The 57,671-nt window shown below is 47.6% G+C and carries 49 protein-coding genes (2 of these 49 running past the window's edge); 15 read left to right on the forward strand and 34 right to left on the reverse strand.

From position 1 onward, the window contains the following. The 11 genes from AC0IYG_RS20895 to AC0IYG_RS20945 all read right to left on the reverse strand — a co-directional run. Positions 1–1,856 carry the 5' portion of a polysaccharide lyase family 8 super-sandwich domain-containing protein gene (locus AC0IYG_RS20895; RefSeq protein WP_471713000.1) on the reverse strand. 331 nt of this gene lie to the left of the window's left edge, so only the first 1,856 of its 2,187 coding nucleotides appear in the window; its start codon is at positions 1,854–1,856; its stop codon lies off the left edge, out of view. 27 nt (positions 1,857–1,883) lie between these two features. Next, positions 1,884–3,749 carry a heparinase II/III domain-containing protein gene (locus tag AC0IYG_RS20900; protein WP_471713001.1) on the reverse strand — a complete coding sequence of 622 codons (1,866 nt, stop codon included), beginning with the start codon at positions 3,747–3,749 and terminating at the stop codon, positions 1,884–1,886. Between the two features lie 2 nt (positions 3,750–3,751). Continuing rightward, the gene (locus AC0IYG_RS20905; RefSeq protein ID WP_471713002.1) at positions 3,752–5,035 is read right to left on the reverse strand and encodes an alginate lyase family protein; all 1,284 of its coding nucleotides are present in this window, start codon (positions 5,033–5,035) and stop codon (positions 3,752–3,754) included. A gap of 90 nt (positions 5,036–5,125) precedes the next feature. Next, positions 5,126–6,109, reverse strand: a complete 984-nt coding sequence (locus tag AC0IYG_RS20910; protein ID WP_471713003.1) for a DUF4466 family protein — start codon at positions 6,107–6,109, stop codon at positions 5,126–5,128. 18 nt (positions 6,110–6,127) lie between these two features. Continuing rightward, entirely contained in the window at positions 6,128–6,535 is a 408-nt protein-coding gene (locus AC0IYG_RS20915) for a hypothetical protein (protein WP_471713004.1), read from the reverse strand. 28 nt (positions 6,536–6,563) lie between these two features. Continuing rightward, on the reverse strand, positions 6,564–8,402 hold the full coding sequence (locus AC0IYG_RS20920) for a RagB/SusD family nutrient uptake outer membrane protein (protein ID WP_471713005.1): 1,839 nt from the start codon (positions 8,400–8,402) through the stop codon (positions 6,564–6,566). A gap of 11 nt (positions 8,403–8,413) precedes the next feature. Continuing rightward, positions 8,414–9,064 carry a hypothetical protein gene (locus tag AC0IYG_RS20925; RefSeq protein ID WP_471713006.1) on the reverse strand — a complete coding sequence of 217 codons (651 nt, stop codon included), beginning with the start codon at positions 9,062–9,064 and terminating at the stop codon, positions 8,414–8,416. 2 nt (positions 9,065–9,066) lie between these two features. Further along, positions 9,067–11,004 carry a SusC/RagA family TonB-linked outer membrane protein gene (locus AC0IYG_RS20930; protein WP_471713007.1) on the reverse strand — a complete coding sequence of 646 codons (1,938 nt, stop codon included), beginning with the start codon at positions 11,002–11,004 and terminating at the stop codon, positions 9,067–9,069. A 14-nt stretch (positions 11,005–11,018) separates the two neighbouring features. Beyond that, positions 11,019–11,537 (reverse strand): carboxypeptidase-like regulatory domain-containing protein, encoded by a 519-nt coding sequence (locus AC0IYG_RS20935; RefSeq protein WP_471713008.1) that lies wholly within the window; start codon positions 11,535–11,537, stop codon positions 11,019–11,021. A gap of 140 nt (positions 11,538–11,677) precedes the next feature. Then, positions 11,678–13,015: a hypothetical protein gene (locus AC0IYG_RS20940; protein WP_471713009.1), complete on the reverse strand. Its 1,338-nt coding sequence runs from the start codon at positions 13,013–13,015 to the stop codon at positions 11,678–11,680. A gap of 9 nt (positions 13,016–13,024) precedes the next feature. Then, positions 13,025–14,425, reverse strand: a complete 1,401-nt coding sequence (locus AC0IYG_RS20945) for a TlpA family protein disulfide reductase (protein ID WP_471713010.1) — start codon at positions 14,423–14,425, stop codon at positions 13,025–13,027. A 179-nt stretch (positions 14,426–14,604) separates the two neighbouring features. Between AC0IYG_RS20945 and AC0IYG_RS20950 the strand changes: the two genes are divergently transcribed. After that, on the forward strand, positions 14,605–15,510 hold the full coding sequence (locus AC0IYG_RS20950; protein WP_471713011.1) for an SDR family oxidoreductase: 906 nt from the start codon (positions 14,605–14,607) through the stop codon (positions 15,508–15,510). Between the two features lie 91 nt (positions 15,511–15,601). Here AC0IYG_RS20950 and AC0IYG_RS20955 read toward each other — a convergent pair whose 3' ends face one another. Further along, positions 15,602–15,997: a response regulator gene (locus AC0IYG_RS20955; protein WP_471713012.1), complete on the reverse strand. Its 396-nt coding sequence runs from the start codon at positions 15,995–15,997 to the stop codon at positions 15,602–15,604. Then, positions 15,997–18,780 (reverse strand): PAS domain S-box protein, encoded by a 2,784-nt coding sequence (locus tag AC0IYG_RS20960; RefSeq protein WP_471713013.1) that lies wholly within the window; start codon positions 18,778–18,780, stop codon positions 15,997–15,999. The genes AC0IYG_RS20955 and AC0IYG_RS20960 overlap by 1 nt, the downstream gene beginning before the upstream one ends. A gap of 179 nt (positions 18,781–18,959) precedes the next feature. On the opposite strand from AC0IYG_RS20960, the gene AC0IYG_RS20965 reads away from it, so the two are divergent. Next, positions 18,960–19,229, forward strand: a complete 270-nt coding sequence (locus AC0IYG_RS20965) for a hypothetical protein (RefSeq protein ID WP_471713014.1) — start codon at positions 18,960–18,962, stop codon at positions 19,227–19,229. Positions 19,230–19,256: 27 nt separating this feature from the next. Here AC0IYG_RS20965 and AC0IYG_RS20970 read toward each other — a convergent pair whose 3' ends face one another. From AC0IYG_RS20970 to AC0IYG_RS20995, 6 genes are all read right to left on the reverse strand, one after another. Next, positions 19,257–21,413, reverse strand: coding sequence for an alpha-glucuronidase family glycosyl hydrolase (locus AC0IYG_RS20970; protein WP_471713015.1), 2,157 nt, complete (start codon positions 21,411–21,413; stop codon positions 19,257–19,259). Then, positions 21,410–21,751, reverse strand: a complete 342-nt coding sequence (locus AC0IYG_RS20975; RefSeq protein ID WP_471713016.1) for a polysaccharide deacetylase family protein — start codon at positions 21,749–21,751, stop codon at positions 21,410–21,412. Before AC0IYG_RS20975 ends, AC0IYG_RS20970 begins: the two co-directional genes overlap by 4 nt. Continuing rightward, a complete protein-coding gene (locus AC0IYG_RS20980; RefSeq protein ID WP_471713017.1) occupies positions 21,744–24,080 on the reverse strand; it encodes a sialate O-acetylesterase in 2,337 nt (778 codons plus the stop codon). Before AC0IYG_RS20980 ends, AC0IYG_RS20975 begins: the two co-directional genes overlap by 8 nt. Positions 24,081–24,089: 9 nt before the next feature. Beyond that, positions 24,090–24,611 (reverse strand): VOC family protein, encoded by a 522-nt coding sequence (locus tag AC0IYG_RS20985; RefSeq protein ID WP_471713018.1) that lies wholly within the window; start codon positions 24,609–24,611, stop codon positions 24,090–24,092. A gap of 135 nt (positions 24,612–24,746) precedes the next feature. Next, positions 24,747–26,561 (reverse strand): RagB/SusD family nutrient uptake outer membrane protein, encoded by a 1,815-nt coding sequence (locus AC0IYG_RS20990; RefSeq protein ID WP_471713019.1) that lies wholly within the window; start codon positions 26,559–26,561, stop codon positions 24,747–24,749. A gap of 7 nt (positions 26,562–26,568) precedes the next feature. Continuing rightward, positions 26,569–29,808, reverse strand: a complete 3,240-nt coding sequence (locus tag AC0IYG_RS20995; RefSeq protein ID WP_471713020.1) for a SusC/RagA family TonB-linked outer membrane protein — start codon at positions 29,806–29,808, stop codon at positions 26,569–26,571. Between the two features lie 317 nt (positions 29,809–30,125). On the opposite strand from AC0IYG_RS20995, the gene AC0IYG_RS21000 reads away from it, so the two are divergent. Continuing rightward, positions 30,126–34,238 (forward strand): hybrid sensor histidine kinase/response regulator transcription factor, encoded by a 4,113-nt coding sequence (locus tag AC0IYG_RS21000; RefSeq protein ID WP_471713021.1) that lies wholly within the window; start codon positions 30,126–30,128, stop codon positions 34,236–34,238. A gap of 41 nt (positions 34,239–34,279) precedes the next feature. Here the strand turns inward: AC0IYG_RS21000 and AC0IYG_RS21005 are convergent, their stop codons facing one another. Together AC0IYG_RS21005 and AC0IYG_RS21010 are read right to left on the reverse strand one after the other, a co-directional pair. Further along, positions 34,280–34,738, reverse strand: a complete 459-nt coding sequence (locus AC0IYG_RS21005; protein WP_471713022.1) for a hypothetical protein — start codon at positions 34,736–34,738, stop codon at positions 34,280–34,282. Between the two features lie 144 nt (positions 34,739–34,882). Beyond that, entirely contained in the window at positions 34,883–35,116 is a 234-nt protein-coding gene (locus AC0IYG_RS21010) for a hypothetical protein (RefSeq protein WP_471713023.1), read from the reverse strand. Positions 35,117–35,480: 364 nt separating this feature from the next. On the opposite strand from AC0IYG_RS21010, the gene AC0IYG_RS21015 reads away from it, so the two are divergent. Next, entirely contained in the window at positions 35,481–35,972 is a 492-nt protein-coding gene (locus AC0IYG_RS21015) for a hypothetical protein (RefSeq protein ID WP_471713024.1), read from the forward strand. Positions 35,973–36,054: 82 nt separating this feature from the next. On the opposite strand, the gene AC0IYG_RS21020 is transcribed toward AC0IYG_RS21015, so the two are convergent. Together AC0IYG_RS21020 and AC0IYG_RS21025 are read right to left on the reverse strand one after the other, a co-directional pair. Further along, a complete protein-coding gene (locus tag AC0IYG_RS21020; RefSeq protein ID WP_471713025.1) occupies positions 36,055–37,596 on the reverse strand; it encodes a SusD/RagB family nutrient-binding outer membrane lipoprotein in 1,542 nt (513 codons plus the stop codon). Between the two features lie 18 nt (positions 37,597–37,614). Next, positions 37,615–40,998, reverse strand: a complete 3,384-nt coding sequence (locus tag AC0IYG_RS21025) for a SusC/RagA family TonB-linked outer membrane protein (protein WP_471713026.1) — start codon at positions 40,996–40,998, stop codon at positions 37,615–37,617. A gap of 287 nt (positions 40,999–41,285) precedes the next feature. On the opposite strand from AC0IYG_RS21025, the gene AC0IYG_RS21030 reads away from it, so the two are divergent. From AC0IYG_RS21030 to AC0IYG_RS21070, 9 genes are all read left to right on the forward strand, one after another. Beyond that, positions 41,286–41,678, forward strand: coding sequence for a barstar family protein (locus AC0IYG_RS21030; protein ID WP_471713027.1), 393 nt, complete (start codon positions 41,286–41,288; stop codon positions 41,676–41,678). Positions 41,679–41,785: 107 nt separating this feature from the next. Next, a complete protein-coding gene (locus AC0IYG_RS21035) occupies positions 41,786–42,232 on the forward strand; it encodes a hypothetical protein (protein ID WP_471713028.1) in 447 nt (148 codons plus the stop codon). Further along, entirely contained in the window at positions 42,229–42,429 is a 201-nt protein-coding gene (locus tag AC0IYG_RS21040; RefSeq protein WP_471713029.1) for a helix-turn-helix transcriptional regulator, read from the forward strand. The genes AC0IYG_RS21035 and AC0IYG_RS21040 overlap by 4 nt, the downstream gene beginning before the upstream one ends. Positions 42,430–42,505: 76 nt before the next feature. Further along, positions 42,506–43,204, forward strand: coding sequence for a 3-keto-disaccharide hydrolase (locus tag AC0IYG_RS21045; RefSeq protein ID WP_471713030.1), 699 nt, complete (start codon positions 42,506–42,508; stop codon positions 43,202–43,204). Positions 43,205–43,385: 181 nt separating this feature from the next. Continuing rightward, entirely contained in the window at positions 43,386–44,102 is a 717-nt protein-coding gene (locus AC0IYG_RS21050; RefSeq protein ID WP_471713031.1) for an SDR family NAD(P)-dependent oxidoreductase, read from the forward strand. A 53-nt stretch (positions 44,103–44,155) separates the two neighbouring features. Beyond that, positions 44,156–44,623, forward strand: a complete 468-nt coding sequence (locus AC0IYG_RS21055) for an FAD-dependent oxidoreductase (RefSeq protein WP_471713032.1) — start codon at positions 44,156–44,158, stop codon at positions 44,621–44,623. Further along, positions 44,580–45,404 carry an FAD-dependent oxidoreductase gene (locus tag AC0IYG_RS21060; RefSeq protein WP_471713033.1) on the forward strand — a complete coding sequence of 275 codons (825 nt, stop codon included), beginning with the start codon at positions 44,580–44,582 and terminating at the stop codon, positions 45,402–45,404. Before AC0IYG_RS21055 ends, AC0IYG_RS21060 begins: the two co-directional genes overlap by 44 nt. A gap of 8 nt (positions 45,405–45,412) precedes the next feature. Continuing rightward, positions 45,413–46,117 carry a MarR family winged helix-turn-helix transcriptional regulator gene (locus AC0IYG_RS21065; RefSeq protein ID WP_471713034.1) on the forward strand — a complete coding sequence of 235 codons (705 nt, stop codon included), beginning with the start codon at positions 45,413–45,415 and terminating at the stop codon, positions 46,115–46,117. Positions 46,118–46,128: 11 nt separating this feature from the next. Further along, positions 46,129–46,758 carry a DUF429 domain-containing protein gene (locus AC0IYG_RS21070; RefSeq protein ID WP_471713035.1) on the forward strand — a complete coding sequence of 210 codons (630 nt, stop codon included), beginning with the start codon at positions 46,129–46,131 and terminating at the stop codon, positions 46,756–46,758. Positions 46,759–46,777: 19 nt separating this feature from the next. On the opposite strand, the gene AC0IYG_RS21075 is transcribed toward AC0IYG_RS21070, so the two are convergent. From AC0IYG_RS21075 to AC0IYG_RS21100, 6 genes are all read right to left on the reverse strand, one after another. Then, the gene (locus tag AC0IYG_RS21075; RefSeq protein WP_471713036.1) at positions 46,778–47,674 is read right to left on the reverse strand and encodes an NmrA family NAD(P)-binding protein; all 897 of its coding nucleotides are present in this window, start codon (positions 47,672–47,674) and stop codon (positions 46,778–46,780) included. Position 47,675: 1 nt separating this feature from the next. Continuing rightward, the gene (locus tag AC0IYG_RS21080) at positions 47,676–48,635 is read right to left on the reverse strand and encodes an alpha/beta fold hydrolase (RefSeq protein WP_471713037.1); all 960 of its coding nucleotides are present in this window, start codon (positions 48,633–48,635) and stop codon (positions 47,676–47,678) included. Positions 48,636–48,709: 74 nt separating this feature from the next. Beyond that, on the reverse strand, positions 48,710–49,273 hold the full coding sequence (locus AC0IYG_RS21085; protein WP_471713038.1) for a Crp/Fnr family transcriptional regulator: 564 nt from the start codon (positions 49,271–49,273) through the stop codon (positions 48,710–48,712). Between the two features lie 43 nt (positions 49,274–49,316). Beyond that, complete coding sequence (locus AC0IYG_RS21090) at positions 49,317–50,012, reverse strand: sensor histidine kinase (protein ID WP_471713039.1); 696 nt, start codon at positions 50,010–50,012, stop codon at positions 49,317–49,319. A 99-nt stretch (positions 50,013–50,111) separates the two neighbouring features. Next, a complete protein-coding gene (locus tag AC0IYG_RS21095; protein ID WP_471713040.1) occupies positions 50,112–50,549 on the reverse strand; it encodes a hypothetical protein in 438 nt (145 codons plus the stop codon). Further along, on the reverse strand, positions 50,546–51,322 hold the full coding sequence (locus tag AC0IYG_RS21100) for a LytR/AlgR family response regulator transcription factor (RefSeq protein WP_471713041.1): 777 nt from the start codon (positions 51,320–51,322) through the stop codon (positions 50,546–50,548). The genes AC0IYG_RS21095 and AC0IYG_RS21100 overlap by 4 nt, the downstream gene beginning before the upstream one ends. Positions 51,323–51,612: 290 nt before the next feature. Between AC0IYG_RS21100 and AC0IYG_RS21105 the strand changes: the two genes are divergently transcribed. Further along, positions 51,613–51,864 (forward strand): hypothetical protein, encoded by a 252-nt coding sequence (locus tag AC0IYG_RS21105; RefSeq protein WP_471713042.1) that lies wholly within the window; start codon positions 51,613–51,615, stop codon positions 51,862–51,864. A gap of 33 nt (positions 51,865–51,897) precedes the next feature. On the opposite strand, the gene AC0IYG_RS21110 is transcribed toward AC0IYG_RS21105, so the two are convergent. From AC0IYG_RS21110 to AC0IYG_RS21120, 3 genes are read right to left on the reverse strand one after another with little or no spacing between them, the layout of a single operon-like run. After that, positions 51,898–52,251, reverse strand: a complete 354-nt coding sequence (locus AC0IYG_RS21110) for a VOC family protein (protein WP_471713043.1) — start codon at positions 52,249–52,251, stop codon at positions 51,898–51,900. 57 nt (positions 52,252–52,308) lie between these two features. Continuing rightward, complete coding sequence (locus AC0IYG_RS21115; RefSeq protein WP_471713044.1) at positions 52,309–54,915, reverse strand: ABC transporter permease; 2,607 nt, start codon at positions 54,913–54,915, stop codon at positions 52,309–52,311. Further along, on the reverse strand, positions 54,912–55,250 hold the full coding sequence (locus AC0IYG_RS21120; RefSeq protein ID WP_471713045.1) for a PadR family transcriptional regulator: 339 nt from the start codon (positions 55,248–55,250) through the stop codon (positions 54,912–54,914). The genes AC0IYG_RS21115 and AC0IYG_RS21120 overlap by 4 nt, the downstream gene beginning before the upstream one ends. 376 nt (positions 55,251–55,626) lie before the next feature. Here AC0IYG_RS21120 and AC0IYG_RS21125 point away from each other — a divergent pair, with 376 nt between their 5' ends. Further along, a complete protein-coding gene (locus tag AC0IYG_RS21125; RefSeq protein ID WP_471713046.1) occupies positions 55,627–56,007 on the forward strand; it encodes a hypothetical protein in 381 nt (126 codons plus the stop codon). Here the strand turns inward: AC0IYG_RS21125 and AC0IYG_RS21130 are convergent. Together AC0IYG_RS21130 and AC0IYG_RS21135 are read right to left on the reverse strand one after the other, a co-directional pair. After that, positions 56,004–57,323, reverse strand: coding sequence for a DUF389 domain-containing protein (locus AC0IYG_RS21130; RefSeq protein WP_471713047.1), 1,320 nt, complete (start codon positions 57,321–57,323; stop codon positions 56,004–56,006). The genes AC0IYG_RS21125 and AC0IYG_RS21130 overlap by 4 nt on opposite strands. Before the next feature lie 68 nt (positions 57,324–57,391). Further along, on the reverse strand, positions 57,392–57,671 hold the 3' end of the coding sequence (locus AC0IYG_RS21135; RefSeq protein WP_471713048.1) for an alanine/glycine:cation symporter family protein. The gene runs 1,142 nt beyond the window's last position; only the last 280 of its 1,422 coding nucleotides appear in the window; its start codon lies beyond the right edge, outside the window; its stop codon occupies positions 57,392–57,394.

The raw sequence follows: 57,671 nt of genomic DNA on the forward strand, positions 1-57,671 counted from the left end.
ACAATGATTTGAACAGGGAGATTCTTCCGGTAAGCGTCAATTTCAGAAGCCTTTATGCCAGCAACCACAATGTATTGATAAGCCGCATCAGCAGGTCTTTTTCCATGGTCGAGCCAGGCTTTGAAAACGTCTTTGCTGATCTTTTCGTCCGTCGCCCACGAGTGGTGATTGATCTCGCGCCAGCTGCCCGTTTGTTGCTGATTGCTGACATTTAATGATATTGGCTCACTAAAAATATAAGCCGTGCTGTCGTGATGAATCCAGTTTGCATTATCTAATTGATGCGCGCCTAATTTCAATGTAACCATCTTGCCATCAACGCCTGCCAAAACCTCGCCTGATAACAGGCTCTGATTCAATGTAGTAACAACGTTGTAATCCGCATCTGCGTTAATGCCCGCTCCAAGTGCGACAAATTCTTTATCGAAAAAGAACCACGCTTTCTTTGCTTTGAGCGGATCGTGCACACTCGCAAAATCAAATGCCGCTGCTCCGTAATGCTGGTCGGTTACGCCGCCTGTAAAGTCGTTAAGGCCCGGCTTGGCAAGCTCTTTCCAGTGTGGCAGCTCGGGTGTTTGCAAAATGGTGGTTCCAGGGATTTTTTGCCAATCCCAAACCGGAAAGATCTGGTCATATTCCCGGCCTGTGCGGGTGATAAAGTTGCTTCCATCTCCATAATGGTGGTTTTTCAGACCTTCCTCATTATGCGGCTGTTCCATATTCGCAGCGCGCTTGCTATGCATCCGGATCGAAGCATAATAGCCAGGGCGCTGATGCGTATAATAGTGCGAATGCCAGAAATAGTAATCACGGGTCAAATTAGGCTTCACTTCCCCTTTCCTGATCCGGACGATATTTTCCAGCTCCGCCTTTCGGTATGAAGTGGCCGCCAGGAGGTTTTCCGCCAGTTCCGGACCGGCTGGTTTCAATGCACCTTTCCGGCTAATTCCACGGTTCTCAGCCCCGGGATCAGGATATTTGCCAAAAGCATGCGACTGACAGATTCCATCCAAAAAATAATCGACGAGCAGCTTCATCGGTTCATCGGGCAACCTGTATTTCGTGCCCTCCGCTTTTACTGCCCAATATGCAAATGCATTGGCATATCCCGTTCCGTATGCCAGTGTCGAAATCACATTGTCCGTCCGGTGGTGAAAGCTCAGGTCCGGCTTTAATCCGCGGCCGGTCGAAACCTTTATTTCGGACACCATTACTTCCATAACATTGGCGAGCACCTCTGGATTTCGCTGAAAAAGTGCCTGCTTACCACGCATTCCGGCAATCTGGATCAGGTCGCCTCCCGGCCGCGCACCGGAAGCTTCCAAATTAGCCCTGCCCGCGATCCTGACGCCCTCTTTTCGTTGATTTTCGGTCAGTTGTTCATCCATTACGAGCAGGATATTGATCATTAACTGAGGCGTTCCCATTTCGTTCCACCACCAGTTTTCACAAATAAAATCATGTGCTAACCAATAGTCGAGCGCATTTGAAACCGCATTTTTCGCCTCGGGCTTATTTAAAAACGGAGAGCCTGGTTTTTTCAATGCGCGCGCCAATTCAAGCATATTATTGAGATGTATGCTGTGCTCAAATCCGGTGCGGGACACGTCGCTATAATTGATATCGGGCCAGGTGCCATCTTGTTTTTGCTTGCTGATCAGCTCCTCAATATGCTTCGCGTCCACAGTCTGTTTAAGCAAATCATCGATAATGCGTTGTCTGATTTTTTCAAGATCGGCGTCCGGCTGGCCTTTCCCAGCTTCAACGGGTAAAGCAACATTTTCACCGGGTTTGCGCAATTGTTGTGCGTAGCCGAGCTGCGCCAGGATTATGAGCAGAAAGAATATTTTTTTCATCAGGTTCAGGATAAAATCAATGAGGCTTTATTTCCAGGATGCAAGCGGTTTCACCTTCGGCGTTTCCGTTGAAGGCGAAAAAATTGCGTTAAAATCCGCAGCAACATTCGCAGGAATCGTCGCTTCAAAGCCCACAAATTGCGTATTTGGATTCGGCGCATCATAGTCGTGCGTCGGTGTCGTGGGCCAGGTTTTGATCTCAATGTCTGCTTCTGTTTCGAATACGATCAGCATTTTTTTGCCGTTTTGAGACAATTCAACCGTTTTGCCATCGACGATTTTTACCGTTGCACCCGTCAGCAAATTCCAGCGCATTTTAACAGCCTTATCCGCTGCCTTCACTTCATCCCGCACCACAACATACTTTTCATCGAGGATCGCAATGCCGCGTTTTGCATTCGAAACCCGCCCTTTATACAGCTCCGAAAGATCCGTTACGGCGAGCATTTCGTCCTTGCTTTCTGACCAAGTGTCAATTTTGGCATAGCCGTCTGCATTCATGAGCTGATCGTCAAATGACAATGTGTTATGCGCCAGATTATTGAGCCGGAAAACTTCCCACCGCTGCGAGTTCTGCGCACGGTTCCAGAGATCAACCCCTTTCGTTTCAAGCGAATTATAATCCTGCATCCCGAAATCCATGGCCCAGCGCTCACCCTGCGCATCGATTACAAATGAACCAATGTCCATATGTGCATGATTCACAGCTGGTGAACCCGTTTTCAGCCCGACAAAAATGGCATTCGGGTCAACCCACGAAGTCCGCATCAGCGCAACAGGAGACGGCCCCTGCCCTACCCATTGTTTTTTGGCAGGCGGCTTCACCGCGTCAAGGTCTGTTTTCACGCCCCAAACGAGCAGCGCTGGCAAAATGCGGTTGTGCACATGGCCGTCTGATTCGCCTTGCAGCAACTTTTTTTGTGTCCAGAGCAGTGACGGATCCTTTGTTTTTTCAGCAAACCAAAACATGGCAGGGCTAAGTCCTTCCCGCAAGCCACTGTCGCCCCAGTTGTGCGCCATGCCCGTAGGCCCAACCAGATTTTGCAAAAAACCAGCCGTTTTCAGAAACCCGGGCGCTTTTGAAAGTCCGAAGTCAGTCCCCAATGCCTTCTCTATGGCACTGACAAACAACACATTAAAGCCCGTCCCATAACCCCAGTAACTGAAACCTTCGGGATAAGCGCCGTCTGGCTCGTAAGATGGGGCCATGGCTTTCGGAACAGTTGCAATAGCGCGCGAAATCACATTTGCCGCCATTTCAGGCTGGGTTTCGGCAATGGCTAATGCGCCAAAAGTCAGGCCGGCGTTGCAGACCTGGTTCCAGTTGTGCGTCGCATTGAGGAAGAAATTATATTTTTTGTCAAATGATGGTTCAAGGCCTTTGGTCAAAATTGCATTCGCAATCGTCTTCCGTGCCTCAACTGTCAGCCCTTTGTAAAGCCAGTCGTAACCGATGGCGACAGCCATCGTCATTTCTGCGACATCCAAAAAGTGTGATGGATTCCAGTCTTCAAACGCAGCAACGGCCATCATTTCCTTCTCCGCGCGCCTGAGGTATTTTTCATTTTCAGTCGTCCGGTAAGCATATGATAATTGAAAAACACGCCTCAAACATTCACGTGATTTATCCAAAAGGCGTTTTCCGATCTTGATACGTTCCACAGGCGGCGTATCCAGCAGGCGGTCGCATTCAGCGAGGATCTCCTTGTGGATCGAACTCCATTCCGGGTGTTTTTTGATCTGAATTAGCATTGCCTGCTCCTCACCTTTCAGCAAAAGCAATCTCGGATGATCCTTTTTCATGGATTTCAAAACATCCGGATTAGACTGGCTCTGACCGGGAAATCCGCAAAAAAGCAGCATTATGGTGATTAATGTAATGATTCTTTTCATAATTAGATATTCACGTTCGTGAGCATTAGCAACGCATTTTCTTCATCCTTTTCACCGATAACTCCCGATAAATCAAGGTCTGGATATTTGCCTGAAACCGATTTTGCAATGCGGTAAAAGGCGTCATACTGAATGGGTTTGATCTGCTGATGCGTCCACGGTTTTTTGTTTTGGGCAAAAGGCAGCAACCATTTGAATGCCAACTTAATGCTTTTTCCGTCCGGTGTAACGTAATTGTAAAGATCAACGCCCACACGGTCGCTCAAAGCCGCGAGCTGAAAGAAGCCTTGCAAGTTCATGATCGAATAATTCCAGGAAACTGTGCGGGCAAGCTCGTGCGGCTGCGCGCCGCTGGTGTCAAGCTGGGTGCTGATCCGTTTTTTTGTTTGTTGTTCTAAAATTTCCTTCGCCAAATCAGGCTGACCCGTGAAAAGCGCCATTGAGACCGTTTGCACATCATACCAAGTGCCGTGATTGTTATGCTCATCCGCTTCATCCAAGCCAATCGGACTCGTCCGCATCCAGCTAAGGAATGATTTATACCAATCCTGAACCCCCTGATAATCAGCAGCCGGCAGACTTCCAGCGTTTTTGAGCAGTTGTACGCCGTCGATTAAAAGCGGAAGGGCGCGGGTGTCAATGATGCCGATTCCACGTCCGTCGGTGTGGCCGGGAATGGCTTGTCCGAAGTTCAGGTTTGGATTCATGCGCGTGTCTTTATCCAAAAACCAGGTTCTCAAAAGCGTGGCCGCGTGATCGGAATATTTCTTTTCTCCTGTAAAATACCACGCTAACGAAAGCCGGAAAACGTCCCGGCACAAACTGCCGTGGTAATCTGCATCTTTTATACTGAACCGTTCCGGATTCACTTGGCCATCTTTCCGAATGTAGGGCAGCCCGTCGGCTTTTGTAGAATCGGGCCACCAGTAAGGGCCTACGCTCATGTAATCGTGCTTGTCGCCGCTTGGCGGCACTTTGCTTTTGTAAGTTACCGAGTAAGGTCCTGATTTTAATGCTTTGTCTGCCTGCGCTAACAATTCCTGCAATGCTTTTTGGAGCTGTTTATCGCCTTTTTTGATCTTGCTTTTGGAGGCTTCGAGGAAGTTGGGATCAACCAAGAACGTCCGGACAGGATCAGCCAAATGATTATTGTCTTTGACTTTAATGCGGTCGGAGTTTTGAATCGGTAATATGGCGTGGGCAAAGGTTTCTGGTTTGGCCAATGTCGAAAAACACAAAATCAAACCAGCCGCCACTTGGGTTGCGAAGGCAAATTTCTTCATCATTAAGGGTGTTAGGAAGTGGAGAAACTGCACATTTACGTGGGTTGCGATGTTCACAACCCACGTAAAATGCAGCGTATTCGTTCAGCAATGTTATTTCATTTGGTAGCGCTTGATGCTGATCTTGGCGCTTTTACCATTGTTATTAACTGAGTTCACATACACGTAAGCGCGGTATTTTCCATCCTCCGTTTCCACCCAAACACCCGCTTCGGAACGCATATTAATGGCATAATTCGGCGCCGTAGCCATATTGAGCTGCTGAAAATCCAGGTCATCAATGTACACGCCATATTGTAAGCGCGCGAGATGAAAATCGCGCAGGTTCCATACTTTTTGCACCTTCGTGTTGCGCGTCGCGCCTGGGGGTAGAATTATACCGGGCAGGTAAGTTTTGGCGAAAGGCGCCACGAGTCCGTGCGAGAATGTAATGTTCGGAATGGAACGATACAGATACACAAGGTCGATCTTCGCGGCATTCGCTGCTGCATTGGCGGCGGTGTAAACAGCCATATCCTCAATGGAAATGAATGCTTTGGTGCTGTCCACCACATCAAGATCCAGGACCATGTCCATTTCGGCAATTTTGTATGGCCCCATGGAATAGCTTACCGATTGACCATTGCTGGCCTGTGCGGAAAACTTGAACGAGACCTCTTTTCCTTTTGCAGCGCCAGGAATGCGGTAAAAGTAACGGAGCGTGGCAGCTGAGGTGTCTTTGGTAAATGTTACATTCGTTTTGCCGCCGCTGTTCACAGACTTGCTTCCTACTTCCACGCCCACGTCCTCACCACTTCCATTGGTAGAAAACGACCGGTGTTCAAGGTAAGTCGACTCGCCGCCTGCAATGGTTGCTTCCACTTCGGCAGAAACGAGCTTGCCCATGCCCTTTGGCAGCGCCATAGCATAAGCAAATTCAATGTCCATACCGACCAGATTCGGCCCGATCGACCGCTTAATGACATCATTTTGAAGTTCCTGCTTCAATGTCGGGATGGCATATTCTTCCTCTTCACAGGACGAAAGCGCCAGGAACCCGAACAAAACAAGAATATAATACAAACAGGTATTTTTCATGATCTTGTTGTTTAAAGGTTATGGCGTTTGCACCGTAAGATTCACCGAATACGTTTTCCTGACCTTGCGATTGCCCGACACCACTGTATACTGTTTCGGGCTTGACAGATCGGAGAAATCTACTTTTCCAACGATCTTGGGATCGAGCTTGGCGTCGGTTACGAGCGTAAATTGCGGATAAAGATTGGTAAGATCCGTTCCATAGAAAACCTTCACATTGATCGTCTGCGCCGTGGTGTCAATCACCGCATTTTCTACCCTTACGGTTTGAAAATCAGGCCCTAGCAGCTCGAAGTTACTCACGTAACATTGGCTGCGGCTGGTGATCAGCAGCCCGTCCTCGTCTACCGGGAAATCTTCTTTACAGGACACCAGCACGCTGACGGTCAGCATCATTGCGGCGATCCATTTTATATTTTTTAGCATTGGAATAAATGTTAATGTTTTAAAAAAATCACAGCCACGGTGTGTTCTGGGTCAGGTTCGGGTTGCGGTCGCGCTCGCCCGGCGGAATCCGGAAAATGTAGTTTTGCTGATAAGTCCGTTCCGGTGTATTCTGGAAATATCGCTGCTGATTGGCTCCGTGCGTATCAATCCGCCAGATGCCCTCGGTATAAGGAGCGCCCCACACGCGTTCCTGTGCACGCCATCTGCGAATGTCAAATCCACGGTGCCCTTCTGCCAGAAGCTCAATGATGCGTTCCTGCTCAATGGCAGCGAAAAACGCATCCGCATTGGCGGTTTTGGTTGCTTTAAGCGCAGGCAGATTTCCCCGGTGACGGATTTTATTTACCAATGCAATGGCGTCGGCAGTAGGACCTTTCACGGCGTTGGTGGCCTCGGCATACATCAGATAAACGTCTGCGAGCCGCATTACCGGGAAGTTGTAATCGCCGTCGCTGCGTCCCTGACCGGCATAGTTGCGGAGGAACTTGCGGAACACGTAACCCGAGTTGGAGCCGTCCGTATTGTATGTCGTGTATTTCACGCCATTGATTGTAACAGGCTGGTTCCAGGTTTTGTAAATGAATGGCGACCAGCCGGTGGATTTCAGCGAAGCCAGCCCAACACTCAGTTCATAATCCCACATGATGGAAGCCTTCATCCGGTAATCGCGGTTCTTATAACTTTGCGGATTCACGGCGGAGTTTGGCGCAGTGCGTGCACCCGCGTCAGATGGGTTCATAGGAACCAATTTCGGAGCAAAATCACCCGTTACGATCGACTGATAACGATCGGCAATCTCATAACGCGGTGCCACCCAGAGTTGCGAACCTTCGTGAGAACGGCCTGCAAAGTCGCGCATCAGTTCTTCGCCCTGGCTCGTTCCAGTGCCGCCATGCGTGAAACCCATGATGATTTCGGGATCATTATTAGCCGCTGGTGTGAACAGATAATAATAGTTGGGCAGCTTGTCGGCTTTGCCCAGCGAGTCAATGTCTCCGGGCTCTCCACTCCGGAACAGCGCCAGACCATAATCATTGATCACGGAGTTAAAATCTGCGGCTGCGGCATTGTAGGCTGCTGTTGCAGCGTTTGCATCGGGCTTGAAATTTTCAAGTTCAGGCCAGCCAAAACGGTTCCAGCACGCCCAGTAAAGTTGCAGTTTCCCACGGAACGCAAGTGCAGCAGGTTTTCCCGCACGCCCCGCACCCGGCCCTTTTTCAGGAAGTTTTTCAAAAGCATAATTGAAGTCAGCCATGATGGAATCCTTCACCTGCGTGATGGGCGTCCTGGCTAATGTGGAGACATCCGCATTGCTCTCAGCGATCTTGGTAAAATAGGGCACGTCACCCCACATGGAGATCAGGCGAAAATACACCATTCCACGCAAAAGCTTCGCTTCTCCCACAATCGCTTCCAGCTTGGGAATGGACTCCGGTTTCGCAGTCCGCAGCATTCTTTCCACATTGGTGATTACGTAATTCGTGCGGTTGACGCCACCATACAGATATCTGTACATTTTGTCAAAATTGTCGCCATAACCGCTTGGATTATAGTCACCATCGTGATAAGCATCGCCTAAGCGCAGGTTGCCGCTTGTCGCACTGGTCCCGCGTGTGCGGACATATTCTCCGTGTCCGTCAAGATAATAATCACGGTCAAAAAGCGGGCGAACGGATGCATATGCCCCATTTAAGGCAAATGTTGCGTCGTCTTCGGTTTTCCAGAATGCATCGGTGGCCAGTTCAGTCGTAGGGTCCTGTTCAAGCAGGTCCTGCGTACACGAGCCCACACCGAAAAGGAGCCCTGTGACCGTGATAGCTGATAATATATGTTTGATACTTTTCATTAGAATAGCTTTTAGATGCCTATGTTGATGCCAACTGAATAGGATTTGTTCAAAGGATATGCATCGCTTCTGTTGCCGGCTTTTTCAGGATCCAGTCCGCGGAATTTGGTGATCGTGGCCAGGTTTTCGGAAGAAGCGAAGATGCGGAAGTTGGTCATGCCCAGCTTTTTGGTCAATGTTATGGGCAGGTTGTAACCCAACTGAATGTTCTTCACACGCAGGTAAGACAGGTTATCAAGCCAGAAAGTCGTTTCCTCGCGGTTGGCATTTCCGTTCAGTCTCGGCCATGCACCATCGCGGTTTTCCACTGACCATGGATTGTCCCAATGTCCCTGTGTCGAAGCGTAACGCTGTGCGCCGAAGTTGACATTGTTGTAGATATTGATCCAATAATCTTTCCGGCCGGAAGCTCCCTGCAAAAGGAATGTCAGGTCAATTCCACGCCACGAAATGCTTCCGTTTAATGCGAAGTTGGTGGTGGGGCGGTCGCGCTGAACTTTCGGGTAAGCCACTTTATCCTCATCCGAAATTCTTCCGTCCCCGTTCACATCTTTGCGTAAAATATCACCGGGAGAAGCACCTTGCGGAGTTGCATTGTACACATCCTGCCAGGTTTGGGCAACGCCTGCATCGCGGTAAGTGTACAAGAAGTGATAAGGCATATTCAGAAAGTATAACCTCTCGCCAGAAATTCGTTCCAGGATTCGAGGTTAGTCCTGTTATAGGACGCATTGACTGCCAGTGAGTAATTGACCGCGCCTTTCCTGTCACGCCACGTCACATTTCCTTCAACACCGCGGTTGCGCAGGTTACCAATGTTCTTCCGCGGCGCATCATACGCACCCGTTAGCAAGTTGGACATTTCCGAAGGACGGTTCATGCCGGTGGTAAGGCGGTCGTAATAATCGATTTCGGCCGTGAGGCGGTTGTTTAGGAAACCCAGATCCAGACCCAGGTTGAATACTTTCGTAGTTTCCCAGGACAAGTCTTTGTTCACGAGTTTTCTGTTTACAAAACCCTTTACAATCTGCCCATTAACCATATAATTGCTTGCCGCAAGCGTCGATTGCTGCTCGTAACGGCCTACACCGCTGTTGTTTCCCAGACTTCCGTAAGAAGCGCGGATCTTTCCGTTGGTGAGAATGCCGCTTGTGTAACGGTTGATAAATGCTTCCTCTGTAAAGCGCCAGCCCAGTGCTGCTGATGGGAAAAACCCGAACTGGCTGCCCGGAAGAAACCTTGAAGAACCATCCGAACGGAAGTTCACTTCGAGCAGATATTTGTCAAAAGCAGCATAATTGATCCGACCAATGTATGAGCGCAAACCTTCTGTCGAAGAATTACCGCCAGTGGATTGAATGTCCGTCAAAGCTGCGTCCACTTCGTGCAGCGAAGGATGCAGCCTGTCGTTCCTGGAAGTGGCCTGATAGCGGTCATACCAATATTCTTCGCTGTAAACGAACATCGCACCGAGCTCGTGGTTTTTGCCAATCGTCGTGTTGTAATTCAGCCTTCCGTTCAGCAAGGTTTTGTAACCTGTGTTTGTAAAATTGCCCACACCCGCATTCGGGCCTACATACACGCGGCTGCCGAATGTGTTTGTCTGGAAATTGTACGACTGATTAGGCATGGCCGCATTCCAGCGAAACTGATTGAAATAATTCAATGCGTAATCAATGCGCGCAGTCAGTCCTTTGATCGGCGTCCAGTCCACATACATGTTGGCATTCGCTTCCTGTCTGTTTTGCTTATTGAGCTGGTTGACATAGAGTGTATAAGGGTTATATGCCTGAGGATCTTCATTATACGCCATAACGCCACCAAAATTACCCGTGATCGGATCGTAAGGCAAAATACCCGGGATCGCATATTGCATATCAAAACCCGCGGTGTTCGCAGCATCGTCATCCGTGAAGCCGTCCTCCAATGCGTAGGTCATATTCGACCAGTTTCCATTGAATTTGACGCCTGTGTTAATGTTCTTGCGGACTTTGTAATCGTAGTTGAAGCGGGCATTGTAACGTTTGAAATCGTTGTTGACCTGCAAGCCTTTTTCATTCATTAATCCAACCGAAATGAAGAAATTGGACTTATCTCCGCCGCCGGAAGAAGACAGGTTATAGTTCTGCACCGAACCTGTGCGCAGGATCACATCCCACCAGTCTGTGTTCGGAAATGCAACGGGATCAATCATGCCCATCGCCATCCATTGGTCAATGGTGCCGTCTTTGAAATTGAAGTTGGAACGCAAAGTGTTTACAGCTGCCGCGCGCTGGTGAAGTGTGAGCGTGCGCGGATAATCTGCCAGAAATTCATACGACCGGGTCGGAATCTGAACGCCGTAATTTCCGGAGAAGTTGATGGATGCTTTTTCCTGGCCCTTACCCGATTTGGTCGTGATCAGGATAACGCCGTTTGCAGCGCGGGACCCGTAGACAGATGAAGACGTGGCATCTTTCAGAATGGATACAGTTTCTATATCATTCATATTCAGCCTGTTGATATCCACATCAGGCATTCCGTCGACCACCACCAGCGGACTGGCGTTGTTGACGGTCCCTAATCCACGGATCACCAGCGATGCATTATTGCGGCCGGCCATACCCGAATTCTGGTTCACGGCAAGGCCTGGCACCAATCCTGAAGACCTGATGAAACGTTGCTAAGAGAGCGGTTGGTGATCTTGTCATCGATCTTAATGGCGGAGACGGCGCCGGTGACATTCACTTTTTTCTGGGTTCCGTAGCCTACAACGACTATTTCATCCAGTGATTTGTTTTCGGGCGCAAGCTGAATGCTGATCGCCGTGCGGTTGTCGATCGTGGTCTCCTGGGGAACGTAGCCGATGAAGCTGAATGTCAGCACCGACGACGCGCCGGCAACCGTGATCGTGTAATCTCCGTCCGGATTGGTGGTGGTTCCGTTAGAGGTGCCTTTTTCGATGACATTGACACCGGGCAACCCGGCACCTTTTTCATCGGTTACCTTACCGGTAATGGTCACAGCGGCTCTGGATTCATGCCTGACGCTCGTCAGGTTGCCGCTTCTTGCCTCCGTTTGAAGCCCCGCGCACAGCCAGATTCCTGACAGGACGGCGAGACTTCCCCACGGAATGCGCGTAGAGGATTGTTTCATAGTTAAGTTGGTCTAAGATTTATTTGTGTCCACAGGTGACGCAAATCATTTTAAACCGCCCTGACTATTTTTACAAAAAATATTTAAATAGTTTATTAGATAATGATGACGATGCTCGTACTAATTTGACAAAAAGCATTTTACTTAACCTGCAATTTGGACCAGTAAGGCTTGGATTCACTATTGTTCACGAACAGGCCGTGCACATCGTAATTTCCCGGAGGAAGCGTTGCAGGAATGGTGAATTTGCCAACGCCAAGTGTAATTCCGGCTATGGCCCAACCGAAGACGACCAGCTCAGGATTAAGCTCAATTGTTGCCTGGCCCGACCTGAGACGCAGACGCGGCAGCTTGGCTGCATCGATACTGGAGTTGCCATAACCATAAATCAACGGCGAAGACTTAACAAAGAAAGATTCACCCCTGCGAACCGATAATGCGCTCACATCCCGCGTCGTTGCGCCATAAAGGTTACCTTTCCAGATAGATTCTATGCCATTGGTTTCATGTGAAGAAACATGGAAGCTCGTATGCCCGATCAATTTTTCTGCCTCAAAAAACGAAAGCAGATAAGAACCTTCCGGCAATTCGGCTGGAATGTGATCCACCTCAAGCCAGTTCCCATCGACAATCTTCGCTGGTGCCGCCATCGGGCTAGCCAGAAAATCATTCGAGAATCGTACCGAATATTTCCTGCCACGGGCCAAATTTTCACCGTACACTTTTATGGTGTCTGCGTACAGAAATTGATACTTATAACTCGGTGTCGGATAAACCATTGCACTTGGCGCAGCAAATCTCACGCCCTCGAAAGTGACTGGCTTCTGCCCGTTCAGTGTCACCTCCACATTTGTCAGGTCACCTGTGATCAGGTTCCAATCGCCCTCCATGATCATAACTGCGAACTGATCATCAAAGCTCGCTTTTATGGCCTTCCCTGTTTTTTTATTGGTGATTCTGACGACAGCGCGGGATGGTTGCGGGCTCGCTGGAATGCTGCCCACATTTTTCCCGTAGCGTAAATCGAGCTGTGTGTAGAACTGGTGGACTTGAATTTGCTTCGCGAGCAGCTCGATCTCCGGCATTCCAGAAAACCTGAAATATACTTGAAAACTGAACACCCGGTTGCCCGATTTACGGCGTAATCTGACGGACAGTGGCTTGGTTCCCCGGTAATCGTAATTGATAACACTTCCTGCGCCTGGCCGCTCTGAATCTGCTTCGAGTAAAATGTTAGGCTGCAAGGTCAGAAGCACTTCTGATTTATCACGCGTGTATCCATCCGGCAAGTTTACAATGTAACTGTTTTTGGCAGAATCAAAGCGGACAGCTTCTGCGCCAGTCACGTCGAGGGCTTTCAAAAATTCAGAAGCCGTTACGAGTCCCGTAGGCTCCGGTGTAACTTCTTCTTTGTCATTACTTTTCTTGCATTCTGCCAGTCCAACAAGCATTGCGAAGAGAAATAGAAATTTTTTCATCGGGTCGGATTAATTTACCTGCACATATTTATTTACAAAGCTCACCCAGTCTGTGCCGAACGGGACAATGACATATTTACCCGTGGGTGTGATCAAGATTTTGGTTGGATAAGCCTGCACCTGGAACGATTTCTCAACGACTTTATCAGACATTGCAACTGGGAAATTGTAGTTGTTTTTGGTCATATAAGCCGTCACTTTCGCCTCTGTGTCGCGGCAGGCAATGGTCAGGATGGACAGGTTTTTTGATTTATCAGCAATGGTGGATTCGTAAAACTTTTGCAGGTCCGGATGTTCCTCACGGCATGGTGCGCACCAAGTCCCCCAAAAATCAACCAGGATCCATTGCCCGGATAGCGATTTACTTGAATAAGATTTGTCACCCATAACCGGAAGATCAAGCGCCGGTGACTTCACTGCCTTTGCATCTATCGCGTTTCTCCAATATGCTGCGAAATCCTCGCCCGGCATTGCTTCCCGGTGTGCCGCCAACAGCTTATCCTTATAATTAGGTTCAACGAGCGTCATGGACAGCAGCGTTGCCAGCACTTGTTTCTTGTCACTTTTGGTTGTGATGAAATTCAGATATTCATCCTGAAACCCGTCTTTTTCGCGGCCAAGCAGCATATGCATGTCATAAAAATATGCGTGTTTACGGTTCTTATCCACCAGATCGGGGCTGTAAGCAAAAGCCGTTTTCAGCAAAGCCTCATCCTCCTTAGGGTCATTTGTCTGCTCTGACTTTAAAAAATTTACATACGCGTAAAGAAAGCGATACCAGGCTCGTTTGTCGAGATCAGCATTAGTAGACGATTCATTTACAACCACTTGACCGTCTTTTAACCGTACGGTCAGCTTATCTGTTAGTTCGTTCGAAAGCGGTTTCAATGCTGCATGTTTGTTCAAAATATCTGCAATCATCAAGACATAACGGCCGGCCCTGTATCGGTAAATATCCTTTACTTCTATTTCAGCATTGATGAACTTTTTCGTCAGTTTTGTCAATTTTTCAGGATCCTGAGCAGCTTCCTGGAATTGCGTTAGAAAAAACAGCGGCGCCGCCTGACGCCTGACGAGCTCGGAGGAGTCTGCGATCATTTTGGCCAAAACTTCTTTCGCAAGCGTTCTGCGTTTTGCCCGCATTTCCTGGTGGGGGCTGTCTCCTTCCTTGTTGGCAAAATCCTGTGCGAAGCTGTTTTGGATCAAATCAGTGGCCAGCTTTTCATAGGCTGGATCGGAAGCTAGTTTTTGCACATTCTCGAATGCCGCGGCTGCATCCGGCGTTTGATTGATGAACTTTTGAAAATTATTGAAATAATCACCCGCCGACGGTTTGGGCGGACCAGGAACCTGTGCAAAGCCGGATAGAAAAACAAAACAGGCAAAAATGGAGATTACTGTCGTTTTCATGGTCACAATTCGGTTTAAATGAAGGCCTTATGGTTGTGATAAAGTGTAACCGCTATATAATTTACTCAAATGTAACTAACCTGGCTGAAATTGGTGACTCTGGGTGCAGACACCATGTGCTGGAATTGTTTTTTTAAGCAAACCGCAAAATTTGAAAGCTTATCAAAAACAATTTCAAGATGGAGAATCAACAAAACTTAGAACCGACAAACGAAAACCCCGCAGACAAGTATCCTGTCCCTCCGTTTCCAAACCAGCAGCAATCGCCTCCCGGAACCGAGGCTGAATTGACGCCGAAAGCGGATCATGGCGAGCATTCACATAAAGGATCTGGCAAACTGACCGGCAAAAGTGCAGTCATAACCGGTGGTGACTCGGGCATTGGAAAAGCGGTTGCGATTGCATTTGCGCGCGAAGGAGCGGACGTCCTCATCAGTTATCTGAGTGAAATTGAGGATCAGGATGCCCAGGACACGGCGCGTTGGATTGAAGAGGCTGGACAAAAAGCCGTTTTGATCCGGGGCGATATCAGCAAGGAAGCACATTGCAAGGAAATCGTGGAAAAGGCAGTCGCGGAATTTGGAAAGATCGATATCCTGGTCAACAATGCGGCTTTTCAGATGGCACGGGAGAGCTTGCAGGACATCCCTTCTGAGGAGTGGGAATACACTTTTGCTGTGAATATCCATGCGATGTTCTATCTCTGCAAAGCTGCGGAACCGCATATGAAGCCGGGCAGCACGATCATTAATACAACGTCGGTTAATGCATATTCTCCCACTCCGGTTTTGTTACATTATGCAGCCACAAAGGCGGCGATCCAGAACTTTTCGGCCAATCTTGCGCAAATTTTACTGAAAGAAGGCAAAGGAATCCGGGTGAATGCTGTGGCGCCGGGACCGATCTGGACACCGCTCATTCCTTCAACGATGCCCGAGCCTGAAACTTTCGGTGAAGACACGCCTACGGGAAGGCCCGGCCAGCCTGCCGAATTGGCACCGGCTTATGTGTTCCTGGCGAGCGAGGAAAGCAGTTATGTTTCAGGCGCAACATTGCCCGTAACCGGTGGCAGGATCACAATTTGATTTTGACGAAAAGTCAATGTTCAGCGAACAAATATGAACAAAGGGAGGTAAACGTTGGTTTACCTCCCTTTGTTCTTCCGTGATAGACAGCTTAATGTGTAATGTCAGCCGGCTGGTTGAGAAACGAATCAAGCAATTCGAGCAACGCTGGAAAATCAACAGGCTTAACCAAATGCGCATTAAATCCCACTTCGGCGGATTTGCGCTTGTCTTCCTGCTGTCCATATCCGGAAAGTGCGATTAGCGGAAGTGCCGTGCCATGCGTGGCGCGCAGTCGTGTTGCTGTTTCGTAACCGTCCATTTCCGGCATCGCAAGGTCAAGGATGACAAGATCGGGTTGCAGCGTTTCGACTGCTTCCAATGCGTCTTTGCCTGAATAACGCGTGTGCACTTTATATCCCTTGAATTCCAGAAACAGGCTTATTGTGTAAACTGCGTCCTGATTGTCATCAACGACTAAAATCGTATTTCTCTCAGATTTTTCCATTACGGGATCTGTTTAAATGCTGTTGTAATAGGTAAATAAATAACAAATTCGCTTCCCTTGTCTGGTCCTGCACTCTGCACCTCGATTCTCCCCCCATGCTTTTCAACAAATTCCTTTACCAAGGTCAGTCCAAGACCAAGGCCGTCCCGTGAGCGCGTCCGGGAAGTATCAACTTGAACGAACAATCCGAAAATCTGGTACAGCTGCTCCTGAGGAATCCCTATGCCATCGTCCCGAACCTTTAATATAGCTTGGCCATTTTCCTGGTTCAAATCTACCCAAATCTTCCCGCCCTCGTTCGAAAATTTAATGGCATTTGACAAAACATTGCGGACAACCTGGGTGAGTCGCGCGGGATCTCCATCGAGATAAAGCGGCTGTTCCGGCAGTTCGATAATCAGATGACGATTTTCGGCTTCGGCGAATGGTTGTGCAGCCACAACCACATCCTTTACCAATGCCGAGAAATCCAGGTGTTCTAGCGACAACGAAACCTTTCCCTGGTTAATGCGGCTCACATCAAGCAGATCGTCTACGAGCCGCACAAGCTGGGCAAGCTCCCGCCGCATCATTTCGATGGCTTTGTCCAGCGGCAATTTTCCATTTTTACCACCGGTCATTTCCAGCACCATCAATGTGTTAGAAAGTGTTGCCATGGGGTTGCGCAACTCGTGGGCCAGTAATGCCAGGAACTCATCCTTGCGCCGGTCTGCTTCCCGCAATGCTTCCTCCGCATCTTTCCGGGCGGTCAAATCCCGCATCATTTTCAAAACACCTATCACATTGCCCGATTCATCCAATAACTGCGAAGTCACCCCGGAGCCAAAAAACCGCGAGCCATCCTTACGCATATGCCACCGTTCATTTTCGTATCGTCCGGTTTCAAGCGTCATTTTCATCTCATGTTCTGGCACATTATTCGCCCTGTCTTCGGGAACGAAGAATGTGTCTCCGGATTTCCCTAAAATCTCTGCCTCAGTAAAACCAAGCATTTGTTCCGCCCCTGTATTCCAGCTGCTCACATTACGGCTCGTATCCAATGTAAGGATCGCGTAATCTTTTGCACTTTCCAGAATGGCGCGCTGCTGCTGCTCGCTGTGGCGCAAAGATTCTTCGGCCTGTTTGCGGCTTGTTATGTCAAACATTACGCCGCTCATCCGGAAAGGTTTATCGTCTGCAATGCCCGTCACGCGTCCGTAACCGCTCATCCAGCGAACTTCCCCGTCATCGTCCCGCACGATCCTGAAATCCGAGTCATATAGACCATGTTGATCAATGGCGCGCCCGATTTCGGAAGAAACCCTGGGCCGGTCGTCTGCATAAATCCTGTTAAAAAAGTCATCTGACGATACAACTTCATGATCCAGTTCCATGCCCATTAACCTGAAATGCTGCGGGTTCCAGACCACCTCGTCCGTTTCCAGATTCCACTCCCACGTGCCGAGTTCGGTGGCATCAATTGCCAGGCGCAGTCGCCTTTCCGAATCAGCCAGCGCCTCTTCTGCCTTGGCACGCTGCACGGCTGCCCAGGTGCGCTCAGCGACTTCGCCAGCGAGGGAAACTTCCAAATCCGTCCATTTACGGGCATTGCGATGATGGATTTTCATCGCTGCCACCCATTTTCCTTCCTTGTTAAGCGGAGTATTGATAAATGCCCTCACGCCGATTTTGGCAAATGCGTCACGCTCCGAAGGAGTCAGTCGCGCGTCTTCCATGACATCATTAACAACCGACGTAATTCCCGTCTTACCTGCGTCGATCAGCCATTGCCCGAACTGAGCTGCTGAAAAATGCCCGACAACGGGGACCGTTTCCTCGGAAGCCAGATAATTGTGCGAAATCAGGTATTCACCCTCCTCACCTGCTATTTCTGCATACATGACGCGGTCCGCTTTAAGTCGTGTCCCGATCAGGAAAGCCGCTTTTTGCTGGATTTCGAATGAATCGGCGAGCGGCCTTAGCTTATCACTCAGTTCCAACAGGAAATTCCTCCTTTCTTCTGCTGTTTTACGCTTTGTTATGTCCCGCGCCGTCCCAAACCATTCCGTGATTTCGCCTCGCTCATCGATCAGTGGAACTGCCCTTGAAAATGTCCATCCAATGCTGCCGTCGGCTAGATAAACCTGATGCTCAAGTTCAAGGATCGTTTTGTCACGGGTGGCTTTGTCAATTGCAGCAAAAACGCGCTCCTGATCTGCGACTGGAATGTATTGCACAAACCATTTATCGTTTGTGTTAACAGTGTCAGCAAGAAAGTCAAAGCCTTTCAAACTGACCATTACGCTCCAGTCCGCGCTCATGCGGTACAAGGTGTCTGTGCTAAGGGTTGCGAGAAGACGGAACTGGTTTTCAGACTGTTCCCGTTTGTTTTTGGTTTGCTTTTGCTCGGAAATTTCGATGCATGCCCATATCCATTTGAAAAGCGCTCCATCGCGGTCAAACGTTGGCATGCCTCGCACAATATTCCAGCACCAGCCGCCATCGGGTTGTTGCAAGCGGCATTCAGCGTTGAGCATTTTCTTGCTGTGGACTGCTGTTTGCCAAAGGTTTAATGCATCATCCTTATCGTTTGGGTGGACGCATGACAGCCAACCTTGGCGCATCCATTGTTCGGGTGTCTGGCCGGTGTATGCACGCCAGGCGGGCGAATCTTTTAATGTCTGCCCCTGCGCATCTGTTTCCCAGGTGGCCTTTGCGAATGACTCAAATAATGCTTTGTACTCTGAATAATTTGGCTGACTAGAGGATCGGCCCTCGGGCACTGGATTTGGCTCGTTGATCATTGAAAATAAGTGGGCGTTATAGCCGATAAGTTTAACTAAACCTTCTTATAAGCTGAAAAACCAGCGGCGTTATTTGCATAAAATCTATGCCAATCACGGACTGAAAAGGTTCAAAACTAGTTCTGATCGCATTCCTAAACACATTACGACAAGATTTGTCAAAAAGATTCAACAAACGTATGCGGAAGGAAGCAGGAGAGAAAAGGATGCTGATTGTGGATCTTGAAACATTATATGCGCAAATCTCGGCGGGCCGTTACATTACTGATGACGGACTGAAAATAAGTGCCAGGCCAGGCGTGAATGGCTTCTTTTCCAGCGATGGAATTTACCCTTCTGCTATCGGAAATGCGGTTATTGCCAACGAGACCATCAAAGTCATCAACGCGCATTATCATTCCAAAATCCCGCTGATTAACCTGACAGAATTTGCTTCTTATTTGAAATAAACGGGATTACTAGCGCCAGCCAGCCTTTTAACGCATCAAATACACATTTACCGATTGCTTAACCTCCTCCAAAGTCTGCTTTGGAGGTTCAAAACCAGCAGGAACAGGCTTTTTGGCAAAACTCCGAAGATATAGCACCCAGGCATCGCGCCACCAGATCGCTTCCCGGCGCTGGACTTTTAATCGTTCGGCCACGTCGGTGTAAACTTGCGGATCCAGGTTCGGTTTGGCCAGATCCCATTGCTGCTGCATCCAGGTTACCGAGTCGGTGCCGGTGTAAAAACGGGTGCAGAGTTCTTCCCATAATGTTCGTCCGGTGCTGAGCTTTTTGTCCCAGCGGACATGATGAAACCATAATAGATAAGGCAGCGGGGTTTGGTCGGGGTTGTTCCATAGCTGCTGCACCTGCGGGCGATATTGGCTGAGTGCATTGCTTCCGGAAGCAGTCCTGTCGAAGCCGAGTCCCGTGGAATCTGCGCGGTGGTAATACACGGCGGTCCAGTCGGGGCGGGAGCCTTTGTTTTGCCAGGGTTCAGGCGCAAAGTGAACACCCATCCAGGGACGTGAAAGTCCCAGCGGCGTGTTGTAATCGACGTAAATTTCCCGCGATCGCAACATCAATGCGGCAATGTGCTCACTTGCTTTTGGATTGCGGGTTAATGTCAGCGCGATCCATTCTTTGGCAATCTGTTCCGAAGTCAGCTGATGGTCCCAGCTCAGCCTTCCGAATGCATACCAATTGGCCTGCGCAAGCGGGTGCCCGGTCCAGTTCCGGCTGTTTCCAGTGTTGGCCACACCCGCCATGAGTGTGCGCGAATAGTTATGCAAACTCCCGTCCACAACCTTCGCTACCGTCGATCCGGCCCCATTTACGTACGTGTCGGAATCCAGACATTCTTTGAAAATAGGCGCTTCATACACGGCGTGCGTGGCAAAGCCCAGATATTCCTGGGTGATCTGAAACTCTATTCCAAGCGGCGTTTTGGGCATATTTCCAAAGAGCGGCGAGAATGGTTCCCGCGGCTGGAAATCGATGGGGCCGTTTTTAACCTGCACAATCACTTTGGGATCAAACTTGCCATCCAGCGGCACAAATTCCTCGTAAGCTGCTTTAAACCGGTCCGCATTCGGGTCTGCTTTGTAAACAAAGGCACGCCAGATCACAATTCCATCGTAAGGTTTGAATGCCTCGGCCAGCATGTTCGCCCCATCGGCATGGTTACGACCGTAATCCTGTGGCCCGGGCTCGCCTTCCGAATTTGCTTTAACCAGAAAACCACCGAAATCGGGGATCTCCTTGTAAATCTGAGCCACTTTTTCCTTCCACCACGCACGCACTTGCGGGTCGAGCGGATCAGAGGTTTTAAGTCCGCCCAGGGTTTTCGGTGCTGCGAAATACACGGATAAGTAAGTTTTGATCCCATATTTCCGCATCACATTGGCCACCGCAGCAACCTTCACAATGTACTCCTGAGACATGAACCGCGCGCTGGCATTCACATTATTAAGCACCGTGCCATTGATTCCCAAAGACGCATTGGCGCGGGCATAATCGGTATAACGCGGGTCAACGCGCTCGGGCAGTTCATACCATTTCCAAAGGGATTGACCTGCATAACCGCGCTCGATCGTCCCGTCGGGATTATCCCAGTGATTCAGCATCCGGTAACGCACTTTCGGGCTGCTCGCAATGCTTAGTCCCTTGATCGGCTGCTGCATTTGCATGTGCCGCAGCAAGGCAAATGTTCCGTAAAGAATGCCGTTTTCGGACTTTGAGCTGATCACAATGTTGCCGCCCGAAAGCTGAACTTGATAACCCTCGGCTGGCTTTGTAGTATCCGCGCCACTTTCAATTTTGAATATAATCCCGCCCGTTTTTCCACCAGCTGAATTGCTAACATGAACCGTTTTGCCCAAAAGCTTTTCCAATCCCATTTGCAGCTCGCTCGACGCGCTTTGCAGGATTTCGGTTTTTGAGTGCTGCGCAATGAATGCAGTGTATTTGAGATATTCAGCTTTTACAGAAGCAATGCTAACTGGCTCGTATTTAAACCATAACCTATAACCATCGTCTCCATCAGAAAGCAAGGGATCCGCTGCAAAGCCCTTTGAGCAAATTAAAAGACAGCTGAAAAATGCGAGTAAAAGACTTCTGGTCATCATGGATTTTTGGCAAAAATTCATTTCTTCAAATGTTGGATATGCTCTGCTACATTGCGCATCGTATCAATGTAAATGTCTTTTTCATTTTCCTTTAAATAATGCAGCAGCTCGCTGTGCGCCTGAGTGGAAACATTCAATGCATGCTCCCCGCCTACGCCGTGAAACAGGAAAACGAGCAGCTTACCACTTTGCTGCGCCTGCCTGACCAGCTCGATCATTTCCTTCCCGGATTGTTCGACCATCGAATAGCAATCAATGTCCAGCAGTTTTTGTTCATCGAAAGTGTGCATTTCGTGCCTTACGGCTCTTGCGGCGATAAATTCGTTGGAAAGCGTTTCTATAAATGCTCCCTCAGCCACCTTTTTTATGCCCGCAAGTGAATGCAAATGTGCGCTTGTCAAGGCCGTCAATGGATTTCAAAAAAGCATTGCACATTTTGATCTCATCCTGAATCCTGGCCATACTGTATTTGCTCAGATCATACTCCGGCTTCACCCAGCTCATGCCGGGTTCAGTGGCGTCGCAGGGATGATAAAGCGTGTGATTCCCAAGTTCGTGGCCATTGGCGGCGGCTGCGCGCCAGTCTTTGATGCGGTTGCGAGCGGCGTCCGATGACGCGGTTAGGTAAAACGAACCCTTCAAGCTGAGCGAATCCAGCGCCGGGATCACATTGTCCAAATGCACGTTTAATGCGTCATCATAAGTCAAAACCACAGCTGACTTTTTCCCTTTCCAGGGTTTGGACTCATCGAGTTGATCACCGTCGGTGCGGAAGGGAGAAGCAGGCAGACCAGCCGTGTTGTAAAAGTTGATTCCTTCGGGATTGTCCTGCCAGGCGTAGCGAATGTATTTCGGCGTTTTTACCTTTTCGCTACTCAGCTCAATCTGATCTTTACCTACAATTTTTGCATTAGCCCAAAAGAATTTCTTATTATAATCCGCAATTGAAAACCAGCGCAATGTTTCTTCATCACTCGATTTTATGCCTTCGGCAACGTTGTTGAATATGAGTATAATCTTATCTCCTTCAATGTTTTGCGATTTCAATGTCGGGCCGCTGTGAACTACATTCTTGTCACCATAAGCCAGGTTTCTGGCAGATAATGCCAGCCTTTTTCCAATGTCCTTTTTGTTCAAAGGATGAATGTCGTTCCATTCGCCCAGATCCAGCGTGACGGATACGGCCGTATTTTTTAATGTTAGTGCCTGATTTTGCGCTTCGCGAAGGAGCGCCATATTACTTTCTGCGGGAGTGACATCAATGTCCTGGAAATTGGGAAGCTGCACCACCAGGAACGGCAAATTCTCATCATTCCAAAGTCTGCGCCGATCCTTGATCAATGCGGGTAAAAGTGCATTGTAGGGCTCGGGATGATCAACATTGGTTTCGCCCTGATACCAGAGGAATCCTTTCAGTTTCACAGGCAGCACGGGCGCAATCATTGCATTATAGAGTGCCGTCGGCTGGTTTTGAGCAATTAAAGGAAGCTGCTTAGCATTCAACATTTTAGTTGGCTCGAAAACTTGTCCAACCTTATACTGCCAGGTTCCTTTCAGATCAATTTGCTGATCATTTGCTGTCATGAAATAAGGCTTATCCGGCACAAAGCCGCCTTTTCCTGCCGAATTTGTCACTCTGATCACAAATGTATTCTTGCCTGCTTTCAGCAAACCAGCCGGAATTTCATAGCGGCGCGGCGGATATTGATAAGTCACAGTACCAATGCTTTTTCCATTCACAAACATTTGATCCGCATCCACTATGCGTCCCATATAAAGCTTCACCGGCTTCCCGATCCAGCTTTCAGGCACTTCAAATTCCCTGCGAAACCAGACGATTCCGTTCAGATCTTTCAATCCCTGATCTTCCCAGAATCCCGGAATGTTAAAATTCCGCCAGCCCTTTGGCTGATATGCTTCGCTTTCCCAATGCTCTTCCAATCCCAGGTCCGTTATCTTCGGTTGTTTTGGCGCGTTTTTCAGATCTTCCTGCCGTCTTGATTTTACATAGGAAGTGTCTTTGTTTTGAATGATAATCTTTTGAATGTCAGCAAAATCCTTGTAGCCGCCTTCACTAATCCAGGCTTCAATTGGCGTGCCGCCTACTGAGCTGTTAATGATGCCGATGGGGACTATATATTGGTCATAAAGATCTCTCGCAAAAAAATAGGAAACGGCCCCAAAGCCGAGCACGTCTTTGGGATTTGCAGCTTTCCATTCTGCATTGGGAAAATCCTCCTGCGGACCATTCAAATCGGTTAATGTGGGAATGAAAAAGTTGCGGATGTCGGGATAATTGGCGGTGGCGATATCGTCGGGAAAGCGTTCTTTCACACGCTCCATACTAATCACCATATTGCTCTGGCCATTGCAAAGCCACACGTCACCAAAGGCAATGTTCTTGATGCGGAGTTGGTTTTTCCCTTTTATCAGCATTTCAAAACCAGTCCCGGCTGGTTGCGCGGGCAGCTGGATCTGCCATTTACCGTTGGCAAGGGTCACTGCGCTGCTGCTTTTCTTTTTAAACGTGACAGTTACTTTTTCCTTTGGCGCGGCCCAGCCCCAAACTGTTATGGGCTGGTCGCGCTGCAAAACCATGTTGTCCGAGATCAGCTTAGGCAGGCGAACCTCCGCATATGATGTGCCGGAAATAAAAATGAGCAGGAGCAAAAATTCAAAAACACGCATCACTTATCGCTATTCAAGAGCTCCGATCAGTTCTACAAATGTTCCGTCGGGATCCTGCACCAGAACGAAGTGCGAATCTTTTGTCAGCGGCGTGGGCGTGCTTCCCAGAAAAGTGACTTTTTGCTCTTTTAGCCGCTCAATAATGGGCTTCAATGATTTAACCTGAATGGTAATGTACTGCGGACCTGTATCATCCTGAATGAACTTCTGTGCTGGGTGCGTCGCCTTTTTACCAAAACTCATCAATTTCCAGTCGGTCGCTTCGGGGCTATTTTCAAGTTTGAGAATGTTGACTTCCACGGCCGTTCCGCCCGTCAAACCACCACGCTTTCCAAATTCTTCATTAATGGTAAAATTCCCTGTTTTCACCATTCCAATGCCTTTTACATAAAAATTCAATGAGCGTTCCATGTCGGCAACCACGACACCGACGCCGATGGTTTTGTTGGTAAAATTAGACTGGGCATGAACTAGGCCGCATAGTAACATTGCGGAGATGGTAAGCAGATTCTTTAAAGTGAAATTTTGCATAAATAATTTAAGTATTTTAAGAATTGAAGTTGCAAAAATGGACATATCTCGGAAAGAAACAAATTGAAAAAAATGTGAAACCACAAACAATGCGGTTTCACATTTTCGGCATCTTCAAGTCACCGATATAGACTGTTAGTAACCTGCGTTTTGCGGAAACTTAGGCCCTTCCACCACCCGGTCAATCTGTGATTGCGGGATGGGACGGAGCATATTGAAATCTTTCACATACTGCGCAGCTTCCTGATTCCATTCCTGCACCCGGCGCACGAGGGAGCGCGTCCGCACCAGGTCATGCCAGCGCTGCCATTCTCCAAAAAATTCGCGACTGCGTTCGTCAAGGATGAAATCAAGGGTTACTTGTGCCGGGGTGATGGTCAATGCTGTTGCTGCGGCGGCGTTTTCTGCGGTTGAATTGGTTTTTTTGAATGCTGCGCGTTGACGGACTACATTGATCAATGCGGCTGCTTTCGCGTTGTTACCCGCTTTGAAATAGGCTTCCGCGCCCGTCATATACACATCCGAAAAGCGATATAGCACCGCTGGACGCGTTGACGGATCGTTGAAATTTGCTCCACGGCTCGGGTCCATGAATTTTTTCAAAGCCGGGAAAATACCATTGTTCCATAGACTTGGCGGCACCACAATGCCCTTAAATGGACGAGTTCCGACAAATTGCGGCGCGCCCGGCACTTCATAATCGGGCAACCAAACGGCAGTATCCACGCCCGGAACCGTTGTGTAGGAGATTTTGCGGAGGTTATTGGCAGCATTCGCCTCATTTTTCACAGCCGTATTTGAAATATAAACCGTGTAAAATGAATTGTTATAACGCGAATCAACATTGCGGTTGGTGAATGCCTGATCCAGGAAATAGTTTTTACCGGCCCGCGGCCCGGTCGCCATTTTATCCGAATTCGGACGCATCCGCACATAAGGACGGCCGTAATACGAGTCACGCAGCATGCCGGAAGTTCCATTGTTGACAAATGCACCGGCTGCATTTTTGATTGAGTTAATGCCGCTGTTGTTGGGATAATTCCAGTTGGTAAACCACGGGCTCAGGTTTTGCGCCGCGCCTCCCCCAGCCTGTCCACCCACCTGGTAGTAACCATATTTCGGGTCGAGCACGTGGTCACTAACGAACATGGTTTCTTTGCCATAATCGTTTGCGGGCACAAATGCGTCTCCGTAATCCTGCCATAAATCAAGGTTATAATCTGCTTTCTTGGTAATAATGTCGTCGCAAATGGCTGCTGCCTGGGTGAAATCGGAAGCTGTGTTGTTCAGCCAGCCGCGTGTCAGATATGCCTTAGCAAGCAATAGTTGCGCAACAGGCTTGGTGGCTGCTTTGCCCAAGAATGGCGCAGTGGGTTGGTTAGGCAGATCGGCTGCGGCTTCGGTCAAATCTTTAATAATGAGCTCGTAAACGTCCGCTGCCGGCTGGCGGGATGCGGCTTGCGAAGGCACGGTGATGAACTCCGTGTGCAACGGCACATCGCCCCAGGTCTGCACCAAATAGAAATACCAGAATGCTCTCAGAAACTTGGCCTGCGCCAGATATTGCTTCCGCGTGGCTTCCGGCAAATCAATCGTTGCACCGTATTGGAGCACGCCATTCAATGTATTAATATCCTGAAATGCAACGCCCCAGGCGGCACCGAAGTTGCTGCTATTGAGACCATTGTACGTGTAAGCCGGACCGCCGCCGCCATTTACTCCCTGAATGAATTCGTCCGTCCCGGCCTGCATTTCAACGGTGAAACCTTCGGTTCCCCACTGGCCACGGATGTCGTTGTAGACCCCGGCAATTCCACCCAGTACACCCGCCGGACTGTTGAAGTAAGTGGGAACGATCTGGGATTGCGGATGTTCTTCGAGCACTTTTTCGCAACCCGTACTGAGTGAAGCGATTAAGGCTGCTGTGATCAGATTTTTTATGGATTTCATATTCGGATTAGAATTTAAGGTTTACGCCCACAGTGAATTGTCTTACCGGCGGAGAATTCAAGTTTACCGAGATCTGACGTTCCGGCGCGCCACGGTCGCTGGCGCCTTGCGGGTTCAGCGTTGATTGGCCCGTCGCATAGCTGTTTCCTTCGGGATCGATCGCCAGATCGTCTTTCACCAATGGTGCGTAAATGATAAATGGATTGGTGAGGTTGACGTAGATCCTTGCCGAGCTCGCACCTATTTTCTTGATCAGATCACTTTCAAAAGTGTAACCGAAGTTGATGCTGCGGCATTTAATGAATGAACCATCATAGTAACCCAATGTGGAACCGAAGTTGGCCACGGCGCCGCTGGCATCAGGAGCCGGGAATGCGTTGGTTGGATTGGTGTCGGTCCAGTAATCCGTTTTAACCTGATTTACACGGCTTTGATTAAAGAATGCAAAACCTCCCGAGCCCGTGGAGTTTCCAGTCAAATAAGGCACAAGCACTTTCATGCCCATCCTCGCGTAGGTTACGATAGAAGCGTCGAAGTTTCTGAAACTAAAACGGCTCGTAAGTCCTCCCTCCCACTTAGGTTGGAAATTACCCAGGATCTGGCGGTCGTTTGCGTCGATCTTGTTATCCCCGTTCAAATCTTCAACGCGGATCTGTCCTGCGAACTGGACTGGTGAAGTTTGCTGTGCCAATGTTCCGTTTTCGGCATCAGCAGTTTGCCAGATTCCCAATTTTTTGTAATCAAAAATCACGGAGAGTGGCTGTCCAACAAACCATCCTGCGCCCAGGTTGGATTTTTCGTCCGGCGTGGTCAGCTGCGTGATTTTTTCCCGGTTGAAGAAATAAGTTGCGTCAATGCTCCAATTGAAGCCTTTTGGTTTTCTTACAATTTCAAAGGTTGCGGCTACTTCGAGACCCTTTCCTTCTGTTCTACCCAAATTTTTGAGCGTTGAACCTGCACCATTGCTTGGAGGCAGCGGCACAGATAGCAGAATGTCCTTCGTTTTTTGGTGATACCAGTCTACGGAACCTGTAATGCGGTTGTTGAACAAACCAAAATCAATTCCAATGTCCAGCTGCGCGGTCGATTGCCAGCTTAAATCACTGGAAGGCAAGCTGGTTACGGTGTAAGCCAGTTGTTGCCCGGCCGTGCCCAATCCAAAGTTGTAATAACCCGCAGATAATGCACCCAATGTCGAGTAAGCGCCCACATTCCGGTTTCCCGAAATCCCCCAACCGCCACGCAGTTTCAGATTAGAAATGAATGGAGCCGATTTCATAAAGCCTTCTTCCACTACATTCCAGCCTACACCGATCGCCGGATAATTGAAATATTGATTGGCCGGGGATAATGTTGAAGAACCATCGCGACGCAATGTCAAGGTCAGCAAATATTTGTCGGCATAGCTATAATTAAGCCTTCCCATGTAGGATAGCAACCCTGTTTCCGAGAACGAGTTACCGAAATCCGACGGCGCAACTGGCTGGCCTGCTGCGAGTGAGAAATTCGAAGTTTTGATGTAATCGGCCGGAACACCAGTTACCGTGAAGCGGCTTCCCAGCGAGTGGTTTTTGGTGTATTCATAAAGCGCCGTGAAACCCAGTTTGTGCTTGTCTGCAAATGTTTTATCGAAATAAAGCAAATGCTGCAAGTTCACGTCCCAATATTCGGTGTTGCTGATCTCGGCTGTGGAACCGGCCTGCGTGGTGGCCGTATTGAAATACGTCAGCGGGCCATTGTAATTATTCAGGTTGGACTGGCTGAAATTAAGACCTGCGTTGAAACGGTATTTCAGTCCCGGCAAAATGTTTACTTCCGCATAAAGGCTGTTGAATGTCCGTATCGACCTTGTGCGTCCCAAAGCAGATTCTTTTTTGGACATAATCGTCAGCGGACTCACGATGGCTGCATCGATGGAACCTTCGGCCGGGAATGTGTTTACCGTACCGTCTGCATTATACGGCGATGCCAATGGCGTCAATCGCACAAGTCCGCCCGGCACACCTCCGCCACCCGGCGTATTCGTATAAGTCAGCGTATTCAATGTGTTCAGACCTATTTTCACGTTTTTTCCAATCTTCTGGTCAATCGTTGCGCGCAGGTTGAAACGCTGGAAACTCTGGTTTGGAATAATCCCGGTTTCATTAAAATAACCTAAACCCAGCGAATATTGCGTGTTTTCAACGCCGCCTTGCAAGCCCAATTGGTGATTGGTCATGAAACCTGGCTTGTAAATCAGATCCTGCCAGTCTGTCGAAACGCCGTTGTCGAGTGCTTCCTGCTCTTTTTGGGTTAACAAATAGCCCGATGTGCCCGGCGCTGTGCGGTTGTATTTGGCTGCATCGGCTTTGAACTGCGCATATTCCTGGCCATTCATGACATTGAATTTGCCCATCACCTGCGTTTGTCCATGATAGCCGTCGTAACTGAAAACAGGTTTGCCGATCTTTCCTCTTTTGGTCGTTACCAGGATCACCCCCCCTGCTCCACGAGAACCATAAATGGCTGTTGCAGAGGCATCTTTCAAAACTTCCAGACTCAAAATATCGTCCGGGTTAATGTCATTCAACCCACCGAAAGGAATTCCATCCACCACCACGAGCGGACCGTCCAGACCGTCGCTCGATCCTGAACTGGTTGTTAATGTGCGGTTTCCCCGAATCCTGATCTGTCCTTGCGAGCCTGGCGTGCTTCCATTACTAATGATCGAAACCCCAGCCGCACGGCCTTTTAGCTGATTCACCAGGTTCGGCGCGGGGACTTCTTTCAATGTGCTTTCACTGACAGAAACGACCGAACCGGTTACGTCCCGCTTCCGCTGAACGCCGTAACCGACCACGACCACTTCTTCCAGCGTTTTGTTGTCAACGGCCAATGTTACATTGATGATCTGCTGCGTGCCTACGACCACTTCTTTCGGCGCGTAACCCACGAGTGAGAACACCAGAACGGCATTTGCATCCTGAACCGTCAGCCGGAAATTTCCGTCTTGGTCCGCGCTGGTGCCTTTTGTTGTCGCTTTGACGAGCACACTTGCGCCGGGCAGCGCCTCGCCGTCCGGGCCGGTAACTTTTCCGGAAACCTCAATGTCGGCCGCGGGTGCTGACCTGTGTCTCGTGCCATAATCGGCCCAAGCCGCGCTGCTGGCAACCGCGTCCATCGAAGCGCCTCCGAGCAGCAGAATCGGAAGACCAGAAAGTCCGAGCATTCTGGCCAGCGTTTTATTGGTTAATAAACGTTCATGCATTTTGTGTATGATTTGATGTTTAAATTAGACTGAATCATGTGGCTTAATTGGTGTTATTGTGAAAGTGTCAATTTGACAAGATTTGAAATGAATGTAACTTTGGCTTTTATTGAGAAAAAATATGCATCACTTTTTCCAGATATTATTTGATTTATTGTCGACAAAAGTAGCGCAGCGAGGCAGCCTGCTGTGAGCACATTTGTTCATATTAAGGATACAATTGTTCAAATGGGCCAAAAAAATGCCTGATTCTGGGACAAACTTGCATTTTTGAGATAACTTTCGTCCGGGGCTCCGGTTTTAACCCATTAATGTCAATGCGCTTGAAGATTCTGCTCACACTCCGTTTGCTCTGCCTGATTGTTGTCTGTTTTGCGGCGACGATAAATGCTTGGGCGCAGCCTGCCGAACCAAAATTCACTTCGCTCACTTCGACCGATGGATTGTCGTCCAACACCGTCACGGCTATCCTGAAAGATCGCTATGGATTGATGTGGTTCGGGACCGACGATGGCTTGAACCGGTTTGACGGCACAGACGTGATGGTTTACCGGCATGATAAAAAGGATTCGACTTCGCTCAGGTCGAGCGACATTTCTTGTTTGCACCAGGACCAAAGAGGGCGGATATGGGTGGGTACGATCGAAGGCGGCCTGCATCTCTATGACCGTCGGAAAGATGCATTCGTAAGCATTCCATCCCCGCACAGCGTGATCAGCATTTTAAGTGATGCGGCGGGCAAACTTTGGGTGGGAACAACAGCAGGCCTCATTCAGGTAAACCCGGAAACCTATCAAATCCGGACATTTACTTCTGTGGCGAACATGCCTGATCAGATTTCCAAAGGAATGATCCTGAGCATTGCTGTGGATCGTAAAAAAAGGGTTTGGGTAGGAACGCGGACGGGTTTGTATAAACTTGACCCGGCGGATAAAAGCGGGGAATACATTAATTATCTGCAATCCTTGCCTGAGGACGTCGGCGCTCGACCGGTGAAGTCCATTGTCGAGGATCGGGAAGGAAACCTTTGGGCAGGCACATTCAGCGGGGTCTTTAAGCTCAATTCAAATGGGCAGATTATCAAACACTTTAAATACGAGCCAGATAACAAGAATTCGCTGAGCACGAATATGGTCTTTGCGGTGACGTGGGAAAATGCGCAGCGGCTCTGGATCTGCACGGATGCGGGGCTGAACATGCTCGATACGCGCACGGGCGCCATTACGCGTTACGGCCCGGATGCGCGGACACAATTTAGTCTGAGCAATAAATCGGTGCGCAGTATTCTGTTTGATAATGAGGGCATTTGCTGGCTGGGGACTTATAAAGGTGGTGTCAACAAATATGATAAGAACCTCGCCATTTTTGGGTTAAAGCGTTCTGACGTAAACGATCCTTATGGTTTAAGCGGGCCGTTTGTTACGGCTTTTGCAGAAACAGAATCGGGCGAGCTGTTCGTAGGAACAGACGGCGGCGGGCTGAATTTGTATAACCGCCAGACCAATCTTTTCAGGAAATTCCCCATTAACCCCAAAAACAAAAACGCAGCTTCGGGCTTGGCTATTTTAACATTAGAACTCACGGCCAGCAATGAACTTTGGATCGGGACATTTGGGGACGGATTATTTCAATTTAATCCCAAAACAGGCGGTTACAGGCAGTTTTTGAAAGGAAAAGACTCCACCAGCCTGAGTAACAACGAGATTTTTTGTTTCGAAAAGGACAAGTCTGGCAAATTATGGGTGGGCACCAATGGCGGCGGCGTGCATTTGTACGATCCTGCCACCAAAACTTTTAAAAGAATGTACGATCCGGGCATTCCGGTTACCCAGCGGAGCATTCCGTTGAATGGCTATATCCGGGATTTACTAATGGATCGGAATGGGAAACTTTGGATTGCGTCTCACGGAACCGGAATCGCCGTTTTTGACCCGATAACCCAAAAATCAATGTTGCTCGACAAGCAGACGAGCGACCTGCCCAGCAACATTGTTTTCACGCTTTTGGAGGATACCAAAGGGAACATCTGGGCGGGCACGTCGGGTGAAGGATTGGCTTTGTATGATCCGCGATCGAAGAAATTTATTACTTACGGAGCAAAAGAAGGATTGGCCAGCAACATTGTCAACAAAGTGCTGGAAGATGCGCAGGGCCGCATTTGGGTGAGTACCAACCAGGGAATCAGCTATTTTGATTCGAAAAACAAAAAATTTATCAACTACACATCCTATAACGGCATTCAGGATCGGACATTTGTGCTCGGCTCGGGTATCCGCGCCAGTGATAACACCCTGTTTTTTGGCGGCATTGCGGGATTTAATTACATCGACACGCGCAGCCTGCCCAACAGCAAACGCATTCCGCCGATCATTTTAAAGGATTTAAAAATCGGTAACCGCAGCATTACACCGGCCGATTCCAACTTTATTGATGCGGACATTGCGGTTGCCAAAACCATCAGTCTGGATTACAAGCAGAACTTTTCAATTGGTTTTGCGGCGCTGGATTACACCAATCCCAAGCAGATGCATTACCGGCACCGGCTGGTCGGCATGCAATCGGAATGGAACGAAACGGGGCTTACCAACTTTGCGAGTTATACCAATCTGAGCCCGGGTGAGTATGTTTTTGAAGTGCAGGCCAGCGGAGACGGTATCAATTGGGGACCGCAAACCAAGTCGGTGGCCGTGATTGTGAAACCGCCATTTTACCTGACCATTTACGCTTATATTTTTTACATTCTCACGCCTTTTGCGCTTGTGTATTATATGAGGCGCCGCGGCATTCAGAAGCTGCAAAGGCAGTTCAAAGAGCAACAGCAACGCGCCGAAGTGGAACGGGCTTTGGAGCTGGACCGGATGAAAATCAAGTTTCTGACCAATTTAAGTCATGAGTTCAGGACGCCGATCTCGCTCATTTTGGCGCCAGTCGATAATCTGCTCGTTAAAACCAAATCCACCGAGCTGCATCCGCCCGTCACCGCTATCAAACGGAATGCAAAACGACTGCTTAACCTCGTAGACCAGCTGCTGGACTTTAAAAATATGCAGGAGCAGGAAGTGAAGCTGGATTTGAAACGGCGCGACATCATTCTGTTCATCAAAGACACCTGCGAGCAGTTCAGCGATCTTTCCATTCGAAAAGGCATTCTGTTCAAAGTGGAAAGTGCGTTGGACCGGCTGGATATGGATTTCGACGCGGACAAACTCGAACGCGTTTTGTTCAATTTGCTTTCCAATGCATTCAAATTCACCCCAAAAGGCGGTGAAGTGGCTTTACATGTACGGCTTGAAACCGATGCGGAGCGAAAACACTGGCTGCAAATCAACATTGCCGATAACGGGATTGGCATTGCCGAAGACCAGCATGAAAGGATCTTCGACCGGTTTTTCCAAAGCGATACGGACCTGACGGTGCTGAACCAGGGAAGCGGCATTGGCTTGTCCATTGTGCGCGAATTTGTGCAGCTGCATCAGGGAAAGATTAATGTCGCCAGTCAGCCTGGCGCGGGAAGTACATTTACCGTGGAGTTGCCTATTGAAGAGGAACTGCTTCCTGTTCAACAGCCCGCAGAAGCGCCGAATATGTGTTCGGGCGATATGGATAATACATTTAATAAGGCAGAAAAGGCTCTCCCGGAAGATCCATCTAATGTGTTGATCATTGAGGATAATGATGAATTCAGACATTACTTAAAAGAAAGCCTGGCCCCATTTTATCACGTCATTGAAGCCAGCAATGGCAAAGAAGGCTGGCAGAAAACGCTCAGCCACCATCCCGAACTGATCGTGAGCGATGTGGCGATGCCTGAAATGGATGGCATCGCATTAAGCCAGAAAATCAAGTCGGACAAGCGCACGAAGCACATTCCGATCATTCTCCTAACCGCCAGCACCGGCGAACAGCAACAACTTGAAGGCCTCAGCTCAGGCGCGAATGATTATCTGACCAAACCATTCAATTTCGATATTTTGAATGCGAAGATTAACAATTTGATCCTGCTTAACCGGCTGTTAAAAGGAGTTTATTCGAGACAAATACAAGTTGCAGGCAATGCGCCGCAAATGGAATCCAGTCAGGAAAAATTGCTGAAAGATATGTTGTCTTACATTGAAGAAAATCTGCACACATCTCAATTAAGCGTCGAAAATCTAAGCAAACACGTGGGCATGAGCCGGGGAACATTATACAGCAAAGTCCTGGAAATGAGCGGACAAACGCCTATCGAATTCATACGCTCGATCAAACTGGAAAAAGCCGCATTACTGCTTGAAAACAGCGATTTAAGCATTTCGCAGATCTCCTATATGACGGGCTTTACGGCACCGAATTATTTTGCGAAGTCGTTTAAGGCGAAGTTCAATATGCTGCCTAATGAGTATAAGACGGAGAAAAGACGGAGTTATAAGGTGGTGGGAGACTCGCGGTGAAGGTCAAAATGCAATTAAGACTAGTAGGAATTTCCTATCATCTAATACATGCTCTCCCGAAACGGAGCAAGCGTTCCGCTGCCAAGTGACTTGTTTTTTACCGCTTCGACCATATGTGGATAAAATAGCTTTTTACGGTTTGGCTGTGTGTGCCAGGCGATGTACCAGGCTTTTACGGCGCTGCCGTCTTTTCCCGTCTTGGTTGGCCACTTGTATTTTTGAAGCAATCTTAGGAATAATGCCTGGTTAGATTGATCGTTTAGCTTTACCAGTTGCCAGTATCGCCATGTTTTCGGATTTTCTTGTCGCGGCTGTCCGTCGGGCTGTTTATGCCACTCGTCCATTACTTTGATCCTGTACTTTTGATCGAGCGCAAACATTCTGTCAATGAGGGCATTATATGCCTTTGGCGTCAGGTTGTCAATGTTCATTGCCGAGTCAATTTCCGGGAAATCATTTAGCTTAGCAAGATCATAGAGGGTTTGTTTGCTGTCTGGCAATTACCAGCTTGGGAGACGCTCAGCATCAGCATACATATTAATAAGCGTTTCATATTGACTAATCTTGCGTTTCTAAATGGCTGTTGATCAAATCCTGGATAAAAGCTGTTGTAATCCACCCCTTTGAAATTAAATCTCCCCTCGTTACAAGTTTTGCAATGTGTTCAAAATCGCGGACACAAGGCCTTTGTCGATGTGGCCGGTGCCGCCGGAGCCGTCGATGACGCGGTATTCACCGGCGTCGTCTTTTTCGAAAATGAGCGTTTTTTCTTCGGCTTCGATGTGAAGCTGGTAAGTGTATCCCAATGTGACAATGGTCAGCGGTAATTCGAGCGTTTCTCCGTGATATTCTACGGGAAGTGATATGGTTTCATTCATGTTTAAAATTAGAAAGGAATCACCATTAATAGATTTGACAAATAACCTCTGGGTTCAAATAAAGTAAAAAATGCCCTTGAATTGGCTTAAATGAACATGTTTACTTTTTGTACACCTCCTTTATAAACACCGTACACCTTTTGCATACGGTCTCAAATAGGTTCAACACTCCCGTCGCCACTAAGTTTGCATTGCCTTCACAAAAACGTATTGAAGGCAATATCAAACATCACTTTTCAAATTAATTTATTAGTACCATGAAAAATTTTCTTGCGAGTGCCGGTTTTATCTTAATGACATTTCTTCTTTCTGCTGCAACAATTCCAATGATCCCCAGCCCAATTCCGGATCGGGCGTTCAAAACATGGCGGCCGGGTCTGCCGGCACAACGCCTGACGGAATGCAGGTTACCAATCCGATTCCGAACAAAATGCCCAGTCCTCAAAAGTTCGAATGGAAATTCATGAAAACGGTTCAGCTGCCTATGAATAAGGGCGTTAATCTTACAAGCCCGTTTGCAATCGTCAATGAATTGGACGGTGACATCAGCTGGGGTTCGGATGGCGGCTGTTATTCAGCGATCGCCTGCCGGAAAGTCACTCAGGCCATCATGGGCATTGTAGATGTCCAAACGGTGTTGCCGGATCTCTTAAAGACAACCACGTTCAAGCTAGGACAAGTTGCATGGGCACCCGGCGCTGCTCCGGGATCCACACCGACATGGGTAAACTACATGCCCGTAGGAACCGTGATCGCATACAAAACAACCTCTGGCCAGTTCCGTCTGGTTGTTGTAAAAGGCACTTCTCCATTAACACTTGACATATATCACGAGCATTATTACCGCACTTATTAAGAACAGACGAACATAAAACGGGGCAAGAAATGAAAATCATTTCTTGCCCCGTTTTATTTATTCAAAATCCTACATTAACCCATCATTTATCCCACCAAACACGTGACTTGATGTCGTCAGCGCCCAGCATGGTTACGGCTTCGCGATAGTTGGCTTCGTTGATTCTTAGCTCGTCGGCTGGATAGAACATTCTTCTTGGAATGTAACCAGGGCCAACCGGCCCTACCGGAATGTTCGGAACTCCGGTCCTTCTCCATTCTGACCAGGCTTCAAAACCAACCTGATACAGCGAAATCCACTTTTGAAGGCCTATTTTTTCCAGTTTTTGTGTGGACGTTCCTTTGTAGGCAATGGCATCCTGTTTGAAATAACTGTCGTCTGCGGTAATGCTCGCTGGGGTAAGTTTCAGATACGAGGCTGCATAATTGGCAGGAACGCGGGACGCATAGTAGGTGAATTGATCTTTAATTCCTTTGAGATAGTAACTTTCAGCAGCAGCAGAGCCGCCGGTGATAAAGCCTTTTTCAGCCGCCTCAGCCAATGTAAACTGGACTTCGGAATAGCTCATGATAATGCCCTGGCCACCTTTGGCAGATGCCAGATCGGGACTGAACTGGATGGACATCCATAGCATGCCGGAAGGTGACGTAACATTCGCGTTCGGGAACATGCCGATGCCATTCAAATCACCGGCATAAACGAATTTGGAAGGATCAGGACGATTTCCATTTGCATCAATGGCGCTGCTTGCAGGCGTAGGCAATGCATACATATACAAGCGCTTATCGTTTGTCAGTTTCAGATAATCAACAAGTTGCTTGGACACTTTCGTGTTCGTGCCGCCATTTCCGGAGCGGTAAAATGGCGATTCGTTTGCCTGAATGTCGGCAAGATATTCCAGCGCGGCCTGATCTGTATGCGAAGTAAAAAGCGGATATGTGCTTGGATCGGCAACGATCTTTTGCATTTCAGCAGAAGGATCAACGCGTTTCGATTGACGCATTAACACACGTAATCTTAAACCGTTAGCCAGTTTTTTCCAGTTCGTCGTGTTTCCACTATACAAAATATCACCGGTAACCGTCTCGTTTCCTGCTCCTAACAATGTGTTCGCCTCCGCCAGATCGGCCAGTATGCCCTGATAAACCGCTTCCTGGGATTCGTATCTGGGTGTGCTGATGCCCAAAAGCTTTGCATTGGCAGCATCGCGAAACGGAATCGGGCCGTAAATGTCGGTCAGGCTTTGAAACATCCAGGAACGCAGCACGAGCGCGATGCCTTTGTAGTTTTTCAGATTTTGCTGTTCGGAAATGGAGATCACCTCGTTCAAATCACGGATCTGGTCATAGTAACTCCACAGAAAATAGCCCGTTGCATCCGCTCTGGTCCAGTTGCTGAAATTGCTTGCAAAATCCGAAGCCAGCAGGTTAGCCGCGATGCCTCCCCTATCGTAAGCACTTGCATAACTTTTATTCACCGAAGTACGGATCGCGTTCGGCAACAGCAGTCCAACATTTGTCACCTTGTCCGGCGAATTTGGATTGGTGTTGATCTCTTCAAAATTGTCGGTGCAGCCCACGCTCAGCAGCAGCATAAACATCGATATATAGCTAAACTTTTTCATCCTTTTCATGTTAATATTTTAAAAATTCAGGTTCAGACTAACACCCATTTCACGTGTAGCAGGCGTGCTCATGTTCTCGAAGCCCGGGATCAAACCGCCGCCATCCGTGGCCGTAGTCACTTCCGGATCAAAGTGTTTGTTGCTTTTCGGGGTGATCAAAAACAGGTTTCTGGCTGTTACTGCCACCCGCGCATTCTTGATGAATTTGCCATTGGCAAGCCATTTTGCAGGCAATGCGTAACCCAGTGAAACCTCACGAAGCTTGAAGTAAGTGGAACTGAACAACTGTGCTTCCGAGATGTGATCAAGCGGTTTTTTAATAAAATCCCTTGCCTTCGTTCCGTAAACACCTGCGCTGAATGTGCCGTCTGTGCTCGTATTATTAGGTTGATACGACCCGTCTTCCATTTGTGCACCTCCCGGAATGTAGTAAGGCGCATCATATTCTTTTCCCGGCTCGCGGGCACCACGTCCCAATGCACTTTCTTCGAGCTGGCCTGCGCCTGTTGCTTTGTTATAAAAGCGTGACACAAATTTGCCGCCAAGCTGTCCGCCAAACATGAAGTTCAGGCTCAATCCCTTGTAATTTAATTGGTTGTAAATGCCACCTGTCCAGTCCGGGTGATAATTTCCGAGGTAAATATCCTCACTCGTTTGTCTTGGATAGGCATCATTGAAAATGATCACCTCACCAGCCATCGGGCCATCGGCCACACGCTGGTAACCCGGCCCCCAAATGGATCCCATCCTTTCGCCAACCCGCGCCTGAATAGAAGCGTCTTCACCCGGAGCTGCCTGAACGATTTTATCAACCTCATCTGTCAGCGACACGAGCTTGCCGACATTACGCGCCCAGTTAATGGTTACATTCCATTGGAAATCAGCCGTTTTTACCGGAGCAATGTTCACCACCACTTCCAAACCTTTGTTTCTGATCTCACCTGCATTGATCTGCTTGCTGCCTGCGCCGGAACTCTGGACAGTTGGCAAACTGATGATCTGGTTTTTGGAAAGTGCATTGTAATAAGTCACGTCGAACCCAAGGCGGTTACTGAAAAAGCTCCATGCCGTTCCGAATTCGAATGTCGTAATGATCTCGGGTTTCAGATTCGGGTTCAAAAGTCCGCCCGTTCCTACAAGCGCATAATTGCTGCCCCAGGGTGCTGCGTAATTGTAAGTGTTTTTCAACGCATATGGTCCCGTATCGTTTCCGACCTTCGCCCAGCTTCCGCGCAACTGCGCCTGACTGATCACATCCGGCAAGCCAAGAATGGATTTCAGGTTTCCATTCAGGCCAACAGAAGGATAGAAATAAGAATTGCTTCCCGCAGGCAGCGTGCTTGACCAGTCATTTCTTGCGGTTAAATCAAGATATACATAATCCTTGTAATTGAGGTTTGCGGTTCCGTAAAGGCTGTTGATGCGTTTTTTGAACCGACTTGATCCGCCTGTCAGCGGCGACGCCGTGTTACTGATGCTGTAAACGCCCGGAATCAGCAATTGCGGGGCAGCCACATTCTCGCTGTGACCCGAATTATCAAAGCGGTTGCCGCCCACAGACACATTAAATCCAAAACGCTCGCGGAATGTGTTATTATAGGTCAAAAGGAAATCCGCATTGCGTTCTTCATTTTTAATCTGCACAATTTCATAGCGGCCGCTTTCATTATCCACCGTGCTTACTGCCCACTGCATCGGCCTGAAATCATTGTAAAAATCGTCAGCAACCCTTGCTTTCAGTTTCAAACGATCATTGAATGCATATTCCAATGCCACATTTCCATAAACACGGTCCTTATCCTGCCCTTTCGTGTTCTCATATTGCAAAAAGAACGGGTTGTTGTGATTTTCGCCATAGTTGTACTGGAACTGGCGAATGCCTTCCAAACCTGGCTGCCAATAGCGTTTCAGACTGTTAATGTTCACATTCCGGCCCATCCAGGTGAAGAAATACATGAATGTATTGCGACCATAACCATTATCGGGACGGTTGTCGCTTTTCTGCTTCACATAATTGATATTGATCGAAGACGTCAGCCTTTTTGTCAAATGATAACTCGTGTTGAGATTGACCTGATAACGGTCCAGGTTGTTGTTTGGAATAACACCTTTTTCATTTAAAGACGTCAGCGAAAGCCTGTAATCACCGTTTTCATTGCCGCCCGAGAATGCCAGGTTATTATAATATTTTTTGCCTGATGTAAAGAAATCATTGATGTTGTTTGGCTGCGAAACCCAAGGCGTTTGAATAATGTCGCCACGGTTGTTCACCGCTACATCCGCTCCGCGGAAACCGTTCGTTGTTGGCGAATCAAATTGCGCTTTTGTAGTGCCAATGTCCATTCTCGGCCCCCAGCTTTCGTCATAATCATCATTATTTCCATTCGGATAAGCCGACCAGCCTGCGCCAAAATTGGAACCTTCATACTGACCATTGTTGCCTTGCCCGAACTGATTCTGAAACTTCGGAAGCCGTCCGACCTTGGTCCCGAACAGATAAGAATTGAAGCTCACGCCCACGCCCTTGCGGTTGCTGCCTTTTTTCGTCGTGATCACAATCGCGCCACGTGCCGCGCGCGAGCCATATAATGCCGCAGCCGCAGGCCCTTTCAAAACGTTTACCGACTCAATGTCTGCGGGATTTATCTCCGAAGCACTGTTTCCATAATCCGCTGAACCACTGTTATTTGTACCATCATTACCAACCGGCACGCCATCAATAATGAACAAAGGCTGACTTTGCAGCGAAAGCGAAGATTCACCCCGGATCACAATCCTGGCCGAAGAACCTACGCCACCCCCGCCGCTAATGTTAACACCCGCAATTTTTCCAGAAAGGTTATTCACAAAGTTGGAAGCGGGTGATTCATTGATCACGTCGCCCTTAATTTGCTGCGTGGCATAACCCAGCGATTTTTTCTCACGAGTAATCCCCAGCGCAGTCACAACCACCTCGTTCAAAACATTGGTATCCTCTTCTAATGTAACCGAAATATTGTCAAGCTTACGGGCAATGACCTGCTGCGTTTTGTAACCAATAAATGAGAAAACAAGAATATCATTGTCGGCATTGACCCTGATCTTGAATTCGCCATTCGCATTGGTCGTTGTGCCAACCTGCGAATCCTTGACCACAATGTTTACGCCTGGCAACGGCTGACCTTTGCTATCTGTAACTTTACCCGCAATGTCAGCTTCCATCGCGCGGGCGGACATCGTTGTAACATTTAAACGCATGCCATTATACGTCCCATAAATTCCACGCTCCGGCTTTCCCGGATCGGCTGGTAATGCTTCCCCTGTGCCGGCCGCATTCGCTGCCATGGGTGAATGAGCGATAATGCCCAGGACGACAAGTCCGTAGCGCAATACCGCAGGCGATTTGATAAACATTTGTCTCATAGGATCCGGGTTAAAAAACACAGCATAAGTTACAGAAAATTATTTGAGGAAGTTTACTAATACTTTACAAAATCAGAACAACTCCTTCCATATCGCAAATGTAGCAGTTGTTTAAAGCGCCGAGATTATCTAAATATTAATTAATACTTAACAATTGAGAATGTCGTGAATGTATATTGAGATCAGAAAGTGACCCATTCCGGAATGCAGATAATCTGAATAAGCATAAATACAGAATTTTGCACTGCTCAAATTAAATAGCACCTTGGCAACATTAACCGGATCAAATGAAAACCGAACTGACACTTCAAGGCAGCTCAATCCGAGGGATCACCTCATTTTACAAAGAGATCAACCGCGTATTCATGCAAGACGAGACGTGGGACATTGCAGAAAGTCTGGACGCACTGGATGATCTGCTGTACGGAGGTTTCGGAGCCGCCAAAGGTGCAACACATGTAGAGATCATTTGGCTGGACATTGACATTAGCCAGACCGCGCTGGGCTATGAAGAAACCAAACGCTATTACCAAAGCAAGCTCCAACCCGGCTCGCCTTTCAACCAGGCACTATTTTCAGAAAGATTGCGAGCACTGGAAAGCAGAAATGGAAAAACTTATTTCGATCTGGTAATGGAAGTGTTTTCGGGGCATGAGAAGGTTGTTGTTGTGTTCGGGTAACTTGCTTTCACCCAAAATGAAAACGATGAAATTCTGAAATTATGTAAAGCATACTGGATTATTTGTAAAGTTTGTTTTACATTTGAGAAAAACATAAATATCATCTTATGAAGCAGCAAGATTGGTTGTTCCCGCATGTTTTTAGAAAAATTGGCTGGTTTCTCGGCATATTCCTGCTTTTCTTGTATCTGATAATCGGTTCCAATGTTGGTGAGGGTTATTCTGACAATCTTCAAAACTGGTTCACCGAAAATAACTGGTCTGGCTACAACGAAACGGTTGTCAATGTATTTATTATAGGCATAGCGATTGCGCTGATCCTTATTGCGTTTTCAAGAGAGAAACAAGAAGATGAAATGATTCAGAATCTGCGGTTGCAAGCATTGCAGTGGAGTGTTTACGTAAATTACCTGGTGCTCATATTTTGTTCCCTGGCGTTTTACTGGGGAGACTTCTTTAATGTGTTGATTTTGAATATGTACACGGTTCTAATTGTCTTTATTTCGATCTTCCGATGGACATTATACAGAATGAATAAAGAACTTCTGGCATGAAGAATCGCATTAAAGTGGCGCGTGCAGAATGTAACCTCTCTCAGGCAGACCTAGCCGAAAAGATCGGGGTAAGTCGGCAAACCATCAATTCAATCGAAACCGGCCGCTACACACCATCGACCGTCCTTGCTCTAAAAATTGCCCGAACATTCGAAAAACCCATTGAAGAAATCTTCCAGTTGGAGGACTCGGATTGAGTGTTTGATGCTAAATTCAATCAATAAATCTCTAAACCAAATCCTAAAAAAACAAACCATACCATAAACCTGTAATATGAAACCTTACATTACTTACCTGTTCCTATTAATTGCTTTTTTTACAACGACAAGCCTGCGTGCGCAGCAGAAATCTGATTGGACTTATTTGTTTGATGGGAAATCGACGGATGCTTTGAGGGGATACAAAATGTCGGGGTTTCCGAATGATGCGTGGAAGGTTGAAGACGGGGCGCTGGTGGCGCAGACGGGCGTTCCTAACATTGATTTGGTCACCAAACAGCCTTACAAAAATTTTGAGCTTATTCTGGACTGGAAGGTTTCCAAAGCAGGCAATAGCGGGATATTTTTTTATATGGATGAGGCGGCGGATAAAGAAGCGGGGAATGGAAACAGTCCGAACTGGCTGGACAATTTTGAAATGCAGCTGCTGGATGATATCAATTTCAATGACACCGCGGCTGTTCGCTCTGCCGGCTCATTATATGATTTGATTACTCCAAAGAATAAAACACTGAAACCGGTTGGCGAATACAATCAGGCCAGGCTCATTGTTAACAATAACCACGTAGAACATTGGATTAACGGCTCAAAAGTGGTTGAATACGAGATCGGCTCACCAGAATTAAATCAACTCATCACCAATAGTAAGTTCAAAGACAACCCAAAATTTGCCAAATCGACCAACGGGCTTATCATGATTCAGCACCACGGACAGAAGGTCTGGCTGAAAAATATCAAAGTAAGAAGTTTGTAAACGTCTTCCCATTTAGTACGATCACGTTATATTTATTGTGTTATGATACAATGTTGTATTATATCTGAAATATGGTCTATCTTGAAGCCATATTTCAGTATTAACAGCATTGTGGGCATCAAAGCGCGAGAAATTCAGTTTCGCCGACGCCCTGAACACGATTTTATAACAGCGTATAAAAATGAAATTTGACGGTAAAAATATTCTTGTTGTGGGTGGAAGTTCTGGCATTGGCTTATCACTTGTTCACTTATTAAAGGAACAAAATGCATCTGTTTATGTGATTTCACGTAACAAGCCAGGTGATTTTCCGGAAGGCATTGCACACCTGGAAGCCGATGTAACAGGCGATCTGGAAGCGATCAGCAGGTTTTTGCCCGAACAATTGCATGGCGTGGTTTACTCGGTCGGCAGCATCAACCTGAAACCATTCAACCGACTTACACCCGAAGACTTTTTGAACGATTACCGAATCAATGTCCTGGGTGCTGCGCAGATCATTCAGCACGCATTGAAGCAGTTGAAAAATGCGGCAGGCGCTTCTGTTGTTTTGATCAGTTCTGTTGCGGCTAACACTGGAATGCCTTACCACGCGAGTATTTCCGCAGCCAAAGGCGCCGTCCAGGGATTGGCGCTCTCGCTCGCAGCGGAACTTGCCGGTCAGAAGATCAGGGTGAATGTTATTGCACCTTCACTTACGGACACACCATTGGCACAAAACCTGCTCAGCTCGCCGGAGAAACGCGAAGCATCTGCAAAAAGGCATCCGCTAGCCAAATATGGGCAGCCGGAAGACATTAGTCAGGCCGTCGCATTCTTGTTATCAGACGCCAGCAGCTGGGTAACCGGCCAGATCATCGGCGTTGACGGTGGTTTGGGCAAATTGAAAACAGCGTGATCTGCGCAGAAATAGGATAAAACGCTTTTGCTAAAAAGCTCTGTTTAAATATTATGGAAGACAATCTGGATGTGCTCATTATCGGCGCGGGATTAGCAGGTTTGACAGCCGCAAAAGTGTTGAAGGCCGCTGGAAAATCGGTGAAAATATTGGAAGCTTCTGACCGGCCGGGAGGCAGGGTGCGAACGGAGGAAGTTGATGGCTTCCTGCTGGACAGAGGATTCCAGGTTTTGCTAACGGCCTATCCCGAAACTCAAAGATTTTTAGACTACGATGCCCTGAACTTGCAAAAATTCGATCCCGGCGCATTGATCTTAAATGAAACCGGCACGACAAAAATCGGCGATCCGCTCCGGCAGCCGGGCGCGTTATTCAGCACGCTGGCATCACCCGCCGGAACATTTGCGGACAAGCTTCGTATGCTTGGATTGAAGTTAAAACTTACAAGCAAGAGCATTGAAGAGATTTTTGCAGGCAGTGAAGAAGACTACACTGGCTTATCTCAACGACGCCGGATTTAGTCAGACAATGATCGGACAGTTTTTCAAACCGTTCATGAGCGGAATTTTTCTGGAAGACAAACTGAGCACTTCCAGCCGAATGTTCGAATTTGTGTTCAAAATGTTCAGCCAGGGCGATACGGCCGTTCCCGCGAAAGGAATGGGCATGATTCCGTTGCAGCTGGCTAATTCGCTTGCTGTGAACGAAATTGTCTTTGGCCAAAAAGTGGTGTCAATTGATGCAAACATTGTAAAAACATCTGCGGGTGAAGTTTACAGTGCCAAAAGCATTCTCATCGCCACCGATCAGCTTGAAATGCCCGAGCCGTTTCGGAAAGCGCCTGCTTCCTTTCATTCGGTCACGAATATGTATTTCACCGCGGCAACCAAACCTTATGACCAACCGCTGATCGCCCTGAATGCAATGCCCGACAAGCTGGTTAACAACATTGCCGTCATGAACCGGATTGCGCCAGCTTATTCTAAAAACGGTGATGCATTAATTTCCTTATCGCTGATCGGTGACCATTCAAAAACGGATAGCGCGCAGCTTCAAGGGCAGGTTTTGCGCGAAATGCAAGCCTGGTTTCCGGAGGCAATGCAATGGCAACATTTACAAACTTATCACATTGGTTACGCGCTGCCGAATGATGATCAGGTTATTAATGTGCCTGATCATGACGCAATCAGATTAACAGAGCAATGCTTCATTTGTGGCGATCATTTGCTCAACGGCTCGATTAATGCGGCGATGAAAACGGGCCGGTTAGCAGCAGAGGCGATTATTAACAGTCAGAAATAAATTTCCAGATGAAATCATACCAGCTTATTCATGAGCTCATCTCACTCGTTGAAGAGCTTGAACAGCAAAATCCGGACAGGGAGGTTACCATGCAGGATTTTGCAGGATTTGTGGTTCATAAAGCTGGAAAATCTGCGCTAAACGTCGGCCCTTCTTCCGTTACAGGTCAGGATGTCAGATTCGGAAAAAACGAGAAAATGGCGCAGGATCAGGCTTTTCAGCTCGATAATAACATTGGTAAACTGTTTGTATACATGAGCCGCTATGCCAAATCGTACATCAAAAAAGCGCTGGACGGGACGCCATTGCTGACTGCCGAAGATTTCACAGCGCTCGCGATCCTGCTAACCCATGATAACCTGTCCAAAAGCGAGCTGATCCACCATAATTTACAGGAAAAAACCTCAGGCACGGAAGTTATCAGAAGGCTTCTGGCCGCAGGCTTGATCCAGCAATGGGATGATGAAAAGGACAAAAGAAGCCGGCAGATCGCGATCACCGATCAGGGTAAGCAATTGCTTTACAATGTGTTTGAAGATATGAACGACGTGGGTAAGATGATCTCCGGAAATCTGACGGTTTCCGAAAAACTGACGCTTGGTTATTTACTTCAAAAGTTAGAGGATTTCCATCAGCAACACCATCAGCAAAAAACCATTTCCAATAAAGCCGATCTCAAACGGGTAACCGAGACCCTCAACCCGCTAGTATAAGCCCTTAAAAAGTGGATGAAATATTCAATGTCATATCGGTTGGAATAGACCTGACCGGATCCGAGAAGAAACCGAGCGGCTGGGCCGTTTTGAACAATAGCCTAGCAGCAACGCGGCGCATCCGCACGGATCAGGAATTGATAGACGCAACCATTGCACAAAATCCGGCAGTCATTGTCCTTGACGCGCCGCTATCCCTCCCGACCGGACGCATCAGTGTTTTCGACACCGATCCGGGTCGCCGGGACTTCGGCATCACGCGCGAATGTGAGCGTGCGCTGCTTAAAGCGGGCATCCGCTCCTATCCATGCCTGATCCCAAGCATGCAAAAACTCACCGAACGCGGCATCCGTCTGGCCGCTGAATTCAGATCGCACGGCTTTCAGGTTATTGAAGGATATCCCGGCGGCGCTCAGGATATTCTGGGAATCCCAAGAAAGCGGAAGGGAATTTTAGCATTAGCAAAAGGCCTGGAAATCTTCGGAATTACCGGAGCGTTCATCGAAACGCCAATTTCCCACGACGAGCTCGACGCAATTACGGCGGCCATCGTGGGATGCTATTACATGGCGGATCGTTATATGGCTTTCGGCAACGAATCGGAAGGTTTGCTGATTGTGCCTGAGATTGAGCCTGTTTGAAGCAGAGTCCGCCAGTTCACTATTTTACAAAAGATTTCATAAACGACAATCCGGTCGTCCAGGTCAGGTTTTCGTAACGGTCATTGGCTAATTGTTGATGCTGTGTGCTGAACATGGAATACATGTATTGCGCTTGCTGCCATTTAGCGTATAATTCGTGCTCACCAGACGGATTGTCGGCTCTTTGCTTTTTGATAAATCTGGCGAAATCTTCGAGGCTGGATTGCTGGTAAATCCTGAATTCCTGACCCGCTATCTCTTTCACATTGGCCCATAATTCGTTGGAGCTGATCTGAAAACTGGCAATCTGAAAATTTCTGGGCGCGTTGTCGTCCAGGGCTGCTTCCGCGGTAAATGCTGCTGTATCATCCATGGTGGTGAAATCGAGTTTCCAGTCCGCATTGTCGCCCCAATATGCAATGCTCTTGTCTTTCAGGTTGAGCACGGGTGTGTTGTATTTCAAAATATCTGCAAAAGCTCCATTGAAAATCGAAGTCGCCTGAATGGCAGTGTTGTCCAGATATGCCTTGAATTCCCTTCTCAAATCGAAATTCCGGTTGTCTCCGGGGACAAGATCATTATAGTCCGTGCAGAAGTCGGAAGGGATAAATCTTGGAACTCCGGCCTCGATCGCGCCATCCAGGATCCTTTTTTGCAGATCCACAATCACATCGCCAAGACCGGCAATCGCAGAAACGACACAACTGATCCCCTCGCAGGCTTTTGCAATTTCATCGATGTTGTTTAAATCTGCGGTGATCACTTTCACGCCCATTTTGGCGAGCATTTCAACTTTTTCAGCGTCGGTTTCTGGTCTTACTAAGGCAGTCACGTCTGCTTTTCTGATCATTAATTCCCTGCAAATTTTATTGCCAAGGTTGCCCGTTGCACCGGCAACTAAAACTGATTTTTCCATATCAAATGTTTGTTTTAGAGTGGGTTGTAGCCAGGAAACTGAAAACTGCTTCGATGACTTGTTCGGGCTTTTCTTCAAACATATAATGTCCGCTATCCAAAACGCCGATCACTTCAACATTTTTAGCAACATAAGGCAGCCCCATTTTCATATAACCGTAACTCACATTGCTGCCAATTCCCAGCACGGGCATTTCGAGCGGCTGGTAAGTTTTCGCATTGTCAATGTCCTGATTAAAAGTCTGATACCAGGCATTCGATGCTCTGATGCTTTCGGATTCGTTATAAGCCGTAGCATAAACTTCCCGGTCAAACGCCTTCATCTTGCTTGCATCTATCATTACATATTCAAAAAGCCAGTCGATGAGATAACCAAAACGACCTTCCAGAATCTTTTCCGGCAGCTCTTTGACCTGATTAAATCCCATCCACCAGGCATAGGGCATATTGGAATCCATTTTTGCAGCAAATGTGCCTGCCGCTGGAATGAGTGGCATTTGCAGCATGCCCTCGCTTGGATGTGAACCGTCCAGGACAATCAATTTTTCTACAAAATCAGGGTAATTAAAAGCAAAGCTCATCGCCACCATGCCGCCAATGTCGTGGCCGATGATATGCACTTTTGACAATCCGAGCTGCTGAATCAGCGCCAAAATATCCGCCGCCATCGTTCTTTTATCATAGCCGGAAGCAGGTTTTTCTGAACTGCCCATTCCGCGGATGTCGACAATAATAACCCGGTAATGCGCCGCCAGCTTCGTGGCGACCGGATGGTAAGAATACCAGGTTTGCGGCCAGCCGGGCAAACAAATCAGAGGTGCGCCACTGCCTCCTTCAACATAATGCAGTTTCACGCCATTCACATGTGCATAATGGTTGGTGAAGCCGGGAAAATCTTTAATTAATTCAGCATCATTATATTGCTGCGGAGAAGTTGTTTCGGTTACTATAATTTGAGCCATCTTTTTTAAATTTTCGAGACTCAAAGGTAGACCGCTGGCAAAGCCTGCAAACTACCAAGTGGTAGATAGTGAAATCACCGGACGTTTTTTCTGATGCGGCTTAATGCATTGGGTGTAATGCCGAGCACGGCAGCGAGCTGTTTTACAGGGACTTTCTGCAAAAATTCGGGATTGCTCATGAATTCCAGATAACGCTCCTCAGCCGTCATGGTTTGAAAATTCAAGATCTGGTCGATCATTCTGACGGACACTTCTTCCCAGATCTTCCTGCCAAACTCTTCCCAAACCGCCACATGCCCATACAGGAAATCCATATCTTTCTTGTCAATCACAATCAATCTGGTGTCTTCTATGGCTTCAATGTTAAAGCGGGATGCTTTTTGCGGGTTGAGACTGGAAATCTCCGTAAAGAATTCATTTTTGAAAGTCACCCATGTTGTGGTTTCCTGGTCATTTAAATGATAAAAAAAGCGCACGCCGCCCGATACAATGAAGAAATACTGATTAGCGATCTGACCTTTTCTCAGGATCATTTTCCCCTTCGGCACTTCCCTTTCCTTGCATTTGGAAAGAACCAGTTGCAGATCCAGGTCATCGATCCAGATGATTGTTTTAATGAATTTGATAAATTCCTCCATTGCAGGAAAGTGAATAATGTCGGTTTAAATATTCTGAAAGCGATTATGCTGGCTGACTTTCAACGGTTCGTTTTAGCACAGCCGGTTCTACCCGCAATTCCGGAAGTGTAAGCTTTGTGGTGAATGTTGCACCCTTCTTTTGTTCCAACAGATAATCGCTGCCGTAAAGCAGATTTAAGCGCTTCTGGACATTCTGCAACCCTATTCCACCCTTATATTGATTTGTATTAAGGCCATTTTGTTTAGTGCTAATGGGATAGTAACCCGTATTTTCAACAACCATTACGAGCTGCTCGGACTCCACCGTTATCTGAATTTTTACAAAAGAATCCTTAGCCGGCGGCACGTGCTTGAAAGCATTTTCGATAAAAGTAATAAGAATGAGCGGCGCGATTTTGAACTGATTGTTATCGATCTTGAACTGGCATGTAACAAGCACGCCATCTTCCATTTTTTCCTGTTCTAAGGCAATGTAAGTTTGCAAATAAGTGACTTCCTCTTCTATCAAAACAAAGCCGCGATCGGATACGGAAAGACTGTATCGCATCAATTCGGCCAATCTGGCAACGGTGTCTGCGGTTTGTTCATCCACATCGATGAGCTTGCTGTAAATTCCATTGAGTTTATTGAAAAGAAAATGCGGGTTAACCTGCGCATGCAGAAAGCTGATCTCCATCATTAAAAGATCTCTTTGCAATGACAGCCGCTCCGTGGTTAACGCCAGATTCTGGCTTTCCAATCTTAGCTTTTCCGTTTCCAGAAAGTGGTTCCGGTCCCGGGACCTGATTACGTCAGTGACTGCCTTTAATCCAAGGATCGGTGAAAGGTAAAAGAAACTTCAGCTATAATTGATAAAGGTTAATGTCACGCTGGTTATCCAGCTGAACATGCCGGCCGATGCTAAATATCTGTTCCAAGCTCTCCCAATGTAAATATCGGCACCCTTCGTTGTGGCATCACTGATCGAAAACAGATATTTGAAATGGTAAAGATTCAGGATGAAAGTGACCTGAAATACGATGAGCAGGATAGGAATTAACCAGTATACACGCCGCTTGTTAAGAAATCTGGGGAAGATGACATATCCCATGAAATAGAACACGATCAATGTCCACCCAAATGTAATAACGGATGCATTTTCAATGACATTAATGTTGTCCTTGGTTAGCGTCGGGATGGTAAAATACCTGATTCCCGACCACATAATGATCCATAATGCAGCATGAATAACCAATCTGAGAATTTGCCTCAGTTTCAACTTTGACAAAGCCATCACGCGCCTAATATTTGTTTACGGAAAGAATCAAGAACGGCAGTGCGATACGTGTTGCCGATGGGTATGCTCCGCCCAATCGTTGTATTGATCAGATTTCCGTCGATTCCGGTGATGATTCCGCGGTTGATAATGAAAGAGCGATGGACGCGGATGAATGGCTGCGCAGGCAATGCGGACTCGATATTGGCCATTGTCTCATGAATCACGTGCGTAGTTTTGCTATCCTGGATTTTAAGATAATCTTTCATTGCCTCAATCAATTGCACATCTTTCAGGTCTACGCGAATCAATTGCTTGTTTTCCTTTACGAGCAAATAATCCTGAATGTTCAGCGCCCGATGGTCAGGTGTTTTGGGAATATCCTGTTCTTTTGAATGCGTTGCCGGATTGCGGAAGTTGCCTTCGCGAAGGGTTTTCGCAACAGCTTTGGAAAAACGCTCAAATGTGACCGGTTTTAGCAGAAAATCACTAACCTGATGATCGAAACCCGCAAGTGCAAACTCAGAATTTCCGGACACAATGATGACAGCTGGCTGCGCATTTCCTAGTGCAGACAGCAATTCGAAGCCGGTCATGCCGGGCATTTGGATATCGAGAAATACAATGTCCGGGCGAAGCTCCGGGATCATTACCAGCGCTTCGAATGCCGATGTACATTCCTGTACAAGCGTAAGAAATGGTATTTTCGCAATGTGCTTTTTGATTAAGTCCCTTCCTGCCTTTTCATCGTCAGCGATTAAGCATGTCAACTTGTCTGCCTCTAAATCCCTCATATTTTTTTCCCGTTTGCGCGGTTTAAAGTTAAGACAAGGAATTGCGTCTAAAAAAGTTTGCGGGCGATTTTAAAAATATTGTTTTGCGGGAATGCGCATCGGGATATCCGCTCGCACCAACTCCAAATCTTCATCGATAAATACATCCATCTGCACGGTCCATTTCTTCAATTAAGCGAAGGAATAAGCATTTCGTCGAAAATATCTCATCTTGAAAAGTTGTCGGATTAAATTAGGACTATAAAGTAATTCTACCTTACCACGACACGGCAAGTCATCCTCGCATTTTTATGCACAAAAAAAGTAAACTCCCCCTGCTATTGGTGTTGATGCTGACGTACGCGGTGTATCACGAAAGAGCCGAAATGACGCCTCGGAGCACATTAAGAAAAGGAAATGTGATGTACGGGTCCAATCCAGGAACGGCGAAAGCCACTTCTGCACCGGATTCAAAAGTTCCAATGCTAATGTTGAACCAGAAGCCAGTTAGTCCGTTTTTGTATTCCAATTCAAATGCGGAAATGCAGAAGCAGCCTGAATAGTCTTTTCGCTGTTATGTCAACGCATTCAATACTTTAATGTGCCCAAACTGAAAGTTCGTTTTGATCCGGATCGAGAAAATGAAAGCGGCGGCCACCGGGGAATTCAAAGATATCCTTCACAATGACGCCACCTGCTGCCAGGACTTTTGCTTTGGTTGCTGCAATGTCATCTGAGTAAAGAATAACCAGAATGCTGCCCCTGACAGGCGCGCCAGTGGTAAAACCGCCATCCACATAATCTCCTTCAAACGCGCAATAGTCGGGGCCGTAATCCTGAAATTTCCACCCGAAACTTTCGGTGTAAAACTTGCTGATGCGTGGAATGTCCTGAGTCAGGAATTCGATGTATTGAATTTGCTCGTGCTTTTCGCGGTTACTGGCTGCCATTTTCTTCAGGTTTGTAGAAGCGATAAATATAATAATAAGGAACACGGATTTCAATCCTTACTCGCTTCGCAAACTCTTAACCGGATTCATCAGCGCTGCCTTAATGCTTTGAAAGCTGATGGTAAATAATGCAATCGCAGTCGCCAGCACGCCCGCTAAGGCAATAACCCACCATTCCACAGTGGTCTGATAAGCAAATCCTTGCAGCCATTTATTCATCGCGTACCACGCTATTGGCGAGGCTATGACAATGGCGATCAGGATCAATTTCAAAAAATCCTGCGACAGCAAACCGACCACCCCGGCGACCGTTGCACCAAGCACTTTACGCACACCGATTTCCTTTGTGCGCTGTTCAGCCATGAAGGCAGAAAGTCCATATAACCCCAGGCACGAAATAAAAATCGCCAGGCCGGCAAACAGATTAAAAATGTTTCCCATTTGCTGCTCGCTCCGGTAAAGGTTGTCCAGATCTTTGTCCAAAAAACCAAATCTGAATGGAAAGGCAGGGTTAAGCTGCTGATTGGCTTTTTCTAATGCTTTGATTGTCTGCTCATTATTGCCAGCAGCCGTGCGGATCATTACCACACCGCCCCAAGTATTTGTGCGCAGGATCAGCGGCTCCATCGCATATTGCAGCGATTTGAAATGAAAATCCTTGATGACACCAATGATCGTGCCTTTGGTGCCGCCAAGAGACAGGCTTTTGCCAACAGCATTATGAATGTTCATGCCCATGATCTGCATCGCTTTTTCATTGATCATGTAATTGGAACTGTCGCCCAAAAATGCCTTATCAAACCCACGTCCCGACAGCACTTTTGTCTTAAACACATGCACAAAATTTTCATCCACATCCAGAGATGGAAAAACAACCTGGTTGGCAGCAGTCTGACCGTCCCAGACCACATCAACAGTCCCGGATTCGACCGCGGTGGGCAGCGCGGAAATCACTGTGAAGTTTGCCGTGTATTCGTTTTGTTTTAATATCGATTTCAAAGCCTGCTGTTTACCCCAAAGCTCTCCATTCATCGGCAGATAAAGCAGATTGGATTTATCAAAACCCAGGTTCCGCTTTTTAATAAAATCCAGTTGCTTGTAAACCACCGCCGTTCCCACCAGCAGCACAATTGCAACCACAAACTGCGTAACAACGAGCGCATTACGGAAAAGCAGGTTTCCTCCGGCCACCCTCAGTTTACCCTTCAAGACTTTCACCGGAGCAAAACCAGAAAGGAACAATGCGGGATAACTCCCTGAAAGCAAACCCGTCAGGACCGCAATGCCGATGAGGCTCAGCAACAATTTTCCGTCTAACAAATGAATGGTAAGGCTCTTTTCCGTCAGCATTTTGAAGATGGGAAGCAACAGAAATACTATGCCGATTGCGATAAAGAGAGATAGAAATGAAAAGATCAGCGATTCGCCAAGAAACTGGAATATAAGCTGATAGCGATTCGCGCCCACCACTTTTCGCAGCCCTACTTCCTTGGCCCTGCGCTCGGAACGCGCCGTGGCGAGGTTCATGAAATTGATGCAGGCCACAACCAGAATGAAGATCGCGATGACGAAGAAAATGTTGACATACTGCATGTTTCCGTGGCCGGCGACGTCGAGCTGGTAATTGGAATGCAGGTGAATATCGGTCAGCGACTGCAATTCGAAATCCAGCTTGATGGTTTGGCCATGTGATTTGAAAATCGAAGAAATCTGCCTGATCAGGTTCTGCCGGGCTGGTGCCGACGCTGCGGTTTTGTCGTCAAGTTGTAAATAAGTATAAAAGATAAAGTTATTCCAATTGCTGTGTTGCAGGTCCTCGCTGGTCCGGGCAAGTGTTTTCATGGGAATCAGACAGTCGAACTGCAAATGCGAATTAGCAGGCAGATTGGCCAGGATCCCTCCTACCGTAAAGTTTTCTTTGTTATCAATGCGAATGGTTTTGCCGACCGCATCACTGGTGCCGAAGTATTTTGTGGCCATTTCTTCCGTGATCAGAATCGATGACGGATCTTGCAGCGCCGTAGCCTTGTTACCCGCCAAAAGCGGAAAGGAGAAAAAGTCCAGGAAGTTGGAATCTGCATATATGACCCGTTTTTCTTCCACTTTCTTTTCCCCCGCCTCAAAAAGCATGTTGACCCATTTGCTGATGCGGACGCCTTCTTTAATCTGTGGCAATTCCGCTTTAAGCCCGGGACTCATTCCGGCCGCACTCACCGCTGCCCTGAAATCTCCCGCACTGCACGTTAACCGGAAAATCTGATCCGCGCGAGGATGAAACCGGTCGTAGCTCAGCTCGTTCTGAACCCATAGCAGGATCAGAATGCTGCATGCCATGCCGATGGACAAGCCGGCAATGTTTAAAACGGAGTAAGCTTTTTGGCGGACAATGTTCCGCCACGCGATTTTGAAATAGTTTTTTAACATATCAGGGCTAAGAGAAAATGATTTTTCATATTGAGACTGGCTGCGACGGCGGCGGACAAATGGAGGCAATACGGAAATGACATTGACCAGGTAACGCAGCACCGCATGGGTTTTCCCTGAACGCCGGTAATTATGTGCATACAACTCTTCCAGATCTCCTTCCACTTCTTCAAGCGTATTTTCCGGGTGCAGCCAGCGGAGCAAGGCATTTGCCCAACGCGGCGGTTGTGGTGTGTTCATAGGCCGCTTAGCTTTAATGTGGCATCGGGCATTAAATTCCAGAGCTTGTTACGCAGCTGCTGGATGTCGGTGAGTGCGGTTTTGCCCAAAGCTGTTAATTTGAAAAGCCGTTTTCTTCTGCCGCCACGTTCAGTGGTCGCACCGCCCATTTCAGACGTCAAAAACCCTTTTTCTTCCAACCGGATCAACGTGTTGTGAACCGCGCCAAAAGTCACGACCCTACCCGTCTGCTGCTCAATTTCCTGCGAAACGGTGACGCCATAAGCATCTCCCTCCAGGATAGCGATCATCAACAGAATCAGCTCTTCAAATTCACCCAAATACGTCCTCCGCATTGAAAAAATGATTAGTTTCTATTTTGTAGTATAAATGCATACCAAGATGCATAGCAAGCGAAAATGTGCCTTTTGAGGCTGAATGACCTGTTTTAGAATTGAATGTGCTGTTCGTTACTGAGCGGGATGTGTTCGGTTTTGAACAGTGGCCTTACAGTTCTAGTGCTGGTCACAATTCACCAATGCGTCTTCTCCAATTCATTTGCAAGATCTAATACTTTCCGCCTCTTACTTGCTAAACAGAAAATATGGCTCTAAATTTACAACTGTAAAAATGCTCAGGCAAAAGTGAGCACTTGCTTCGGCACTAAAAGGTTTGTAATGCTATAAAATAAGCAGGCAGGTTAGTTAAGCAGAAAAGTAATAATTGGGATCTATGCATTTATCTTATTCAAAAACCGGCAAGGCTTCTGTGGCGATGGAACTCGCGCAACTGGAAGATATTTTTCGTGTCAAAAGCGCTCATAGGGCTGGAAATGCAACTGTTAAGGACCGGCAGGATGACTGGATGATCTATGCCAATTTTCTTGTGGAGAATGCAAATGTGCTTTCGGGAGCCGCTGCCAAAAATGATGGACAGACATTTGCTAATGCGCCAGTAAAAATTACCGAAACGGCAAAAAAGCGGTTTGTATCCATCCTCAGCCGGGTGAAACAGGCGCATGAAGGCATATCCCGTCAGGAGCGTCTCTTCGTGCACAAGTTTTGGCTGCAACTTCAAAATAGTATTCTGCGACGTCCATCCCCTAATGTTTAAGGAACTGCCTTTTCAACATATAATTTGATTGAGTCGCTTTTGAGCCTGACCTGCAACCAGTTCTTTATTTTTGTAAAATCTCTGCCGGTTTGCTTCACATTGGCAGAACCTAAAACGACGACTGTGTAATTGTTTGTTTTGCCACCAGCGGTGAAAAATGTTTGCCGATCTGCTGAGCAGTAGCGTATGTCCGGAAACAGGGGTTTGATCTCATTAAACAAAAGACCGGTCGCTTTGGTAAGGTTGCCAATACTGTCTTGCCTTTGAATATTACGGCTGAGCTCGGTCTTTAATTGATTAATTTCTGCCTGGTAACGGTCACTTTGTGTAAGATCGCCTGGAACATCATTAATCGAAAACCCTTGCTGAACGATGAGCGTCGTGCTCGCCAGCCCATAAATTCCCTTTCGGCTGTTCAACCTTTTCTTTTCAGAGTCTTCGATCAATTTTCCTCCATAAATAAGCTTGATCTGCTTTCTGGCCGGATCCAGTTCGTGCTTTAAAAGAAAATCACCTTCTATATAGCTTTCATTGGTTATAAAATTGTTGGCATTCTGAATGAAATGCTCTTTTTGAACCAATAAATAACCATAGTAAATGCTGGGAATGGTCGTTAAGAGCACCAAAAAACTGACCCAGCGATTTGCCATCGTCTTTTGATGTTCGTTGGCATAGTCGCGGATGGGATATTGAAGCAGCCTTACCGTGATCAGGGTTGCGGTTCCGATAAATACAGTGTTGATCGTGAGCAGGTAAAATGCGCCGAAGAAAAAGCCCCAATTCGCCGTCGCCAGTCCGTAACCCGCCGTACAAAGCGGCGGCATGAGTGCGGTTGCTATGGCAACACCCGGAATTACATTGCCCTTATTTTTACTGGAAATCGCAACGATTCCGGCAAGCCCTCCGACGAGTGCGATGATTACATCATAAATGTTTGGCTGCGTCCTGGCCAGCAGTTCGGAGTGCGCCTGATAAATGGGTGTAACATAAAAATATATGGCAGACGTAAGCAGGCCGGCCACAATGGCAAAGAGATAATTAAAAAGTGCCTTCCTGAAAAGTGAAAAATCATAAGTCGCAATGCTATATCCCATCCCCAGGATCGGCCCCATCAACGGTGACACCAGCATTGCTCCAATGATAACAGCCGTGGAATTAACATTTAAACCGACGGATGCAATGAAGATGGCGAAAATAAGGATCCACAAGTTTGTCCCTTTAAACTCAATGCCGCTCTCGACCGTATCGTGAATCTTTATGTAGTCCTCGCGCTCAGAAGAAATATCAAACCTCCTGAGTAACTTTTCAATGATCATAGCAATGCTTTATAATTAGTGAACTGGTGAAGGGTCTGGCCACATGGAATTCAATTTTTCCAATCACATTAGTCCCACTCCTCTGCATTTTTAACGCCCCAGTCAGATGCCTTGTAAACAGGATCTTTGCCTTGTTTTTTCTGCTGCTGATAATCTTTCAATGCGTCCAGCGCGGGTTTTCTCAGAAGCAAAATGGCGATAATGTTCAGCCAGGCCATCATTCCAACACCAATGTCCCCGATTGTCCAGGCTAGTTCGGCTGTTTTTACTGATCCGTAAAATGTGGCCGCCATGATCAGGCCGCGCAGCAACCACAGCATGACTTTGCTGTCGCCATCTTTCATTAAA

The sequence above is a fragment of the Dyadobacter sp. AC419 genome, from assembly GCF_979253085.1.

What these genes read in the sequence shown, in the direction of transcription:
- AC0IYG_RS20900 (WP_471713001.1), bottom strand. Translation starts at nt 3,749, where the DNA reads ATGAAAAGAATCATTACATTAATCACCATAATGCTGCTTTTTTGCGGA.
- AC0IYG_RS20905 (WP_471713002.1), bottom strand. Translation starts at nt 5,035, where the DNA reads ATGATGAAGAAATTTGCCTTCGCAACCCAAGTGGCGGCTGGTTTGATT.
- AC0IYG_RS20910 (WP_471713003.1), bottom strand. Translation starts at nt 6,109, where the DNA reads ATGAAAAATACCTGTTTGTATTATATTCTTGTTTTGTTCGGGTTCCTG.
- AC0IYG_RS20915 (WP_471713004.1), bottom strand. Translation starts at nt 6,535, where the DNA reads ATGCTAAAAAATATAAAATGGATCGCCGCAATGATGCTGACCGTCAGC.
- AC0IYG_RS20920 (WP_471713005.1), bottom strand. Translation starts at nt 8,402, where the DNA reads ATGAAAAGTATCAAACATATATTATCAGCTATCACGGTCACAGGGCTC.
- AC0IYG_RS20925 (WP_471713006.1), bottom strand. Translation starts at nt 9,064, where the DNA reads ATGCCTTATCACTTCTTGTACACTTACCGCGATGCAGGCGTTGCCCAA.
- AC0IYG_RS20930 (WP_471713007.1), bottom strand. Translation starts at nt 11,004, where the DNA reads ATGGCCGGCCGCAATAATGCATCGCTGGTGATCCGTGGATTAGGGACC.
- AC0IYG_RS20935 (WP_471713008.1), bottom strand. Translation starts at nt 11,537, where the DNA reads ATGAAACAATCCTCTACGCGCATTCCGTGGGGAAGTCTCGCCGTCCTG.
- AC0IYG_RS20940 (WP_471713009.1), bottom strand. Translation starts at nt 13,015, where the DNA reads ATGAAAAAATTTCTATTTCTCTTCGCAATGCTTGTTGGACTGGCAGAA.
- AC0IYG_RS20945 (WP_471713010.1), bottom strand. Translation starts at nt 14,425, where the DNA reads ATGAAAACGACAGTAATCTCCATTTTTGCCTGTTTTGTTTTTCTATCC.
- AC0IYG_RS20950 (WP_471713011.1), top strand. Translation starts at nt 14,605, where the DNA reads ATGGAGAATCAACAAAACTTAGAACCGACAAACGAAAACCCCGCAGAC.
- AC0IYG_RS20955 (WP_471713012.1), bottom strand. Translation starts at nt 15,997, where the DNA reads ATGGAAAAATCTGAGAGAAATACGATTTTAGTCGTTGATGACAATCAG.
- AC0IYG_RS20960 (WP_471713013.1), bottom strand. Translation starts at nt 18,780, where the DNA reads ATGATCAACGAGCCAAATCCAGTGCCCGAGGGCCGATCCTCTAGTCAG.
- AC0IYG_RS20965 (WP_471713014.1), top strand. Translation starts at nt 18,960, where the DNA reads ATGCGGAAGGAAGCAGGAGAGAAAAGGATGCTGATTGTGGATCTTGAA.
- AC0IYG_RS20970 (WP_471713015.1), bottom strand. Translation starts at nt 21,413, where the DNA reads ATGAATTTTTGCCAAAAATCCATGATGACCAGAAGTCTTTTACTCGCA.
- AC0IYG_RS20980 (WP_471713017.1), bottom strand. Translation starts at nt 24,080, where the DNA reads ATGCGTGTTTTTGAATTTTTGCTCCTGCTCATTTTTATTTCCGGCACA.
- AC0IYG_RS20985 (WP_471713018.1), bottom strand. Translation starts at nt 24,611, where the DNA reads ATGCAAAATTTCACTTTAAAGAATCTGCTTACCATCTCCGCAATGTTA.
- AC0IYG_RS20990 (WP_471713019.1), bottom strand. Translation starts at nt 26,561, where the DNA reads ATGAAATCCATAAAAAATCTGATCACAGCAGCCTTAATCGCTTCACTC.
- AC0IYG_RS20995 (WP_471713020.1), bottom strand. Translation starts at nt 29,808, where the DNA reads ATGCATGAACGTTTATTAACCAATAAAACGCTGGCCAGAATGCTCGGA.
- AC0IYG_RS21000 (WP_471713021.1), top strand. Translation starts at nt 30,126, where the DNA reads ATGCGCTTGAAGATTCTGCTCACACTCCGTTTGCTCTGCCTGATTGTT.
- AC0IYG_RS21010 (WP_471713023.1), bottom strand. Translation starts at nt 35,116, where the DNA reads ATGAATGAAACCATATCACTTCCCGTAGAATATCACGGAGAAACGCTC.
- AC0IYG_RS21015 (WP_471713024.1), top strand. Translation starts at nt 35,481, where the DNA reads ATGGCGGCCGGGTCTGCCGGCACAACGCCTGACGGAATGCAGGTTACC.
- AC0IYG_RS21020 (WP_471713025.1), bottom strand. Translation starts at nt 37,596, where the DNA reads ATGAAAAAGTTTAGCTATATATCGATGTTTATGCTGCTGCTGAGCGTG.
- AC0IYG_RS21025 (WP_471713026.1), bottom strand. Translation starts at nt 40,998, where the DNA reads ATGAGACAAATGTTTATCAAATCGCCTGCGGTATTGCGCTACGGACTT.
- AC0IYG_RS21030 (WP_471713027.1), top strand. Translation starts at nt 41,286, where the DNA reads ATGAAAACCGAACTGACACTTCAAGGCAGCTCAATCCGAGGGATCACC.
- AC0IYG_RS21035 (WP_471713028.1), top strand. Translation starts at nt 41,786, where the DNA reads ATGAAGCAGCAAGATTGGTTGTTCCCGCATGTTTTTAGAAAAATTGGC.
- AC0IYG_RS21040 (WP_471713029.1), top strand. Translation starts at nt 42,229, where the DNA reads ATGAAGAATCGCATTAAAGTGGCGCGTGCAGAATGTAACCTCTCTCAG.
- AC0IYG_RS21045 (WP_471713030.1), top strand. Translation starts at nt 42,506, where the DNA reads ATGAAACCTTACATTACTTACCTGTTCCTATTAATTGCTTTTTTTACA.
- AC0IYG_RS21050 (WP_471713031.1), top strand. Translation starts at nt 43,386, where the DNA reads ATGAAATTTGACGGTAAAAATATTCTTGTTGTGGGTGGAAGTTCTGGC.
- AC0IYG_RS21055 (WP_471713032.1), top strand. Translation starts at nt 44,156, where the DNA reads ATGGAAGACAATCTGGATGTGCTCATTATCGGCGCGGGATTAGCAGGT.
- AC0IYG_RS21065 (WP_471713034.1), top strand. Translation starts at nt 45,413, where the DNA reads ATGAAATCATACCAGCTTATTCATGAGCTCATCTCACTCGTTGAAGAG.
- AC0IYG_RS21075 (WP_471713036.1), bottom strand. Translation starts at nt 47,674, where the DNA reads ATGGAAAAATCAGTTTTAGTTGCCGGTGCAACGGGCAACCTTGGCAAT.
- AC0IYG_RS21080 (WP_471713037.1), bottom strand. Translation starts at nt 48,635, where the DNA reads ATGGCTCAAATTATAGTAACCGAAACAACTTCTCCGCAGCAATATAAT.
- AC0IYG_RS21085 (WP_471713038.1), bottom strand. Translation starts at nt 49,273, where the DNA reads ATGGAGGAATTTATCAAATTCATTAAAACAATCATCTGGATCGATGAC.
- AC0IYG_RS21100 (WP_471713041.1), bottom strand. Translation starts at nt 51,322, where the DNA reads ATGAGGGATTTAGAGGCAGACAAGTTGACATGCTTAATCGCTGACGAT.
- AC0IYG_RS21105 (WP_471713042.1), top strand. Translation starts at nt 51,613, where the DNA reads ATGCACAAAAAAAGTAAACTCCCCCTGCTATTGGTGTTGATGCTGACG.
- AC0IYG_RS21110 (WP_471713043.1), bottom strand. Translation starts at nt 52,251, where the DNA reads ATGGCAGCCAGTAACCGCGAAAAGCACGAGCAAATTCAATACATCGAA.
- AC0IYG_RS21115 (WP_471713044.1), bottom strand. Translation starts at nt 54,915, where the DNA reads ATGAACACACCACAACCGCCGCGTTGGGCAAATGCCTTGCTCCGCTGG.
- AC0IYG_RS21120 (WP_471713045.1), bottom strand. Translation starts at nt 55,250, where the DNA reads ATGCGGAGGACGTATTTGGGTGAATTTGAAGAGCTGATTCTGTTGATG.
- AC0IYG_RS21125 (WP_471713046.1), top strand. Translation starts at nt 55,627, where the DNA reads ATGCATTTATCTTATTCAAAAACCGGCAAGGCTTCTGTGGCGATGGAA.
- AC0IYG_RS21130 (WP_471713047.1), bottom strand. Translation starts at nt 57,323, where the DNA reads ATGATCATTGAAAAGTTACTCAGGAGGTTTGATATTTCTTCTGAGCGC.